Genomic DNA, 57,671 nt, shown 5'->3' with positions numbered 1-57,671 from the left:
CAGCTTGCGGATCTTCAGGCCGAACTCGATGTTCTCGCGCACGCTCATGGTCGGGTACAGCGCGTAGGACTGGAACACCATGGCGATGTCACGATCCTTGGGGCTCATGCCACTGACATCCTGCTGGTCGATGAGAATCGCCCCGCCGGTGATCTGCTCCAGGCCGGCAATGCAGTTCATCAGGGTCGACTTGCCGCAGCCCGACGGGCCGACCAGGATCAGGAACTCGCCATCCTTGATCGACAGCTGGATGTCCTTGAGGGTATCCGGCAGGCCGCTGCCGTAGGTCTTGTTCACATTGCGAAGTTCGAGCGTTGCCATGACTTACCCCTTTACCGCGCCAGCCGTCAGGCCGCGGACGAAATATTTGCCTGCCACCACGTAGACCAGCAGGGTTGGCAGGCCGGCGATCATCGCCGCCGCCATGTCGACGTTGTATTCCTTGGCCCCGGTACTGGTGTTGACCAGGTTGTTCAAGGCCACGGTGATCGGTTGCGAGTCGCCGCTGGAGAACACCACGCCAAACAGGAAGTCGTTCCAGATCTGGGTGAACTGCCAGATCAGGCAGACCATGATGATCGGCGTGGACATCGGCAGGATGATGCGGCGGAAGATGGTGAAGAACCCGGCGCCATCCAGCCGCGCAGCCTTGACCAGCGCATCAGGGATGCTGACGTAGAAGTTGCGGAAGAACAGCGTGGTAAAGGCCAGGCCATAGACCACGTGCACCAGTACCAGGCCACTGGTGGTGCTGGCCAGGCCGAGCTTGCCGAGGGTGAACGAGGCCGGCAGCAGCACGGTCTGGAACGGCAGGAAGCAGCCGAACAGCAGCAGGCCGAAGAACAGCTGCGAGCCGCGGAAGCGCCACATCGACAGCACATAGCCGTTCAACGCACCGATGGCGGTGGAAATCAGTACCGCCGGCACGGTGATCATGATCGAGTTCCAGAAGTAACCGCTGACGGTGGCCCAGGCCTTGGCCCAACCGATACCGCTGAACACCACCGGCCAGCTCAGCAGGTTGCCGGTGCTGATATCGTCCGGGGTCTTGAAGCTGGTCAGCAGCATCACCACCAGCGGCACCAGGTACAGCAACACGGCCAGCAACAGTACCGCGTGGATGGCGATGCGGCCGAGGCTCAGCACCGGTTTGTCGACAGGGCTATGCATGGCGCTTGCTCCGCAGCTCCGAGTACAGGTAAGGCACGAGGATCGCCAGGATCGCCCCGAGCATGAGGATGGCGCTGGCCGAGCCCATGCCCATCTGCCCGCGGCTGAAGGTGAACGAATACATGAACATCGCTGGCAGGTCGGACGAATAGCCCGGGCCGCCGGCGGTCATCGCCGCCACCAGGTCGAAGCTCTTGATGGCAATGTGCGCGAGAATCATCAGCGAGCTGAAGAACACCGGGCGCAGGCTGGGCAGCACTACACGCCAGTAGATGCGCGGCAGGCTGGCGCCGTCGATCTGTGCGGCGCGGATGATCGACGGGTCGACACCGCGCAGGCCGGCGAGGAACATCGCCATGATGAAGCCCGATGCCTGCCAGACCGCAGCGATCACCAGGCAGTACACCACTCGGTCGGGGTCGATCAGCCAGTCCAGGCGGAAACCTTCCCAGCCCCAGTCACGCAGCAGCTTGTCCAGGCCCATACCCGGGTTGAGCAGCCACTTCCAGGCAGTGCCGGTGACGATCATCGACAGTGCCATGGGGTACAGGTAGATGGTGCGGATGAAGCCTTCGCGGCGGATACGCTGGTCCAGCAGGACTGCCAGCAGCACGCCGATGACCAGGCTGATGGCAATGAACAGGCCGCCGAACAGCAGCAGGTTCTTGCTCGCCACCCACCAGCGATCGTTGTCGAACAGCCGGGCGTACTGGGCCAGGCCGGCCCACTTGTAGGTCGGCAGGAAGGTCGACGTGGTGAAGGACAGGACAAAGGTCCAGAGGATGTAGCCGTAGAAGCCCACCAGGACGATGAACATGCTTGGCGCCAGCACCAGTTTGGGCAGCCAGCGCTGAAGCGCGTCCAGGGGTGAGGCCCGCAATTGGGCGGTAATTGTGCTCATGGTTCACCTCGAAGGCGCTGCACTCGCCGGTAGGGGCGGCCTTGTGTCACGACGGGCTGTGCAGCAGACCCAAAGGACTCAAGGCCAACACCTGACGGGAAGATCGAGTGCACAGGTATTGGGGCTGCTGCGCAGCCCGTCGCGACGCAAGGCCGCTCCTACAACGGCAACCGCGTCTGCTTTACTGGGCAGCCTTGATCGCCGCCGCCAGCTTCTTCGCCGCATCGGCCGGGTCGGCCTTCGGGTCGTTGATGTAGTTGGTCACCACATCGAAGAACGCCCCCTGCACGGCCAGCGTGGTGGCCATGTTGTGCGCCATGCTCGGCTGCAGCCCGCCGCTCTTGGCGTCGGCGAGGAAGTCCCTGGCGGAGGTTTGCGCGCAGGCATCGAAGCCATACTTGCCCATGTCGGCGAGCATGTCGTTGCGTACCGGGATGGAGCCCTTGTTGATGCTGAAAACTTTCTGGAAGTCCTGGCCCAGCACTTTGCGTGCAATGTCCTGCTGGCCGGCGGCGGTGCCATCGTCGTTCTGCTTGAACACCACCAGCGAGTCGATGTTGTACAGGAACGCCTTGTCCGTACCGGGGAACGGCACGCACTGGTAGTCCTTGCCCGCGGTTTTCTTCGCCAGGGTCCATTCGCTCTTGGCCCAGTCGCCCATGATCTGCATGCCGGCCTTGCCGTTGATAACCTTGGCCGCTTCGAGGTTCCAGTCCTGGCCCTTGCCATCCGGGTCCATGTAGGTGGCGACCTTCTTCAGCTCGGTCAGCGCCTTGATCATCTGCGGGCCGGTCAGTGCCGAATTGTCGAGGTCGACCAGGGCCTTCTTGTAGCCATCGACCCCCATCACCGCCAGCACCACGCTTTCGAATACGGTGCTGTCCTGCCATGGCTGGCCGCCGTGGGCGAGCGGGATGAAACCGGCAGCCTTGAGCTTGTCGGCGGCGGCGTAGAATTCGTCGAGGGTGGTCGGCGCCTGGTCGATGCCGGCCTTCTTGAAGACTTCGGGGTTGATCCACAGCCAGTTGATACGGTGGATGTTCACCGGTACGGCGACGTAGTCACCGTCATACTTCACGGTATCAGCGACCTTCTTGTCGAGCAGCGTGTCCCACTTCTCTTCCTTGGCCACATCCTTGAGCACATCGGCGTCGAGCAGGCCAGTGGCTGCCCAGTCCTGGATGTCCGGGCCCTTGATCTGCGCGACACCCGGCGGGTTGCCCGCCACGGCGCGGCTCTTGAGTACGGTCATGGCCGTGGCACCACCGCCGCCGGCGACAGCGCCGTCCTTCCAGGTGAAGCCATCTTTCTCGACCTGGGCCTTGAGCACATCGACCGCCGCTTTTTCACCACCGGATGTCCACCAGTGCACCACTTCGACACTGCCTTTGGAATCGGCAGCCAGGGTAGTCAGTGGAAACAGCGAAGCCCCGAGCGAGGCGATGGAAATTGCGGCAGCGAGACGAAACGTGGAGTTCATCGAAGCACCTTTCTTGTTGTTATGCCGTGCAAGTCGGTCGCTTGCGTTGCATTGAGTCTAAACAGCGTGCACGCCTCGTCAGGTAACGAAGCGATGCGTGAATGTCATCGTTTGGTTACATTGCCAGCCAGGCAGCTGGCCAGGCTCGGCGCCAATGGCAAGCCTGGCAACAGCAGCGCCTGGTAAGCGTGGTAGAGGTCGGGCTTGCCCGGCCACAGCGTCCCGGCCGGCTGGTTGTGCGCATCGAGTTCGTGGTGCCAGCTGCCCGCCACCAGGTCGATGAAATGGTTGTCAATGAAGTCCCAGTAGCGCCGATACCACTGCTCGTATTGCGCCTCGCCGGTGCGTTGCAGCAGGGCCGCCGCAGCGGCGCAGGCCTCGGCGTGCACCCAATGCAGGCGCGCGCGCACCACCGGGCGATCGGCCCAGTCCAGGGTGTAGATGAACCCCTCCGCGCCATCGACATTCCACGCCTGCAGGCAGGCCGCGTCGAACAGCGCGCGGGCGTCGTCGTGCAGCCAGCCGGGGGCATCCAGGCCGGCCCGATCGAGGCTGGCCTCCAGGTGCAGCAGCAGCCGCGCCCATTCCAGCGCATGCCCGGGCGTGCTGCCATAGGGCCGGAATTGGTCGGCAGGGCGCTCCTGGTTGTAGTGCGGAAGTGGCTGCCAGAGAGCGTCGAAATGCTCGATGACCCGGTAGCCGTTGGCAGCGGCATGGCTATGGATGATGCGCTCGGCGATGCGCAGGGCGCGGTGCAGCCAGAGGCTGTGGCCGGTGACGTCGGCCAGGGCCAGGAAGGCTTCCACCGCGTGCATGTTGCTGTTGGCGCCACGGTACGGCTCGGGCAGCTGCCAGGCACGGGAGAAGGATTCCCTGAGGGCACCCTCCTCTTCGCTCCAGAAATGCCCGTCAAGCATCTGCACCGCGTCTTCCAGCAGGGCGGAGGCATTGACAGCGTCGGCCAGCACGGCCGAGCTGGCGGCCAGGCCGACGAAGGCATGCAGATAGGCCGTCTTGCCGCTGTCGGTATCGCCCTCGGGGTGGGCGAACCAGCCGCCGTAGGTGGCATCCCGCATGGCGCCGCGCAGGGCGGACACGCCGTGTTCGACATAAGCCAGGTAACCGGGCAGGCCCTGCAGGTGGGCCAGGGCGAAGCAGTGGGTCATGCGCGCGGTGTTCAGGGTGTCGGCGCGCGCGCCGGGGGGAAGCTGCCCCCGGGCATCGAGACTGCCAAAGCCGTCGGGCAGCTTCGCAGCCTTGGCGAACGCCAGCAGGCGCTGCGCTTCGGCCAGGCGCCAGGCGCTGTGGGCCGGGGTGTCGAGCCAGTGGGTAGCAGGCAGGTTATGAGTATGCATGGGCCAGCTTGATCCTTGCCAGTCGTGGGCGAATTCTAGTCAGCGCGGTCGGGCGGGATGTCACGAAGGGCCGGCGGATTGTCACCATGTAGTGACATTTCACTTGTCGGCGCCGGTAATACAGACCCTCAGTCCATGCCCCGCGGCAGGTACAAGGTCACCCGCAACCCGCCCTCGCGCAGGTTGAGCAGGCTCACCTCACCGCCATGGCTATGGGCGATGTTGCGTGCGATCCCCAATCCCAGCCCGTAGCCCTGTTGCTGCCCCGCCAGGCGAAAGTGCGGCTCGAACACCTGCTCCAGCTGCTGCTCGGGCACCCCCGGCCCCTGGTCGTCGACCTGCAGCACGAAACCCTCGGCGCTGTCGATGATGCGTAACCGAGCCCGCTCGCCGTACTTGATGGCATTGTCGATCAGGTTGCCGATGCACCGTCGCAGCGCCAGCGGCTTGCCCGGGTACGCCGCCAGCGCCCGACCTTCGAGGGTGATGCGGCCATCGCCCAGGTATGGCTCGGCAAGGATCTCCAGTACCTGGTTGAGATCGACCGGCTCGATGTTTTCGTGAATGTCGGTGTCCTTCACGCACTGCAGGGCACCTTTGACCAGCAATTCCAGTTCATCCAGGTCCTGGCTGAACTTGGCCTGCAGGCGTTCATCCTCCAGCAGCTCGACGCGCAGGCGCAGGCGGGTGATCGGCGTGCGCAGGTCATGGGAAATGGCGCTGAACAGCTGGCTACGCTCGGTCAGGTAGCGGCTGATACGTTCGCGCATGCTGTTGAACGCCCGCCCCACTTCCACCACCTCACTGCCCCCGCCTTCAGCCACCGGCGCCACATCGGCACCCAGCGACATCTCCCGCGCGGCGCGTGCCAGGCGCTTGAGCGGCCAGCTCTGCCAGTGCACCAGCAGGCCGATGAACAACAGCAGCAGTACGGTGGTCAACACGATGAAGCCGATCTGCTGGCGCGGCAGGCGTTCGGCTTCCAGGCTGGTATAGGGCTCGGGCAGCAGCGAGGCAATGTACAGCCACTCGCCCTCGCCCAGGCGGATCTGGGTCACCAGCACCGGCGGGTTGAGCGGCTCCAGGGTCAACGAGTAGTGCGCCCAGGAGCGTGGCAGCTCGTCGAGCTTGAGGCCGCTGTTGAAGATGCGCAGGTCGTCGGGGCCGACGAAAGCCACGGAAATCTCCATCTGCGGACCCAGGCGCTCGTGCAGCACCTGCTGGAACACGTCGATCACCGCCTGCTTGCGCGGGGTGACAGGCAGCACTGGCATGTCCAGTGGCTTGGCGTTGAGCGACACGAAGAAGCGCGTGCCGCCCATGCTGCGCAGCTGGTCGAGCACCATGGGCCGGTAACCCACCGGCAACGACCGAAAGTAGCTGACGCTGGCGCTCATCGAGTGGGCCAGGCTGCTGGCGCTGGCGCGCAGGCCTTGCAGTTGGCTGGCGCGCAACTGGGCGACCCAGATGATGCTGGACAGCCCCTGGGCCAGCAGCACCACTAGCAAGGTCAGCAGCAGCATGCGCCCCAGCAACGAGCGCGGTAGCAGCCGCCAGCGCCGCTCAGGAGGCACTGCAGACATGGGCAGCCAGCAGGTAGCCACTGCCGCGCACGGTGCGGATCAGCCGGGGCGGTTTGTCGGTATCGCGCAGGCGCTGGCGCAGGCGACTCACCGCCATGTCGACGATGCGGTCCAGCGGCATCGGCTCGCGGCCGCGGGTGGCGTTGCCGATGGTGTCGCGGTCAAGGATCTGCTGGGGGTGGTCGAGGAACAGTTTGAGCAGGGCAAAGTCGGCGCCGGAGAGCATCACCTCTTCGCCGTCGCGATGAAACAGGCGATGGCTGACCGTGTCCAGGCGCCAGTCGTCGAAAGCCAGCACCGCGCTGCCCGGCGTTGCCTGGCCGAATTCGGCCCGGCGCAGCAGGGCCTTGATCCGCGCCTGCAATTCGCGCGGGCTGAACGGTTTTCCCAGGTAGTCGTCGGCGCCCAGTTCCAGGCCAATGACCCGGTCGGCTTCGTCCGAGCTGGCAGTGAGCATGATGATCGGTACCCGTGCCTGGCGCGGGTGCTGGCGTACCCAGCGGCACAGGCTGAAGCCGTCTTCATCGGGCAACATCACGTCGAGGATGACCAGATCAAAGGGGGTGGTTTCCAGGGCGCGGCGAAAGCCCCTGCCGTCGGCTTCGGCATGTACCTGGAAGCCGGAGCGGCTCAGGTAGGTCTGCAGAAGTTCGCGGATTTCCTGGTCGTCGTCGACCATCAGGATCGATTTACCGGCAGTGCTCAACGTGGTCCTTCCTTTTGTCTGGTTACAGGTCTTCGCTGCCTGCTATCCGGGCCGCTGCGCAGCCCATCGCGGCCCAAGGCCGCTCCTACAGCGACCGCGCCGAGCCGGAAATCCTAGGTCCCGGTGCAGCAGCGGCCTGGTCGCGATGGCCGCGCAGCGGCCCTCAACCACCTAGCCGTGATCCAGCGCCTGTTGCAAGGCCACTCCAGCCCCCAGCAACCCGGAAAACTCGGCCGTCACCAGCCATACCGGCACTCCGGCAAAGTAGCCGCTCATGCAGCCCTTGTCGGCAAAGCTGGTGGCGAACCCGCTACGCAGGAACAGCTCGGCAAACCGCGGGATCACACCGCCGACAATATAGACCCCACCGCGTGCACCCAGTGTCAGCACATTGTTACCCGCCACGCGGCCGAGGAATCGACAGAACTGCTCGATCACCGCCAGCGCCTGCGGTTCGCCGGCCAGCGCAGCATCGGTGATCTGCGCTGGGGTCTTGTGTCGGGGTATGTCGCCGTCCAGCGCACAGATGGCCTGGTACAGGCGCAGCAGGCCACCGCCACTGAGCACGGTTTCGGCACTGACGTGGCCGATCTGGGCGTGGATCTGTTGGTGGATCGCTGCTTCGCGGGCATTGCCCACCGGCAGGTCGACGTGCCCGCCCTCGCCTGGCAAGGCGCACCAACGCTCACCCACTCGCAACAAGGAGCCGACACCCAAACCGGTGCCTGGGCCGATGACCAATGCCGGGCGCGAAAGGTCGGCCTGACCCGGGCACACTTCGCAGAACTCGCCATCGCGCAGGCGGGTCATGCCCAGCGCCATGGCAGTGAAGTCATTGACCAGCAGTAGCTGCTCGATCTGCAGCCGCTGGCAGAACGCCTGGCGGCTCAGGCGCCAATGGTTGTTGGTGAAGCGGAACTCATCGCCATTGACCGGCCCGGCCACCGCCAGGCAGGCAGCAGCCACGCCGCCGCGAGCGATGCCCAGGCCTTCCAGGTAAGCCTCGATGGCCTGTTCCGGGCTGGTGTAGTCCTCGGTGGCAAACACCTTCACCGCCTGCAGCTGGTTGTCACGCCATAACGCGAAACGGGCATTGGTGCCGCCGATGTCGCCAACCAGCAGGTCCTTCATTTGAGGTTCTCCAGGGCCGAGGTGAAGGCGCTGGCGCCCTGCTCTGCCGGGCTGAACGCCATGCGCATGAAGCCGAACAGCTCGCGCCCGCAGCCCAGGTCGTTGCCCTGGGGCGCAGGCGGCAGGTCGCGGCTGGCCAGTTCTTCGGCCGACACCATCACCCGCAGCGTGCCTTCGACACCATCAACCCGCACGATATCACCGTCGCGCACCCGCGCCAGCGGGCCACCGTCATACGCCTCTGGGCAGACATGAATGGCCGCCGGGATCTTGCCGGAGGCGCCGGACATGCGCCCGTCGGTGACCAGCGCCACCTTGTAGCCGCGATCCTGCAACACACCGAGGAACGGCGTGAGCTTGTGCAGCTCAGGCATACCGTTGCAGCGCGGGCCCTGGAAGCGCACCACGGCAACGAAGTCGCGCTCCAGCTCGCCGGCCTTGAACGCATCGGCCAGCGACTGCTGGTCGTGAAACACCCGTGCCGGGGCTTCGACCACCTGGTGCTCCGGGGCGACTGCGGACACCTTCATCACGCCTCGACCAAGGTTGCCTTCCATCACCCGCAGGCCGCCTTCGGCCGAGAACGGTCGGGCCACCGGGCGCAGGATGCTTTCGTCCAGGCTATGCTGCGGCCCTTCGCGCCACACCAGCTTGCCGTCGTCGAGGAACGGTTCCTGGGTGTAGCGACGCAGGCCATGCCCGGCCACGGTGTTGACGTCCTCGTGCAGCAGCCCGGCATCGAGCAGTTCGCGGATCAGGAAAGCCATGCCGCCAGCGGCCTGGAAGTGGTTGATGTCGGCCTTGCCGTTGGGGTAGACGTGGGACAGGGTCGGCACCACTTCGGACAGGTCGGCCATGTCCTGCCAGGTCAGCTGGATCCCCGCCGCCTGGGCAATTGCCGGGATATGCAAGGTGTGGTTGGTCGAGCCGCCAGTGGCATGCAGGGCAACGATGGAGTTGACCAGCGCCTTTTCATCGACAATTTCGCCCAGCGGCATGAAGTTGCCGCTGGCCTTGGTCATACGCGTGACCTGCTGTGCGGCCTCGGCAGTGAGCGCGTCACGCAGCGGCGTGTACGGGTTGACGAAGGAGGCGCCGGGCAGGTGCAGGCCCATCACTTCCATCACCAGCTGGTTGGTGTTGGCCGTGCCGTAGAAGGTACAGGTGCCCGGGCTGTGGTAGGACTTCATCTCCGACTCCAGCAGCTCCTCGCGGCTGGCCTTGCCCTCGGCGTAGCGCTGGCGCACGTCGGCCTTCTGCTTGTTGGAAATACCGGACACCATCGGCCCACCCGGGACGAAAATGGTCGGCAGGTGGCCAAAGCGCAGTGCGCCCATCATCAGCCCGGGGACGATCTTGTCGCAGATACCCAGCATCAGCGCAGCATCGAACATGTTGTGCGACAGCGCCACGGCGGTGGACATGGCGATCACTTCACGGCTGGCAATGGCCAGCTCCATGCCCGGCTCGCCCTGGGTCACGCCGTCGCACATGGCCGGCACGCCACCGGCAAACTGGCCGACCGAACCGACTTCGCGCAAGGCCTGTTTGATCTGCTCGGGGAAGTGCAGGTACGGCTGGTGCGCCGAGAGCATGTCGTTGTAGGCCGAGACGATGGCCACGTTGGCCGCGTTCATCAGGCGCAGGGTCTGCTTGTCCTCGCTGCCGCAACCGGCCACGCCGTGGGCGAAGTTGGCGCATTGCAGGCTGGCACGCATGGGGCCTTCACTGGCCGCGCCGCGAATCAGCTGCAGGTAGCGTTCGCGGGTGGCACGGCTGCGCTCGACCAGCCGCTGGGTGACCTCAAGGATGCGCGGATGCATGTACTGGACTCCAGGCTAATTGTAAGGGCGGTTTACCAGGCATTTCCCCTCCAAACGATTGCGGCCTAGGCTCAAGGTAGAGGAGCCCGCTGCATCGGTGGAGGCACGCTGCCCAACCACTCGTTGTATGTTTAAACAAAATACTGCCATTAAAAAGGCTTGTTTTCTATCCGCCAGTGAATAATCTTGTAATTCCAACAACAAAACCGTTTCAGTGAAGCTCCTTTGTGCCACAGGTTTCACTCGGACTGCCAGAGGTACTGCCATGACTCTACGCATCGCCATCAATGGATTCGGCCGCATCGGGCGCAATGTCCTGCGCGCACTGTATACCCAAGGCTACCGCCAGGACCTGCAGGTCGTCGCCATCAACGACCTGGGTGACAGCGCCATGAACGCCCATCTGCTCAAGTACGACAGCGTGCACGGCACGTTCGACGCCAGCGTCGAGGCCGACCACGAAAGCCTGACGGTCAATGGCGACCGTATCGCCGTAAGCGCCATCCGCAATCCGGCCGAACTGCCCTGGAAGGCCGAGGCGATCGACGTGGTGTTCGAATGCACCGGGCTGTTCACCGAGCGCGCCAAGGCCGCAGCGCACCTGGCTGCAGGGGCCGGCAAAGTGATCGTCTCGGCACCCGCCAAGGGCGCCGATGCCACGGTGGTATATGGTGTCAACCATGATGTGCTGCGGGCCTCGCACCAGGTCATTTCCAACGCCTCGTGTACCACCAACTGCCTGGCGCCGATCGCCCAGGTGCTGCACCGCGAGTTCGGTATCGAGCAGGGCCTGATGACTACCATCCATGCCTATACCAACGACCAGGTGCTGACCGACGTGTACCATGGCGACCCGTATCGCGCACGCTCGGCAACCCAATCGATGATCCCCAGCAAGACCGGGGCCGCCGAGGCGGTGGGCCTGGTGCTGCCGGAACTGGCCGGCAAGCTGACCGGCATGGCGGTGCGCGTGCCAGTGATCAACGTGTCGCTGGTGGACCTCACCGTCAACCTCCGGCGCGAGGCCACGGCCGAGCAGGTCAACCAGCTCTTCCTCGAAGCCAGCAAGCATTCGCGAGTGCTGGGCTACAACGCCTTGCCGCTGGTTTCCTGCGATTTCAACCACAACCCGCTGTCGTCGATCTTCGATGCCAACCATACCCGGGCCAACGGGCGCATGCTCAAGGTGCTGGCCTGGTATGACAACGAGTGGGGCTTCTCCAACCGTATGCTGGATAACTGCCTGGCGCTGTGCCGCGCCGGTTGAGCGTCGGATAGGAACGGCCTTGCGCCCCATCGCGACGCAAGGCCGCTCCTGTACAGGGATCGCGCAAGGCGCGGTACTCACAATCTTTACCTTTTCCTAACATTTCCAAGCTTGACCTCCGACAAGGATGATAAGCATTATCATTACCTTTTGTCGGCCAGGTCATCTCGTGAGTCAGTCCCGGTTCAATTCCGTCTTCCTCGTCCAGCGCCTGAGCCTGCTGCGCACCCTGCAGCGTATGGTTGGCAACCCGAACACGGCCGAGGATCTGTTGCAGGAAACCTACCTGCGGGTGTCGCGCGCCCTCGCTGAGCGGCCGGTCGAACACATCGAACCGTTCGTCTTCCAGACCGCGCGCAACCTGGCCCTCGACCACCTGCGTGCACGCCGGGTGCAGTCGCGCATGCTGGTCGACGACGTGTCCGACGAGGTCCTGCACAGCGTGGCTGCGCCAGCCAGCAGCAGCGAAGACGCCGCCCATGCCGAACAATTGCTCAGGCAACTGAGTGTCAGCCTTGGCCAACTGAGCCAACGCCAGCAGCGTATCTTCATCCTCAGCCGCCTGCATGGCGTCACCTACCTGGAAATTGCCGAACAGCTGAAGGTTTCGCCCAGCACGGTGCAGAAGGAACTGAAATTGATCATGGCGATCTGCATGGGTGTGGCCGACCGACTCAAGTAAGGCATGTCCAAGCCCTTGCCACTGCCCGCCGCAGCCTTGATCATTCGCAAAAAGACCATTCAGGGATTCACCGTGACCGATAGCCCCGCCCCCCGCCCGTCACCCGCCGGGCCCAGCGCCCGTGCTCGTGCCATGGACGAGGCGCTGGACTGGCTGGTGCGCCTGCAATGCGCAGATGCCGAGGATACCCAGGCCTTTGCAGCCTGGCTCAGCGCGGCGCCGGAAAACGCCGAAGCCTATGTGGCGGCAGAAGCCCTGTGGAATGGCGCACCGCTGCACCAGCTGGCCACGCAGATGCATCAGCAACAGCGCCGCTCGTGGCGCGGACGCCTGCGCAGTCACTGGAAGCCACTGGCTACGGCGGCGCTGTTGCTGGCAGGGCTGTGCACGCTCGGCAACCTGCCCATGCGCCTGCAGGCGGACCACCTGACAGTGGTCGGCGAACGCCAGCGCCTGCAACTGGACGACGGGGCGAACGTGCTGCTCAACACCGATACGGCATTGGCCAGTGAGCAGCACGACGGTCGCCAGGTCGCTCGTCTGCTGCAAGGCGAGGCTTATTTCCAGGTGGCCGGGGGGGCACGGCGCCCGCTGGAAGTGCAGGCCGGCCCGTTGCGCGCGCAGGGGCGCGACAGCGACTTTGCCGTGCGTTATCTCGACGGTGAGGCACTAGTGCGAGTGCAGCGCGGCGATATCGACCTGCAGGGCGAGCGCGACCAACGCATCAGCCTGGGTGCTGGCGAGAGTATCAGTGTCGGCCCCCATGGCTTCGGCCAGCGCCAACGCCCCGACCTGCACAAGGACCTGGCCTGGGTCGATGGCCGCCTGGTATTCGAAAACTGCCCGCTCAGCCAGGTGCTGGCCGAACTGCGGCGCTATTACCCAGGCTGGATCATCAACCGCAACAGGCAGCTGGAAAACGTGACGGTGACCGGCAACTACCGCCTCGATCAGCCCCTGGAAACCCTGCGTGCGCTGGCCCACATCACCTCGGCACGGCTGCACGAATACCCGGCGCTGGTCATCCTGAACTGATCCTTTGCCTGGCCGGCCCGATCGCCGGCGAGCCCGCTCCCACCACGCCGTCAAATATCACCCAGCAAGCGGCTTTAAACGCGATCACCGGCACAGCCGGTGCCAGCCACCGCGTCGCCTGGTTCGCGGATAAATCCGCTCTTACAAGTAATGCGCTGGCTTCTTGTATTTATTTTTACGCGGTCGCGCCGCCTCGCTCGTCTCGTTATAGCCAATGCGACTGATTCTTGTTCAAAGACAAGAACAGCCAACACCTATAACAGTCCGCGCGTCAGGGAGCGCTTTCGATGTCCACAGGTCCTACCCGCCCCTCCACCCTTACCCGCCGTACAGGGCCACTGTCCCTGCTTGCACTGGCCCTGCTCGCCAGCGGTACCTGCAGCCTGCCGGCGCTGGCCGCCGAGCCGTCCCAGGCCAGCAGCCCACGCATGGGCGAATACCGCTTCAACATCGGCCAGCAGCCGCTGGTGACGGCCATCAATGCGTTCAGCCAGGCCACCGGCTGGCAAGTCGGCTTCAACGCCGAGCTGGCCGACGGCGTAGTCTCGCCAGGGGTGCAGGGTTCGCTACTGCCGGAAGCCGCACTCAAGCGCCTGCTGCAAGGCACCGGCCTGGGCGTACGCAAGATCGGCAACGGCAATGTGGTGCTCGAACGCCAGGCTGGCAGCAGCGTGGTCGCCCTGCAGCAGGTCACCGTCAGCGCCACCCGCAGCGCCCAGGACGTCAGCCAGGTGCCGAGTACCGTCAGCGTGCAGACCCGCGAGCAACTGGACCGGCAGAACGTCAACACTATTCAAGACCTGGTGCGCTACGAGCCCGGCGTGTCAGTGGCCGGCACCGGCCAGCGCAGCGGCCTGAACGGCTACAACATCCGTGGTATCGACGGCGAACGAATCCTCACCCAGGTCGACGGCGTGTCGATCCCCGACAGTTTCTTCTACGGGCCCTACGCCCAGACCCAGCGCAACTACGTCGACCCGGAAATCGTCAAACGCGTGGAAATCCTCCGCGGCCCGGCCTCGGTGCTGTACGGCAGCAATGCCATCGGCGGCGCGGTCAGCTATTTCACCCTCGACCCGGACGACATCATCAAGCCCGGCCAGGACGCTGGTGCCCGCCTGAAGAGCGGCTACAGTTCGGCCGACGAAAGCTGGCTGACCTCCGCCACCGTCGCCGCTCGCCAGGGTGACTTCGACGGCCTGCTGCACCTGAGCCAGCGCAACGGCCACGAAACCGAGACCCACGGCGGCCACGGCGGCGAAGGGCTGTCGCGTAGCGAAGCCAACCCGCTGGACGCGCGCACCACCAACGTGCTGGCCAAGCTGGGCTGGGACTACGCCGACGATGCTCGCCTCGGTTTCACCTACGAGCGCTACAAGGATGACCGCGACCAGAACATCCTCAGCGCAGTGGGCGGGCCGTTCACCGGCGGCGCCAATGGCATGGGCTTCTACAAGGCACGTACCGGCAACGACACCATCACCCGTGAGCGCTTCGGCATCAGTCATGAGTTTGGCCTGGCATCGCCGCTTGCCGACCACATGAAGTGGAGCCTCAACTACCAGATCGCCAAGACCGACCAGCACACCGAGGAAATCTATGCGCCCTTCACCCGCCAGGTACTGCGCACCCGCGATACCCTCTACAAGGACCGCCAGTGGGTGTTCGACGCGCAACTGGACAAGGCTTTCAGCCTGGCTGCCACCGACCATCTGCTGACCTACGGCACCACTCTCAGGCATGAGAAGGTCACCGGCTCGCGCAGCGGCACCGGTACCTGCCTGGCCGTGGGCGCAGGCTGCCCTGCCGCCGGTGCTGACCGCCCGGCCGATGGCCAGGCCCTGGTCAGCGACTTCCCGGACCCGACCGTGAACACCTACAGCCTGTTCGTGCAAGATGAAATCCGCTGGAACGACTGGACCTTCCTGCCCGGCGCACGCTACGACTACACGCGCATGGAGCCAAGGTTCACCGAGGAATACCTGCGCGGCCTGGAATCAACCGGTGCGGCGCCCACCTCCTTGGACGACGCCACCAGGAAGTGGCACCGTGTCTCGCCCAAGTTCGGCCTCACCTACGCCTTCAATGATAACTACACCTGGTACGGCCAGTACGCGGAAGGCTTCCGCACGCCGACCGCCAAAGCCATGTTCGGCAAATTCCAGAACCTCGACCAGGGCTACCGCGTGGAAGGCAACCCAGACCTGGAGCCGGAGAAGAGCAAGAGCTATGAAACCGGCCTGCGCGGCAGCTTCGACGCCGGCAGCTTCGATGTGGCGGTGTTCTACAACAAGTACCGCGACTTCATCGATGAAGACGCCGTGCAGAGCGCCAACCTGGAGCAGACCTTCCGCGCCAGCAACATCAAGCACGCCACCATCAAGGGCGCCGAGTTCAAGGGCCGCCTGAACCTCGACCGCTTCGGCGCGCCGCAGGGCCTGTATGGCCAGGGCTCGCTAGCCTACGCCTACGGCCGCAACGACGACAGCGGCGCGCCGCTGAACAGCGTCAACCCGCTCAAGGGTGTGTTCGGCCTCGGTTACGAGCAACAGCAATACGGTGGCCTGTTGAGCTGGACACTGGTCAAGCGCAAGACCCGCATCGACGACAGCACCTTCCATTCGCCCGACGGCTCCAGCAGCAAGTTCCGCACCCCGGGCTACGGCGTGCTGGACCTGACCGGCTACTACCGGGTCAGCGACGACATCACCATCAATGCTGGCCTGTACAACCTCACCGACAAGAAGTACTGGCAGTGGGATTCGGTGCGCAGCTACGACGGCCAGGGTGAAGCGGCCGTGACCCAGCCGGCCAACATCGACCGCCTGAGCATGCCGGGGCGCAACTTCGGCATCAATGTGGTCTGGGATATCTGATCTGGACTGGCACTGACAGGTTGTTTCTTCAGTGCCGGCCTCGCCGCGGGCTCACCCGTGAAGAGGCCGGCACTGCAGGCACAGATCGCAGATTTTTTTACCGTCGCCCCCGCACTGTTTCGTCTTGTCTCTAGAGCCCTCTACTCCAAGGATTCCCCATGACCGACCGCCCAGCCCTGCGCTCCCAACGCCTGAACCAGATCACCCATGCCCCGCACGCCGAACTGGATGCTCTGGTCAAATCTCACGCACCCTTCGACAGCCGCGAGAGCTTTGCCCGTTTCGTGGTCGCCCAGTACCTGTTCCAGGCCGAATTGCAGCCCCTTTACAACGACCCGCAACTGATCGCCATCGTCCCCGACCTGGCCGAGCGCTGCCGTGCCGAACAGGCCCGCCTGGACCTCGCCGACCTGGCCACCGAAGTGCCACCCGCGCTACCCGGTGCGCTGCGCAATCCAGGCCTGGGCGAGGCAATGGGCTGGATCTTCGTCTCCGAAGGCTCCAAACTGGGCGCGGCGTTTCTGATCAAGCGTGCCATGGCCCTAGGGCTGTCCGACAGTTTCGGTGCTCGCCACCTGGGCGAGCCGGCCGGTGGCCGGGCCGAAGGCTGGAAACACTTCACCCGTATTCTTGATGGCCTGGCACTGTCGGCCGACGACGAGGCTGCGGCAGAACGCGGCGCGGTGGCTGCCTTCGAACGCTTCACCGAGCTGCTCAGGCACGCCTATGCTACGGATGCCGCGCTGGCTTGATACGCCATACCCGGCCACCCTGTCGGTGGCCGAACCGCTTTTTACGCAGTGAGACCATGACCCGACCCGCCCGCTCGAAACTCGCCCGCGTGCTGTATGCGATCCTGGCTTATGTCAGCCTGGGCGTGGGCCTGGTCGCGATTGTGATTCCCGGCCTGCCAACCACCGAATTCATCCTGCTGGCCGCCTGGGCGGCTACCCGCAGTTCGCCACGCCTGTCGGCCTGGCTGGAAAACCACCGCCTGTTCGGGCCGATCCTGTACAACTGGCGCAATGGCAAGGTAATCCAGCGGCGGGCGAAAGTGAGCGCGACACTCAGCATGCTGCTGTGCGCAGGGCTGATGCTGACGCTTCTGCAACACCACTGGCCGGTGTACCTGGCCATTGCCGGCATGACCCTGGGCAACCTGTGGATCTGGTCACGCCCGGAACACCCTTGCCCTGCCCCATCACAGGCTCAGCAGCCCTGAGTACAGGGCGTAGGCGGCCAATGCGGCGCCTGCCAGCACGGCGGCAAATATCAGCTTTTCCCCATGGCTGAACAAGGTCTGGCCCTGTTCACGCTTGGCCCTGGCAAACAAAATCACCCCCGGGGCGTAGAGCAACGCCGACAGCAGCAGGTATTTGAGGCCGCCGGCGTAGAGCAGCCAGATGGCATACAGCAAGGCAACCAGCGCCACCAGCAGGTCCTTGCGGCGCAGCGCCGGCTGCCCGGCGTAGGTTTCTCCACGTATCGCCAGCAGCACGGCGTAGGCCGCCGACCACAGGTAGGGCACCAGGATCATCGACGAGGCCAGGTAGATCAGGCTGGTGTAGGTACCGGCAGAGAACAGCGTGATCAGCAGAAACCCCTGGATCATGCAGTTGGTCAGCCACAGGGCGTTGGCCGGCACATGGTTGGCGTTTTCCTTGGCCAGGAAACGCGGCATGGTCTTGTCGCGCGCCGTGGCATAGAGGATCTCGGCACACAGCAGCGCCCACGACAACAGCGCGCCGAGCAGCGAAACCGCCAGGCCGAGGCTGATCAGCAGGGCGCCCCAGGGCCCGACGATATGCTCCAGCACCGAGGCCAGCGACGGGTTCTGCAACCCGGCCAGCTCCGGCTGGGTCATCACCCCCAGCGACAGCACGTTGACCAGTACCAGCAGCGCCAGCACCCCGAGAAAGCCGATCACCGTGGCCTTGCCCACATCCGAACGGCGCTGGGCACGCCCGGAATACACGCTGGCGCCTTCGATGCCGATGAACACGAACACGGTCACCAGCATCATGTTGCGCACCTGCTCCAGCACGCTGCCGAACTGCGGGTTGCCCAGGCCCCAGATATCCCGGGTGAAGATATCGGCACGGAAGGCGAACACCGCAATCACCACGAAAATCAGCAACGGCACGACCTTGGCCACGGTGGTCACCTGGTTGATGAACGCCGCTTCCTTGATGCCGCGCAGCACCAGAAAATGCACCGCCCACAGCAGCAGCGAGGCACAGCCGATGGCAATCGGCGTGTTGCCTTCGCCAAACACGGGGAAGTAGAACCCCAGGGTGCTGAACAGCAGCACGAAGTAGCCGACGTTGCCCAGCCAGGCGCTGATCCAGTAGCCCCAGGCCGAGGAAAAGCCCATGTAGTCGCCAAAGCCGGCCTTGGCGTAAGCGTACACCCCTGAGTCGAGCGCCGGCTTGCGGTTGGCCAGGGTCTGGAACACGAACGCCAGCGCCAGCATGCCGACCGCAGTAATGGCCCAGCCGATCAGCACCGCTCCCACTTCGGCACGCGCCGCCATGTTCTGCGGCAGCGAGAAGATCCCGCCACCGATCATCGAGCCGACCACCAGCGCGATCAGCGCGCCGAGGCGCAGCTTCTGTCCCGGTTCGCTCATGTGCCTCCCTGTTTTTTTGCCCGCTGTCACAGGTTTGAAACAGCCATGGGGGCCATATAATACTGTTACTTATAAGATTTGTGATCTATGAAGCTATAGCACTCATAACTACTTTGTCTATAACCCAGCTACGGAAAATTAGCACCTGCCGGGGAACTAGGAAAGCGCCTGATAAAACTTGAAATTCTTGTCAAAAATTTGCGAAAGCGGCAAAAGCGGCTAGCTTCAAGAGTCGCAGGCGGAACAGAGCGTTTGCTCTAGAAGGACATGGAGGTGCCAGCGCGCAAGGCCTGCAGCAGAAGCTGTCGGCACTCTCCAGGAGTATCGTGAAGGATTTTTCCCACTTCACGTCGCCATGAACTGACCCAAGTCAGCGTATGGCAACGGCGTCGGATTTACTCTGTCGTCAACTTTCTCCTGGCAGGAGTTGTTAAATGTCTGATTCATCCGGAAAACTAAAGCTCGGCGCGTTAGTTGCACTTGTCGTCGGTTCGATGATTGGTGGTGGGATCTTCTCGCTGCCGCAAAACATGGCGGCCAGCGCGGGGGTCGGCGCGGTGCTGATCGGCTGGGCCATCACCGCGGTCGGCATGCTGACCCTGGCGTTCGTGTTCCAGACCCTGGCCAACCGCAAGCCTGACCTGGATGGCGGGGTGTATGCCTACGCCAAGGCCGGTTTCGGTGACTACATGGGTTTCTCCTCGGCCTGGGGCTACTGGATCAGTGCCTGGCTGGGCAACGTCGGCTATTTCGTGCTGTTGTTCAGCACCTTGGGCTACTTCTTCCCGATCTTCGGCGAAGGCAACACGCCGGCCGCCATCATTGGCGCCTCGGTGCTGCTGTGGGCGGTGCACTTCCTGGTACTGCGCGGCATCAAGGAAGCGGCATTCATCAACCTGGTCACCACCGTAGCCAAGGTCGTACCGCTGGGGCTGTTTGCCCTGATCTGCCTGTTCGCCTTCAAGCTCGACATCTTCACCGCCGACATCTGGGGCCTGGGCACGCCCGAGCTGGGCAGCGTGATGAACCAGGTACGCAACATGATGCTGGTCACCGTGTGGGTGTTCATCGGCATCGAGGGCGCGAGCATCTTCTCGTCGCGGGCGGAAAAGCGCTCCGACGTGGGCAAGGCCACGGTCATCGGCTTCGTCACCGTGCTGCTGTTCCTGGTACTGGTCAACGTACTGTCGCTGGGCATCATGACCCAACCGGAACTGGCCAAGCTGCAGAACCCGTCGATGGCCGCCGTGCTCGAACACGTGGTTGGCCACTGGGGCGCGGTGCTGATCAGCGTCGGCCTGATCATCTCGCTGCTCGGGGCCCTGCTGTCGTGGGTGCTGCTGTGCGCCGAGATCATGTTCGCCGCGGCCAAGGACCACACCATGCCGGAGTTCCTGCGCCGTGAGAACGCCAACCAGGTGCCGGCCAACGCCCTGTGGCTGACCAACGCCATGGTGCAGATCTTCCTGGTGATCACGCTGTTCTCCAACAGCACCTACCTGTCGCTGATCTACCTGGCCACGTCCATGATCCTGGTCCCCTACCTGTGGTCGGCAGCCTATGCCGTGCTGTTGGCCGTGCGCCGCGAAACCTACGAACAGGCCCTGGCCGAACGGCGCAAGGACCTGATCATCGGTGCCATCGCCCTGGTGTACGCCATCTGGCTGCTGTACGCCGGCGGCGTGAAATACCTGCTGCTCTCGGCCCTGCTCTACGCACCTGGCGCGATCCTGTTCGCCAAGGCCAAGCGTGAGGTTGGCCAGCCTGTCTTCACCAACGTGGAAAAACTGATCTTCGCAGCCGTGGTCATCGGTGCCCTGGTGGCAGCCTTCGGCCTGTACGACGGCTTCCTGACCCTTTGACCCACGTCTTCGTTCAATTGGAGGAATGAAACCATGTCCGCTGAAAAACAGAAGTACGGTGTCCACTCCGAAGCCGGCAAACTGCGCAAAGTGATGGTTTGCTCGCCGGGCCTGGCGCACAAGCGCCTGACGCCGAGCAACTGTGACGAGCTGCTGTTCGACGATGTGATCTGGGTCGACCAGGCCAAGCGTGACCATTTCGACTTCGTCACCAAGATGCGCGAACGGGGCGTGGATGTGCTGGAGATGCACAACCTGCTGACCGACATCGTCCAGCAACCCGAAGCGTTGAAGTGGATTCTCGATCGCAAGATCACCCCCGACACGGTCGGTGTCGGCCTGACCAACGAAGTGCGCAGCTGGCTCGAAGGCCTCGAACCGCGCCACCTGGCCGAGTTCCTGATCGGCGGCGTCGCCGGACAGGACCTGCCGCAAAGCGAAGGTGCCGATGTGGTCAAGATGTACAACGACTACCTGGGCCACTCCAGCTTCATCCTGCCACCGCTGCCGAACACCCAGTTCACCCGTGACACCACCTGCTGGATCTACGGCGGCGTGACACTGAACCCGATGTACTGGCCGGCGCGACGCCAGGAGACCCTGCTGACCACTGCCATCTACAAGTTCCACCCGCAATTCACCAACGCCGACTTCCAGGTCTGGTACGGCGACCCGGACAAGGAACACGGCCAGTCCACCCTCGAAGGCGGCGATGTCATGCCGATCGGCAAGGGTATCGTGCTGATCGGCATGGGTGAGCGCACCTCGCGCCAGGCCATCGGCCAGCTGGCACAGAACCTGTTCGCCAAGGGTGCGGTGGAAAAGGTCATTGTTGCCGGTCTGCCCAAATCGCGTGCCGCCATGCACCTGGATACCGTGTTCAGCTTCTGCGACCGCGACCTGGTCACGGTCTTCCCGGAAGTGGTCAGGGAGATCGTGCCGTTCATCATCCGCCCGGACGAGAGCAAGCCATACGGCATGGACGTGCGCCGCGAACACAAGTCCTTCATCGAAGTGGTGGGCGAGCAACTGGGCGTCAAGCTGCGCGTGGTCGAAACCGGCGGCAACAGCTTCGCCGCCGAGCGTGAGCAATGGGACGACGGCAACAACGTGGTGGCCATCGAGCCGGGAGTGGTCATTGGCTACGACCGCAACACCTACACCAATACCCTGCTGCGCAAGGCCGGGGTGGAAGTCATCACCATCAGTGCCGGTGAGCTGGGCCGTGGCCGTGGCGGCGGCCACTGCATGACCTGCCCGATCGTGCGCGACCCAATCGATTACTAACGACCATTACCCCCGGCCGCCCTCACGAAGCGGCGGCCGGTGCGTTCACCAAACTCAAGGAGCAAAGTCATGGCGTTCAACATTCACAACCGCAACCTGCTCAGCCTGGAACACCACACCACCCGTGAGCTGCGCTACCTGCTGGACCTGTCCCGCGACCTCAAGCGCGCCAAGTACACCGGCACCGAGCAACAGCACCTGAAGGGCAACAACATCGCCCTGATCTTCGAAAAAACCTCCACGCGTACCCGCTGCGCCTTTGAAGTGGCCGCCTATGACCAGGGCGCCAACGTCACTTATATCGACCCCAACTCGTCGCAGATCGGCCACAAGGAAAGCATGAAGGACACCGCCCGCGTGCTCGGGCGCATGTACGACGCCATCGAGTACCGTGGCTTCAAGCAGGAAATCGTCGAAGAGCTGGCCAAGTACGCTGGCGTGCCGGTGTTCAACGGCCTGACCGACGAATACCACCCGACCCAGATGATTGCCGACGTGCTGACCATGCGCGAGCACAGCGACAAGCCGCTGCACGACATCAGCTACGCCTACCTGGGCGACGCCCGCAACAACATGGGCAACTCGCTGCTGCTGATCGGTGCCAAGCTCGGCATGGACGTGCGCATCGCCGCGCCCAAGGCACTGTGGCCACATGACGACCTGGTCGAGCGTTGCCGCAAGTACGCCGAGGAAAGCGGCGCGCGCATCACCCTTACCGAAGACCCGCTTGCCGCAGTCAAGGGTGTGGACTTCGTGCACACCGACGTCTGGGTATCGATGGGCGAGCCGATCGAAGCCTGGGGCGAGCGCATCAAGCTGCTCAAGCCGTACCAGGTCAACAGCCAGCTGATGAAGTCCACCGGCAACCCGCGGACCAAGTTCATGCACTGCCTGCCAGCGTTCCACAACTCCGAAACCAAAGTGGGCAAGCAGATCGCCGAACAGTACCCGGACCTGGCCAATGGTATCGAAGTGACCGACGACGTGTTCGAGTCGCCGGCCTGCATCGCCTTCGAGCAGGCGGAAAACCGCATGCACACGATCAAGGCGATCCTGGTGTCGACCCTGGCTGACCTGTAAGGGCTGACTCGATAGGTCGGGCAAGCCAGCCCCTGTGGGAGCGGGTTCACCCGCGAATGCGTCGGTAGCATCAGCCGCGTTGTCTGGGCTGACGCCTTCGCGGGTGAACCCGCTCCCACAAGGGGCGCACTATCCGGCCGAGAACAGCGCTCCCTTCTTTCGTTAAAGGACATTCCCCATGCGTATCGTTGTTGCATTGGGCGGCAACGCCCTGCTGCGTCGCGGCGAGCCCATGACCGCTGACAACCAGCGCGCCAATATCCGCACCGCCACCGAGCAGATCGCCAAGATCCACCCTGGCAACGAGCTGGTCATTGCCCACGGCAACGGCCCGCAGGTCGGCCTGTTGTCGCTGCAGGGCCTCTCCTACAAGCCCGACGAGGCGTACCCGCTGGACGTGCTGGGTGCCGAAACCGAGGGCATGATCGGTTACATGATCGAGCAGGAACTGGGCAACCTGCTGGCCTTCGAAGTGCCTTTCGCCACCCTGCTGACCCAGGTGGAGGTGGACGCCAACGACCCCGCCTTCAAGGACCCGACCAAGTTCATCGGCCCGGTCTATGGCAAGGAAGAGGCCGAGCGCCTGGCCAAGGAAAAAGGCTGGGTGGTCAAGGCCGACGGCGACAAGTACCGCCGTGTGGTGGCCAGCCCGAAACCCAAGCGCATCTTCGAGATTCGCCCGATCAAGTGGCTGCTGGAAAAGAACAGCATCGTGATCTGCGCCGGCGGTGGCGGCATCCCGACCATGTACGACGAAAACCGCAAGCTCAAGGGTATCGAGGCGGTGATCGACAAGGACCTGTGCTCGGCCCTGCTGGCCGAGCAGCTGGATGCCGACCTGCTGATCATCGCCACCGACGTCGATGCCGCCTACATCGACTGGGGCAAACCCACGCAGAAAGCCATCGCCCAGGCCCACCCCGACGAACTCGAACGCCTTGGCTTCGCCGCCGGTTCCATGGGCCCGAAGGTGCAGGCAGCCTGCGATTTCGCCCGGCACACGGGCAAGGTGGCGGTGATCAGCTCGCTGGAAAACATCGAAGACATCGTCAAAGGCACTGCCGGTACACGGGTTTCCACCGCGAAGCCAGGTATCAGCTACCGTTGAAAGCAGTGGGCGGGCGCTTGATGCCCGCCATTTTCGACCTTCCAGAGGAGCTTGCCATGGCCCAGTACCACCCCGGTCATGTACACATCGAGCGCACCGCGCTGAACAAGAACGACCACAGCTATGACCTGAACATCGAATACGAGGCAGTGTCGGACCCCAAGGAAGGCCGAGGCATCCAGTTCAAGATGCATGGCAGCATCGAAGGCAAGACAGTCGATGAAAAATTCTTCCTGACCAAGGATCAGGTACTACCCAGCTTTCTCATGGTGCTGAGCCGCAAGGCCCAGTCGTACCTGGCGCCGCCCAAGAAATTCGAGAGCCTGGGTTCGCCGCACAAGCTCTATGACCACATGTTCGCGGACATTCGCGAAAAACTCGATGTGAAGTCGGGCGACCCGATCAAGCCCGAACACCTGGAGTGATGCCACCATTTCGGGGCTGCAAAGCGGCCCCGACGATGTTAAGGCATACTACTCCCCTCCCCAGCCACCACCGCAGCTCCTCATGCGCATCCACGTCAGCTTCATCGACCGCGTCGGCATCACCCAGGAAGTACTTGCCCTGCTCGGGGCCCGCAACCTTAACCTGGACGCAGTGGAGATGGTCCCGCCGAACGTCTACATCGACGCCCCCACCCTCAGCCCCGCCGTGCTCGAAGAACTGCACGACGCACTGTTCGAGGTCCAGGGCGTGCAGTCGGTGGATGTGGTCGACATTCTCCCCGGGCAACGCCGCCACCTGCAGCTCGACGCCCTGCTGGCGGCGATGAGCGACCCGGTACTGGCCGTGGACAGTGCCGGCAAGGTGCTGCTGGCCAATCCGGCGCTGATCGAACTGTGCGGCCGCGAATCCGCGGGGCGCTCGGTGGGTGAGCTGTTCGGCGACCCGGCACTGCTGCAGGCGCTGCAGGACAACAATTTCCACCTGCCCATGCGCGAGATGCAGCTCAACGGCCAGAGCCTGCTGCTGGACGCCACGCCGATCACCAACGCCGGTGGCCTGCTGACGCTGTACCCGCCCACGCGCATGGGTGAACGCCTGTCGGCCCTGCACCACGACCATGCCGAGGGCTTCGATGCGTTGCTCGGCGAATCGTCGGCGATCCGCACCCTCAAGGCCCGAGCCTTGCGCGTGGCGACGCTCGATGCGCCGCTGTTGGTGCACGGCGAAACTGGCACCGGCAAAGAGCTGGTGGCCCGCGCCTGCCACGCCATCAGCAGCCGCCACGCGGCGCCTTTCCTGGCGCTGAACTGTGCTGCGCTGCCCGAAAGCCTGGCCGAGAGCGAACTGTTCGGCTACGCCCCGGGCGCCTTCACCGGCGCGCAACGAGGGGGCAAGCCCGGGCTGATGGAACTGGCCAACCAGGGTACGGTGTTTCTCGATGAAATCGGCGAGATGTCGCCGTACCTGCAGGCCAAGCTGCTGCGTTTTCTCAGCGATGGCAGTTTCCGCCGGGTGGGCGGCGACCGTGAAGTGAAGGTGGATGTACGCATCATCAGCGCCACCCACCGTGACCTGGAACGCATGGTCGCCGACGGCAGCTTCCGTGAAGACCTGTTCTACCGCCTCAACGTGCTCAACCTGCAGGTGCCACCGTTGCGCGACCGAGGCCAGGACATCCTGATGCTGGCGCATTTCTTCATGCAGCAGGCCTGCACGCAGATCCAGCGCCCGCCCTGCCGGCTGACCCCGGCCACCCATTCCGCTCTGCTGGCCAACCCTTGGCCAGGCAACGTGCGCCAGTTGCAGAACGTGATCTTCCGCGCTGCTGCCATCTGCGAGGGCAACCTGGTGGATATCGGCGACCTGGACATCGCCGGCACCTCGGTCGCGCGTGGACAGGATGGCGAAGTGGCGAGCCTGGAACAGGCCGTGGCCGATTTCGAGCGCGAGTTGTTGCAACGCCTGTACGCCAGCTACCCCTCGACGCGGCAACTGGCCGGGCGCTTGCAAACCTCACATACCGCCATTGCCCAGCGCCTGCGCAAATATGGAATACCGGGCAAGGCTTGAGTGAATGAACATCGGCCCTACTGGAGCGCGGTCGTGCTTGCCAGGCGCCGCGCATGAGTCGGCGCCGGGGCTGCTCTGGAGTCACGCGCCCTGGCTGTTTCACGGCGCAGCACCGGAAGGATCTCGCTACCGAAAAGCTCGAGCATGTCCAGCACCTCGGGCAATGGGATACCGGCATGGTCGAACAGGAACAGCTGCCGTTGGTAATCGCCGAACTGCTCGCGGAAAGTGAGGGTCTTGTCGATGATTTCCTGAGGGCTGCCGACCGATAACGGCGTCTGTTCAATGAACTCTTCCAGCGATGGACCGTGGCCATACACCGGTGCGTTGTCGAAGAACGGACGAAAACGCTCACGTGCGATCTGGGACTGGCGGTTGACGAAGATATGCCCCCCAAGGCCGACGATAGCGTCCTGCTCCGTGCCATGGCCGTAGTAGGCGTAGCGCGAGCGGTAGAACGCGACCAGCCGTTGGAAATGGCCTTTTGGCCAGAGGATATGGCTGGCAAAGAAGCCGTCCCCGTAGCGCGCCGCCTGTTCAGCGATTTCCGGTGTGCGAATCGAGCCATGCCAGACGAACGGCGGCAGCCCATCCAGTGGGCGGGGAATGGACGTGAATCGACGAAGCGGTGCGCGAAAACGCCCTTCCCAGTCGATCTCTTCCTCTCGCCAGAGCCGGTGCAGCAGGTCGTAGTTCTCCAGCGCCAGCGGCAGCGCCTGCATGATGTCCTTGTCGAACCAGGGGTAGACCTGCGCCGTGTTGCCGCGCCCCAGCATCAGGTCCATGCGTCCGCCCGAGAGATGCTGCAGCACGGCATATTCCTCGGCCAGGCGCACCGGGTCGTTGGTGGTGATCAGCGTGGTCGAGGTGGAAAGGATCAGCCGTGAAGTCTGCGCGGCAATGAAGGCCAGAAGCGTCGTGGGCGACGAGGTCACGAATGGCGGGTTATGGTGCTCTCCTGTGGCGAACACGTCGAGGCCGACTTCCTCGGCCTTGAGGGCGATGCGGACCATGGCCTGCAGCCTTTCGGCCTCGCTCGGGGTACGGCCGGTGCTGGGGTCGCGGGTCACATCGCCAACACTGTAGATTCCGAATTGCATCCTTGCCTCCAGGGCTAACGTTTTTCTTGATTGTACGCCTGTACGCGAACTGTTCAACTCCTTTTCCCGAGCGTATGATCATCCCGTCGCTGCCACCTCGCCGCGGCACTCATGGATAGCCGGACAAAGGAGATACGTCATGCCAGAGGTCATTGTTTACGCAACTGCGGGCCGTTCCGAACAGCAAAAGAAGAAACTGCTGCGCTCGGTGACCGAGGCTGTTGCGAGCAGTTTCGAGATAGCCCGCGAACACGTGGTGGTGCAGATCGTGGAAGCAAAACCTGGCGACAAGGCCAAGGGCGGGATCCCTTTCGACGAGCGTTGAAGCCTGCCGCAGGCACGGTGCATGGCACCGTGCCCTTTCTATGCAAAGCCTTACATATATTCGGCAATGCCCTGCGCGAACCGACGGTTCATGGTGTTCTGCGCCTCGATTGCACAAGTGTCATTCGAAAAACGCCGTTTACAGAAGGACTGTACGAAAGACTTGCAACAGTACGACTGTATGCGTACATTGGCCTTGTTCGATGTCGATACGGACCCAAGGTTTCATCCCTAACAGCAAGGAGCTGAACATGAAGACATTGATGCAGTGGCGTGACCTGCCTGCCGAGGCAGAAGAATGGATGGCGCGTATCGAAGCGGTACGGCCGCTGATTCTGCGGCACCGGGATTACGCCGAAGCGCAAGGTGAAACCCACCCCGAGGTCATGGCCGAGCTGTTCAAGCTGGGCTTTTCCCGTCTGTGCGTGAGCAAGGCGTTTGGTGGCCAGCAGTTGGACATCCGCGTCATCTCGCAGATTATCCAGCGTCTTGCTGCACTTGACGCCTCGGTCTCGTGGCAGGTCATGGTGCAGGTCGCCATGGGGCGGCTCGCTGATTACCTGCCAGAGCAGGCGGCTCGTGAAATCTACAGTTCCTGCAATGGCTTCGTCGTCGGTGCGATCCATTCGGGTGGCGAGGCGATCGCGGTCGACGGTGGTTACCGGGTCAGTGGCAAGTGGGGCTTCGCCAGCGGTTCGGCACATGCTGACTGGCTAGTGTGCACGGCAACACTCCACCAGGAAGTTGCCGATGGCACGGCCCCCCAGGTGCGCATGTTCTTCGTACCACGCACCGACTGCCGCATCATCAAGACCTGGGACGTACTGGGCATGCGCGGAACCGGCAGCAATCATTTCGAATGCAGCAATGTCTGGGTCCCGGCCCACTACTGCGTCAACACCGAAGCACTGAAGAAGGCGCCTGCGCCTCGTGATTCCCTGGCCTACAAGGTGGGTTACTACGACTTCGGCACGATCGCCGCGATGGGCACCGTGCTCGGCGTGGCCAAGGCCGCCCTGGCGTACTTCCGTGACGAACGCACCCTGCCGGGCGATGAAGGCGTGGCGGCACTGACCAGCGAGAAGACCGGTATCGTGCTGGCGCAGCTGCACACCGCGCAACTGCTGCTCGAGGATGCCATCACGCAGGCCCAGCAGGCTGATGGCGATGGCCTCAACGTCCGCGTCGCACTGGCCGCCTCGCTCCTCAACGAGTACGCCGTCAATGCGGTGAACCAACTGCATGGGCTGACCGGCTCCAAGGCGGTCTACAAAGCATGCGAACTGGAACGCTGCCTTCGCGATATCCATGTGGGTTCCAAGCATTTTGTCCTCTCGCCGTTGAACCTCTTCGGCCTGGGCAAGCTGTATCTGGGCAAGGCACAGACCAGCAAGATCTATTGATCGCGACCGTGGTCGCGCATTACTGACAGTCAGTCGAGCAGCTCCCGGCCAGGCCGGCCGGGCCGGGACTGATGCAGGTTGGAGTTTCTTGAATGTTGAATTTCCAGGTGGTCGCCGTCCCAGGCGACAGGGGGTAAGTCATGCGTGCGAAACACTATCTCGGAAAGGTAACGGCATCGGTGCTGACACTTGCCGTACTGGGAGGCTTCACGCTGCGCTACATGGCTCATGGAGAAGAGCCGGCGCCTGCCCCCGTACTGGTACCGGCGGCACTGGCGCAGGTCAAGCAGGTGCCATACACCTATTATCAGGTCGCCATCGGCCAGATCGAAGCGAGCCAGCAGGTGCTGCTGACGGCGGAAGTCAGTGGCCAGGTGGTCGCACTGGCCTTTGATTCGGGTGACAAGGTCAAGGCCGGCAATGTGGTGGTCAAACTCAATACATCGCCCGAAGAGGGTGAACTGACCCGTTTGCGCGGCGAATTCGATGCCGCCAGAACCCACTACACCCGCCTGCAGACATTGGCGCGAAATGGGGCCGAGAGCCAGCGGGCACTGGACAGCGCCCGTGCACAGTTCGATGCCGCCAAAGGCAACCTCGAGAACATGCAGGCCCAGATCGCGCAGAAGACCATCCGTGCACCGTTTTCCGGGGAGCTGGGCATCCGCCAGGTTCACCTGGGCGATTATGTGCAGGCGGGCCGGCCGCTGGCCACGCTGACCGATCTTGACCGGCTACGGGTCAACTTCACCGTCTCCGAGCGTGACAGCGCCAGTATCGTCAAGGGCCAGCATGTGGAAGTGACAGTCGATGCATGGGGCGATGAGAAGTTCGAAGGGGTGATCGGCGCCATCGATCCGCAGGTCAACAATTCCCATGTCATACGGGTCCAGGCCTTGCTCGACAAGCATCAGGACAAACTGCGCCCCGGCATGTACGCCAAGGTGAAAGTGCAGCTGCCAGGCAAGGACGAGCTGGTCATTCCCGAGACCGCGATTACCTACAACGCCTATGGCGAAAGCGTGTTCGTCACCTACACGGAAGACGGCCTGAAGAAGGTGCGGCGCAAGAACATCAGCATCGGCGAGCGCCGCGACGGCCTGGCGGTGGTGCTCAAGGGGCTGCAGGAAGGTGACGAGGTGGTGACCTCCGGGCAAATCAAACTGCAGGACGGTGTCGCCATCGAACCGGTAGCCGACACCGTGCGCCTGAACGTCCAGCGCTGAGGAACGACCATGCATTTCACTGATGTTTTCCTGCGCCGGCCGGTCCTGGCGCTGGTGGTCAGCACGCTGATCCTGCTGTTCGGGATCATGGCCTTCAACAAGCTTCCGGTGCGTCAGTACCCGATGCTGGAAACTTCCACCATCACCATCACTACCCAGTATCCAGGCGCCTCGTCGGAACTGATGCAGGGTTTCGTGACACAGCCGATCAGCCAGGCCGTGGCCTCGGTCGAGGGTATCGACTACCTGTCGTCCACTTCGACCCAGGGCAAGAGCCTGGTGACCGTGCGCATGCAGCTCAACAGTAACTCGATCAACGCCTTGACCGAGGTGATGGCCAAGGTCAACCAGATCCGCTACAAGCTGCCCGAAGAAGCCTATGACCCTGTGATCGAGCGTACCTCGGGCGGTTTCACCAGCGTCGCCTACGTGGCGTTTTCCAGCGAACAGCTGTCCATGCCCGAGGTGGCCGACTACATTTCGCGGGTGGTCGAGCCGATGTTCTCGGGTATCGATGGCGTGGCCAAGATCAATGTCCTGGGTGGGCAAACCCTGTCCATGCGCCTGTGGCTCGACCCCGATCTGCTGGCGGGCTATGGCATCACCGGCCAGGACGTGGCTGACGCGATCAGGGAGAACAACTTCCAGGCCGCTCCTGGTCAGGTCAAGGGCCTGTACGTGGTCAGCAACCTGCGGGTCAACACCGACCTGACCAGCGTCGACGACTTCAAGAACATGGTCCTGCGCAACGACAATGGCAACATCATTCGTGTGCGTGACGTCGGCACCGTCGAGCTCAACGCAGCCTCGTTCGACACCAGCGGCGCCATGAGCGCGGTCCCGGCCATGTTCCTGGGCCTCGATGCGGCGCCCACTGGCAACCCGCTGACCATCGTCAATGCGGTCAAGGCTCTGATCCCCGAGATCGAGAAGACCCTGCCGCCAGGCGTCAAGGTGCAGATCCCGTTCGAGGTGGCTCACTTCATCCAGTCGTCCATCGACGAGGTTACCCATACCCTGATCGAAGCGCTGGTCATCGTGGTCCTGGTCATCTACCTGTGCCTGGGCACTTTCCGCACGGTGCTGATTCCCCTGGTCACCATTCCGTTGTCGATGCTCGGTGCCGCCGTGCTGATGCAGATGTTCGGCTTCAGCCTGAACCTGCTGACGCTGCTGGCAATGGTGCTGGCCATCGGTCTGGTGGTGGATGACGCCATCGTCGTGGTGGAGAACGTCCACCGCCATATCGAGGAGGGCAAGACACCCTTCGAGGCGGCTTTGCTTGGTGCCCGCGAGGTGGCCGGCCCGGTGGTGGCGATGACATTCACCCTAGCTGCGGTATATGCCCCGATCGGCCTCATGGGCGGCCTGACCGGAACACTGTTCAAGGAGTTCGCGCTGACCCTGGCCGGCTCGGTGGTGGTGTCCGGTATCGTAGCGCTCACGCTGTCTCCGATCATGAGTACCCGCCTGCTCGATGCCAAGTCGAGCGAAGGCTACATGGCGCACAAGGCAGAAACGTTCTTCAACTGGCTGGCAGACCGCTACGGCAAGTTGCTGGGGATGTCGCTATCCCGGCGCTGGATCAGCCTGGCCATCGCCTTGATGATCTTTTTCAGCCTGCCGGTGCTGTACAAGTCGGCGCAGAGCGAACTGGCACCGATGGAAGACCAGAATATCCTGCTGACCGCCATCAAGGCGCCGCAGCATGCCAACATCAACTACGTCGAAGCGTTCTCCCGCAAGCTCCACGAGGTGTTCCAGGAATTCCCCGAAGGCTACAGCGATTGGGTGGCCAACGGCACCGATGGTATCTCCAACAGCGTTGGCGGCATCAACCTTGTGGACTGGCAGCAGCGCGAACGCAGCGCCAACCAGATCCAGCCATTGCTCCAGCAGCGGGTGAGCCAGATCGAGGGCACCAGCATCTTCGTCTTCCAGATGCCACCGCTGCCGGGTTCCACGGGCGGCCTTCCGGTGCAGATGGTCGTGCGCAGTGATCAGGACTACCAGTCGTTGTTCGAGGTGATGGACAAGCTCAAGGGCAGCGCCCGCAGCAGCGGCCTGTTCGCGGTGGTCGACAGCGACCTGGACTTCAACAACCCGGTGGTCGAAGTGCAGGTCGACAGGGCGAAGGCCAACGCCATGGGTATCCGCATGAGCGATATCGGCAAGACCCTCAACAGCCTGATTGGCGAGAAGTACATCAACCGTTTTGCCTACCATGGCCGCTCCTATGATGTGATTCCGCAAGCGCTGCCGCAGGACCGCCTGACCCCCGAGGCGCTCAACCGCTACTACGTCAAGGATCAACACGGCAACCTGGTACCACTGTCCACCCTGGCCACGATCAAGGTGAAGGTCGAGCCCAACCTGCGCCCGCAGTTCAACCAGCAGAACGCCGCGACGCTGCAGGCAATTCCGATGCCTGGGGTGACGCTGGGCGACGCCGTGGCCTTCCTCAGCGAGCAGGCCAAAGGGTTCCCGGCTGGCTACACCTATGACTGGCAGTCCGACACCCGGCAATACGTGCAGGAAGGCAACACCTTGATGCTGACCTTCGCCTTCGCCCTGGTGATCATCTACCTGGTGCTGGCAGTCCAGTATGAGAGCTTCATCGATCCGTTCATCATTCTGATCAGCGTACCGTTGTCGATCTGTGGGGCACTGTTGCCGCTGGCGCTGGGCTACACCTCGCTGAACATCTATACCCAGATCGGCCTGATCACGCTGATCGGCCTGATCAGCAAACACGGCATCCTCATGGTGGCGTTCGCCAACGAACTGCAGATGCACCACGGCATGGACAAACTGGAAGCCATCCGCCATGCGGCCGAAGTGCGCCTGCGACCGATCCTGATGACCACCGCCGCCATGGTAGTGGGGCTCGCACCGCTGATCTTCGCGACTGGCGCGGGAGCCAACAGCCGCTTCGGCCTGGGCCTGGTCATTGTCGTGGGCATGTTGATCGGCACATTGTTCACCCTGTTCATCCTGCCAACGGTCTACAGCTTGCTCAGTTCCACCAGGCAGCCCAAGGCGCTGCCCGTCACGGATGACGACAGCCAGGCCATCGACGCCGCGGCGCGAGGATAATCCCATGTTGAAAAAGACACGCTATGTACGGCTGCTGCCGCTGCTGGCCGCAATGGTCGCGAGTGGTTGCGTGAATTACGCCGGCATCGACCATCGTCAGCACTTGCTGACTCCCGAGGGGGCACCTTCGGCGTCCCTCGCCGACGCGCGGCTGCCGGCCGCGCCGTGGCCGGCTGACAACTGGTGGCAGCGTTACGGTGATGCCCAGCTGGACGGCCTGGTAGCCAAGGCCTGGAACCACAACCCGGGGCTTCAGGAAGTGCAGGCCAGGGCTGACAAGGCCAATGCCTTGCAGGCGTATTACGACGCGGACCAAGCCCCGCAGCTCGACGCCTCGGGTGGCGTCTCGCGCTCGCGGCTGTCGCGCAGCGAAGATTTCGACGGCCAGGGGAATCGCTACATCACAGTGCGCAGCCTGGGCGTGACGTTCGACTACGACCTCGATCTGTGGGGGGGCAAGCGCAGCGCGTGGGAGGCCTCGGTCAGCCAGGCCAAGGCTGCGGAAGTCGAACTGCAATCAGCGCGTTTGCTGTTGGCAGCCAATGTCGTCAAAGCCTACAACCAGCTGGCTTATGCCTGGGATGTGGTGGACCTGAGCGAACGTGATCTCAAGCGCCTGCGACGCCTGCAGGGACTGACCAGTGATCGCTTCAACAATGGCCTGGACAACAAATCCCAGCTGCAGCGTGTGGATGGTCTGGTAGCGCGCGCCGAAGCAAGCCTGCTGGGTGCTCGCAGCAACATGGAAATCGCCCGCCTGCAGCTTTCGGCCTTGCTCGGCTCAGGGGTCGACGCTGCTCGTGATATCGTGCGGCCCAAGCCGTTGAAAAGCGATGACGCGGCACTGCCTGAAAACCTGCCAGCGGAACTGCTGGGGCGGCGCCCGGATATCGTTGCGGCCCGCTGGCGTGTCGAAGCCCAGACCCGCACGGTGGCCTCGGTCAAGACCCGCTTCTACCCCAACATCAACCTGCGTGCCGCGGGTGGTGTGCATGCCCTGTCCGGCGACAGTTTCAACGACACGGTCAGCCGCTTCTGGAACATCGCGCCGACCGTGACAGTACCGCTGTTCGACGCCGGCCGCCTACGGGCCAGCCTCAAGCAGAGCAATGCCGACCTGGATATGGCAATTGCCAACTACAACGCCACCCTGAACACGGCGTTGCACCAGGTCGCCACGTCGGTGACCGAACTGCAGGCCGTCAACCGGCAGATCGGCCTGCAGCGCACCGCTCGCGATACAGCCCAATCGTCCTTCGACCTGGCCGTGGAACGGTTTGAAATCGGCGAAAACAACTTTCTCGATTCGCTCAACATCGAAGAACAGCTGATCGAGGATGAACTGCGCCTGGCGTTGCTGAGCAGCAAGCAGATCGACTCGGCGGTAGGGCTGGTAACGGCCCTTGGCGGTGGTTATCAACCGGTCGCTTCGAACGTTCAATGAACGCACCTTCCGGCACCTGGGTCAGTCCTGGTGCCGGCTTCACACTTTGAAATAATTGCCCTCACCCGCCCCGCGTGGACGCCAACCTGTTGTTTTAAAAGGTCCTCTGCCTTGAGCATTTATCATTTTCATAGCACGTTCATTCCATCCGGCTCACGAAACCCGCCAAATTGGTATATAGTTCCACACTGCTCGTACTAACAAACTATCCATGTCCCGGCTGCGAGCAGCTATCGACTGATGGCCCAGGGTAATGGGGAGATTGTCATCCTCCTGGGTACTGCCAGGCTCGGATTCTGATTTCCAAGAGCGCGAGATGGAAGCGCGCCTGATCGCTACAGGGGAGTTGCTGGACCGGATGGCAATCGTGCCGCAGGCCAAGGTGGTCCCTGTAAATCAATTGAGGTAATCGCATGTACACTGCCAACCATCCCAGCATTGAACAGATTCGCTTGGAAAACGTCCTGACAGCACTTGGCAATCCGTTGCGCCTGACGGTACTGAAGGTTCTTTCCGATGGTGAAGAGCACCCTTGTGGGCAAATTCTCAAGGGTGCGTCCAAGTCGACCATGACCCACCACTGGCGCGTCTTGCGCGACAGCGGTGTGATCTGGCAACGCCCCTATGGCCGGGAGAACTTGCTGTCGATTCGCCGGGATGACCTGGAAACGCGTTTCCCGGGCCTGCTGACTTCGCTGCTCGAAGCCGTGGCCAATGATCCATATACCGCGCAAGTCATTCGTGACAACGAAATGCGCCTGGAAGAAGCCTGATTCGCATCCCGCTCAACGCCGCAAGGCGCGCGCCCGGTTCAGATAGCCAATTTGAACGGCGCGCTGTCTTGTTGCACAAGTTCCCAGAACTGCGGAACGAAGCATTCTGCAATCAGCAGCGGCTTGCCATTGCGCATGAAGCGTGACCTGCGAGCCAGCAGGCCACGGCTGGGCTGGCCAAGCTGCCGGGCCAGGCGCGACAACGGCGACTCGGCTTGTGGCCGTTGGCACTCGAAAGCTTCCCGATGGATGTCTGGCGAGCTGTACAGCATGCTTCCCAGTGGCTGATCCCCCAGGCCGGCCAGCTCCGGCCAGGCCGGCTGACTGGCCTGCAGAGGGGTGAGGCTGCGTGCGCATACCATGACCTCGCCATCGACGCGCAACGCCACTTCGCGGAGCCATACCGCCTGCCCCTGGGCAATGCCCAAGGCACATGCTTCACCTGGTTCTGCACTAGCTACCGATTGCCCGACCAGGTCCAGGCTGAACTGCCCCAGCGCTTTCAGGCGCAAGGTCAGGGAGCCCGGTGCCGATAGCCAGTGCCGTTGGTCTTCGGAAAGGCCGGGTAGCGGCCTCGAAGTCCAGAGGTCGTCCATAACGCGTACTCCCGATCAACTCAAGCGGTGGGCTGGGCCACGGCAACCCGGTGATAAGCGCGATCAAAATAGATCAGGCCTTCCGGATGCTGGGCACTGGCGATATCCAGGACCTCGCAGTAGAAGATGCTGTGGCTACCGACACTGTGAATTTCGCTGATCCGGCAATCGAAACACACCAGCGCCTCGTCCATCCGCGGTGCGCCGCTAGCGCCGGTAGTCCAGCGAGTGGCGAGAAACCGCTGCTGCATGTCGAGGTTGCGGTCGGCGAACACACTCGACAGGCTTTGCTGATCGCCACGCAGAACGTTTACGCACAGCACACCGTTCTCTTCGAAACTGCTGCGCTGGCGAGACTGCTTGTTCATGCATACCAGAAGCATGGGCGGGGTATCGGTGACACTGCAGACTGCCGAGGCGGTGAAACCGTGTCGGCCACCAGGGCCGTCCGTGCTGATGATCGATACGGCGCCGCCGAGTCGCGCCATGGCATTTCTGTAAGTGGCAACATCCATTGTTGATACGCTCCAGTGTTTGGGGGTAGCTATCCGTGCGAAAAAACCTTTGGCAATCATGAATGTGCGCCATTTCCGACTGTTTGTAAGCCAGGGTTGACGAACCCTGGAGGCTGGCGCGTATCATTGATTGTACGGATGTATTAGTACAATTCAAGTCTTTTTGTGTTGCAGTTCGGTTAATGCCTGGCCAGCCCGCGCGCTACAAGGTTTGCCGGCTCCAGGTTTACTTGAATGGACATGACGGAACACGGCGCGCAACCGCTCGGGTTACGGCCCCATCCGCTGTGAGAATGGAGAGGTAGATATGAGTGGTCGAGGAAGACCTCGGGAGTTTGATCGTCATCAGGCGCTGGTCCAGGCCATGTTGTTGTTCTGGGACAAAGGATACGACGGGACATCGCTGAACGAGCTGATGACCGCCATGAAGATCAAGTCTCCCAGTCTCTACGCCGCCTTCGGCTCCAAGGAGGACCTGTTTCTCGAAGCCCTGGAGCTCTACTGGTCGACGGTTGGCGAGGAAATCTGGAGCGAGCTGTACAAGCATGAACGGGCGCAAGATTCGATCCAGGCCGTGTTGCTGGCAACGGCGAGAATCCTGACCCGGGAAGATCGCCCCCACGGTTGCTTCGTTACCCAGACCGACCTGAAGTCGCCGTTGCCCAATCTTCGGGTGGGGCTGAAAGTGCTGCGCTGCAAGCCGTTCGAAATGCTCAAGAATCGCCTGCGCCTTGGCCAGGCCAGTCGCGAGATCGGCCCACATGTCGATTGCGAGAGCCTGGCCCATTACTACGGCATCGTCCAGCGCGGCATGGCAATGGTGGCACGCGACGGTTCGCCACGCGACACACTGGAAAAAGTGGCAAGTCATGCGATGGACACCTGGGACAAGATCGTCCCCTATCCGACCGCGTACTGACGCCTGCTAGGCCAGCACTTGGCCATCATTTCCCGTATATTTTCTTTGATACCGGCCACCCCCTGTGGCCGGTCTCATTCTGGCGCGCCTGCGCCTACCCATACTGGTTGTCCTACAAATCCTGCATTTTTTAACGATTTTGAAACCTTTTTAGTGCGCATTTCTGGCCGGCAATTTTTTTAACAGGCAACACAGAAAACGTATTGCTTAGCCAATATGTCTGTACTAGGATGTGCGAACAGTACGAAATGACTAGTACATTAATTCTGTTCGGCGGCCGCTTGCTCCCCCGCGCATTCAGGATGGCCGCTGACAGGAAGCAGCAATAGGACACAGACGTACGCTCTCGCTCAGGTAATGGCGGGTGCAGAAGCTGTACACGCAAGGAGTGTGTGATGCAGACGACATGGCTTGTCGAAACAGGGACGCTTGTCTCACCCGATAGCAGCATTGGCGATGCAACCTGGGTCCGCGCCGGCAACCGGCTGCAAACCGTGGTACTCGGGCAAGGCTGCTTCATCGGCTTCAACTGCCAGCTAGAACACCTGGACGTGGCTGATCGCGGCATGCTGGCCACAGGGGTCATTGCACGGGGTAGCTACGAACACCCGATCCATATCGGCCAAGGTGCCTGGATCGGCGCTCGGGCAACGCTTGCACCAGGCGTTCGCATTGGCGCCGGTGCTGTGGTAGCCGCAGGGGCGCTGGTCACCGGGCACGTCGAGCAGGACTGCATCGTCGTTGGCCGGCCCGCCCGGGTCATCGCCCGCCGCCAGTTAAATGAAGATGGCTGGCCAGACCCCGCTCCCGTCCTGCAGAAAGTACTGAAGCGCCAGCGTGACGGGTTGCCCTCCTTTCTCGATCCCGAATCCTGCACGCTGAACCGTATCCACCAGCTCAATCCGCAACTTGATGGCTGGCATTTCGGCGAGCGCTCACTCATCGACGCCGAGCTCTCCGGTGGCCCTGCGGTACAGGTTGGCATGGACTGCATATTGATCGGCCGCAGCAGCCGCCATGGAGGCATTCACGAGTTCGGTGGCATCACGCTTGGCCAGCGGACAGTGCTCGGGCGCGGGGTGGTCATCGAAGGTGCCGGCGGTGTCAGCATTGGCGACGAAAGCCGGCTCGGCGATCAGGTCACCGTGGTGTCCTCATCCCATGATCATCGGTTTCGGTCACTGCCCTGGCAGGCCGCGCCGATCCGTATCGGCAAGCGTTGCGACATCGGCACCGGCGCTCTGATCGTCGGTCCCGTTTCCCTCGGCGATGGCGTGAGGGTGGAACCCTACGCCGTCGTTATCCGCGATGTACCCGCAAATTCTGTCGTTAAAGGCGTCATTCAACTCAAAGAGGAAGTCGCATGATCCTGTTCGCCCCCGCCCCTACCGGTTCTGGTCATAACATGCGCGTGCTGTCGATTGGACGGGCCCTGCGCAATTACAACCCGGACCTCGAAATGAAGGTCGCCCTGGCCTCGTTGCAGGATGTGTTCACCCCGATGTTCGAAAGCTCCGGCATTGACGTAATCGATGTTGCCGGACAACTGATGGACTATTCGAAAAAGAGCAATCTGTCGCGTCAGCTCGACTGGGGTAGCTACATCGCCGGTTACATTTCCAACACCTTCCTGTCCAGTGAACGCATGCTGGCATACCTGGCGATCATCGAAGAACACAAGCCTCGGGTCGTCATCTCCGACTTCAACATGGCGGCCTGCCTGGCAGCCATCTTCAGTCGCACGCCCTTTGTGTTCGTCACTGAGCGGTACGACTTCACCCTGTGCCAACTGACCGACCAAGACCTCAGCGAAGGCGGTTTCGAACTCAATGCCGAAGATCTCAAGCGTGCACGCACCGCCTTGCACAAGCAGTTCTCATGGATGATCGAGCAGAGCCAGCTGGTGCTCACCGACAAACCGTACATTCCTGAAATGGATAACGGCACACCGGTGGCCAGCGCGCTGATGGATGGCAAGGCGCACTTTGTCGGCCCGATGATTCGTGATTTCACCCAGACCAACGCTTCCACTGTGCGGGCCGACCTCGGCCTGGGTGACGGGCCGTTCATCGTCGCGTCCATCAGCGGCACCACCATGTTCGCCGAGAGCAAGCAGAACTTGCTCAACGCCTACCTGGAAGCATTCGAACAGCTGCGCACCGTGCGCCCCGAGCTGAAGATGGTGCTGTTGGGCCGCCAGGACATCGCCCCGCGGGAGGGCCTCGTCAGCGTGCCTTACTACCCCGACTGGATGGGTTTGCTGCGTGAGGCCAGCCTGCTGGTATCGGCGCCAGGCTGGATCACGGTCACCGAAATCGCTGCACTGCACATTCCGACCCTGTTCGTGCTGCCGTCGAAATCCGAGTACCACGAGGCCGAAGCCCTCGACCGCCTGGCACGCCTCGGCTTCCCGACCTATCTCGGTTGCGAGGCCACAGCCATTGCCGGGCTGATCGATGCCGAACTGGACAAGGACACTGATGCCCCGAGCTATTTCGGCGCTCACCAGCGCGTTGCCGCCCCTGACGGGCTTGGCGCGCAGCGGGCCGCCAGCCGCATCCTCAGCCTGACGCACTAAGCGGAAACATCCACAGCATTTTCAAAGGAGGGTGCCCATGCACAGCACCTCATCTGCCTTCTTGGCTGAAGCCTTGATGGATAAGGAAGCAGGTGGCTTTCTCGCCATCACAGATGCGACCGGCGCATTGCGTATCAGCAGTGATAAACGCCTGGAGGACCAGGTGGCTGCCACCCTGTTCTTCGCTCAGCACGGCGATACCTGGCAGGCCGAGTTCGCGCTGGCCGGGTTGCTCGAACTGCACGATGCCGAGCACCAGGGGTTTACCGAGCTCAGCGACCGGCAATGGAACGCCCACGGCTCCGGGCGGTGCAGGACCCTGGCCTTGCAGTTCGACGCCTTGCGGGCACTGCTGGAGTTCCGCCGCCAGCGACATGACAGCGCACAGCTGCAGCAGGTCAGCGAAGGCATTCTGCAGCGCTTGCAGCAGGTGTACGACGGCCATCTGCTCGGTGGTGTCCTGGCCAGCGACTGGGGGACAGTGATCGATAGCCACATGCCGATCGAGCTGGACATTGCCGCAGTGAACCTGTTGTGCAGCCTGTGCATCTGCAAAACCGAAGACCCTCTGCCTGCACACTTGCAGCAGCATGTCTGGAAGCTTGAAGACGAAGTGCGTGCCGAGCTCAAGGGCCTGGGGGCAGGCACCCTGCGCCAGACGGCCAGCCGCGCCCGAGCTGCCTCGGCACTGGCACGCTGGGCACGGGGCAACAGCCACCAGGAAATGCTGCAACTGGCCTGCATGCTGCTCGATGACACCTTCGAGCGTCTGCACGACGACACCTATGGCGGTTACTGGGACCGTATCCGCTACGACCAGCGCGTCGGTGCTGACTGGCTGACTTCATTCAAGCGCAACGAGTCACCGTTCCCGATCAAGACCAGCCTGGATGTGGCGTTGCTGCTCGAGGCCCTGGAACTGGCGAAGCCGCGTGAAAGCCAGCAACGGCGCGAGCAATTGCTGAAGGCGATGACAGATTTCCATGACAGCCGCCACGGTGGTTTCTTCCTCGGAAAAGGCTATTTCTGGTCGACGCCGGTCGATCCGACCGTACCGTTCATTCGTCAGTTCTGGGCACCACCCCGTCAGCTGGGTGTGTTCCACATCGGCAACCTGTCGTATCTGCCGCTGCATATCAAGAGCCTGGAGGGGCAACTGGCCTGCCTTGGCGCATTGCACAAGCAGGTTGCGAATCTGCCGCCGGCAGCCGCACCGCAGGAAGTGGACCTCGGCACCCTGCGCAGGGTGAACAACCGCAGCCGACTGGAGCAGCCGCATCTTGGCCCATTGCCGGAGCTGAAGGTGAACTTGCCGGCTTACTTCCAATGGCTGCGCCAAGCGCGAGCGTCACTGGCGGTACCGTACGGGCTGACCGCAGAAATGGCGCCGCAGGGCTTCCGCGCTGACCGTTGCTGGCAGGTCTTCTCCGCCTTGCACGTGATTTCCGACTTGTACGCACTGAAAGCGGACATCGACGACAAGGCCAGCCTGATCGCTTGCATCCAGGCATCGCAGAACGCAGACGGTGGTTTCGCCGAACAGCCCGGGCAGCTCAGTGATGTGTTCGCCACCTATTGCGCGGTGATTTCCCTGCGCCTGTTGGGCAGCGAGCCGCTGTCGAAGCCAGCCTGCGTGGCCTACCTGCAGCGCTGCCAGCAGGACGATGGCGGCTTCGGCAATGTACCGGGCTACCAGTCGGATATCTGGCACAGCAACCTGGCTGCACTGTCGTTGCATGTCCTGGGCGCGGAAGCGACCAGGCCGCAAGCGCTGCTGGGCTTCATTCTCGCTTGCCGCCACAGCGACGGTGGTTTCGCCAACCGACCCGGCAACCCGCCGGACACATTCTCCACCTACCGCGCCCTGTCCTTGCTGCACGCCCTGGATCACGAACTGGTCGACGCCACCAGCACCGTGGCCTGGCTGCAAGGGCTGCAACAACCGCATGGGGCCTTCCTCTACCGCCCAGGCAAGGCTGTCAGCCTGGTCGGCAGCTACATGGCGATTGCCGCCTTGTACCTGCTCGATGCGCGCCCAAGGGACCTGCAGGGCATCGAGACCTGGATCTCACGGCATCAGAAGGAAGATGGCGGATTCGGGCCGCTGAACACGACTTCGGCCACCACCGATGAGAGCTTCACCTGCATCCAGTCGCTGCTGATTCTCCAGGGGGCGCTCAGCAAGTACTGGGTTGCGCTGGTCAACTGAGCCTGCGAACGGATTCGTAACAATCATTACAGGAGTGCTTGCGTGAACATCTTGATTACTGGCGGCGCGGGCTTCATCGGCTCCGCCGTGGTTCGTCACCTGATCGAACATACCGATTGCCATGTGGCCAACGTCGATGCGCTGACCTATGCCGGCAACCTCGAGTCGTTGGCCAGCATTGCCAGCTCCGAGCGCTATCGTTTCTACCAGGCCGACATCTGCGACAAAGCCCAGCTGCAGCGGATTTTCAATGATTTCCAGCCCCAGGCTGTGATGCACCTGGCAGCAGAATCGCATGTCGACCGCTCCATCGAGGGGCCCGAGGCATTCGTGCGGACCAACGTGCTCGGAACAGCAACATTGCTGGAAGTCACGCGTGCCTACTGGAACGGCCTGCAGCCCGACGCCCGCCTGGCGTTCCGCTTCCACCACATTTCCACCGACGAGGTGTTCGGTGACCTGGAAGGCACCGACGACTACTTCACCGAGGACACCCCCTACGCGCCCAGCTCGCCCTACTCGGCGAGCAAGGCTGGCAGCGACCACCTGGTCCGCGCCTGGGGACGCACTTACGGTTTGCCGGTGCTGGTGACCAATTGCTCGAACAACTACGGCCCCTGCCATTTTCCCGAGAAGCTGATCCCTCACATCATCCTCAACGCCCTGCACGGCAAACCGCTTCCGGTATATGGCAACGGCGCGCAGGTCCGCGACTGGTTGCACGTCGAGGACCACGCCCGTGCCTTGTATACCGTCCTGACCCGGGGCGTGGTGGGCCAGACCTACAACATCGGCGGCCATAACGAGCGACGCAACCTGGATGTGGTACTGGGCATCTGCGCCCTGCTGGAAGAGCTGCACCCCGACAAGCCGGAGGGCGTAAAAGCCTACAGCGACCTGATCGAGTTTGTCCGCGACCGCCCGGGGCACGACCAGCGCTATGCAATCGACGCCGGCAAGATCGCCGACGAGCTGGGCTGGGTGCCACAGGAAACCTTCGAGACCGGTCTGCGCAAAACCGTCCAGTGGTACCTGGAAAACCGCGGCTGGTGGCAACGGGTGCTCAATGGCGCCTACCGCCTGGAGCGCCTCGGAAGCGCTGCCTGATTCTTCACATCTCACTCATGTTTCAAGGGAGCTGTTTCATGAACCAGACCAAGTACAAAGGCATCCTGCTGGCCGGTGGATCGGGCACACGCTTGCATCCGATAACCCTGGGAGTGTCCAAGCAATCCTTGCCGATCTACGACAAGCCGATGATCTACTACCCACTGTCCGTACTGATGCTCGCCGGCATCAACGAGATACTGGTGATCTCCACACCCAACGACTTGCCGGGCTTCCAGCGCATGCTGGGCGACGGTAGCCAGTTCGGCGTCAAGATCAGTTATGCCGAGCAACCTACACCAGACGGGCTGGCCCAGGCGTTCATCATCGGCAAGGAGTTCGTCGGCGACGACAATGTGTGCCTGGTGCTGGGCGACAACATATTCTATGGCAGCCAGTTCGGTAGCACCTTGCGCCAGGCGGCCAGCCGCGAGCATGGCGCGACCGTGTTCGGTTATTACGTGGCCGAGCCGCAACACTTCGGTGTCGTCGAGTTCGACAAGAACGGCAAGGCCATCAGCATCGAGGAGAAGCCCCGGGTACCGAAGTCCAACTACGCGGTGACCGGCCTGTACTTCTACGACAACAAGGTCCTGGAGATCGCAGCACAGGTCAAACCGTCGGCTCGTGGCGAACTTGAAATCACCGACATCAACAATGCCTACCTGGAACAGGGCACACTGAACGTCAACGTACTTGGCCGTGGCTTCGCATGGCTCGACACGGGTACCCATGAGTCGTTGCTCGAGGCCGGCAACTTCGTCCAGGCCATCGAAAGCCGCCAGGGGCTCAAAGTGGCATGCCTGGAGGAAATTGCGTTCCAGAACGGCTGGATCAACCAGGCTCAACTGCTGGCACGCGCTGCGGCACTGAAAAAGACCAGCTATGGGCAATACCTGGCATCCATCGCCGTTGCTGCCGACCCAGGCGTGCTGACAGCGTTGACCGCGTGATCTTTCACGCCGGATAGTAGCATTTTGACTACACCTGCATTAGCCTCTGGCCACGGTTGCATACGGCACCGTTGGCCGGAGTGCCAGCTTTTGCGAAAGGGATTTTCTTCTGTGTCTGCCTCTGTTGTTACTGACCCACGCGCAAGCGTGGGCGCTGATTCCTGGCTGTCTACCTGGACGGCCCCGGCTCAACCTGCCTGGGGGGCCGAATTACCGTTTCCAACCCAGCTCCCGGAACTGGCCGGCCACTGTACCGTACGCCAGCCCATGCGCATCAGTCGGGGTGGCAAAGCCGTACGTCTGGTGTTCTCCAATGAGTATGGCGACAGCCCGCTGGTGCTCGGGCGCTGCCGGTTGTCGCTGCAGGCACACGGGCGTCCCGGTGCCTGGGGCGACATCACATTTTCCGGGCAATCATCGACAACCCTGGCCGCTGGCCAGCGCCTGCACAGTGACCCGCTCGAGCTGGCGATCCCCGACCTTGCCGACCTGATGGTCACGGTCCATCTGCCAGCAGCCACCTCTCTCAGGACATTTCACTGGGACCCCCGTCAAACGGGCAGCATCGAACCTGGCGATCGTACCGGCAATGACTTCGCCCTGCCCGATGCCCAGCCCTTGAATGTGCGAATACTGGTCCATGCCGTCGAGGTCCAGAGTGAAGGCATGGCGTTGGCAGTGATCGGTGATTCGCTGGTAAATGGCCATGGCCTGGAAAAGAACACGCATGGGTGCTGGAGCGATCTGTTGGCCAGACACCTGGCCCCGCATGGGGTGGCCTTGATCAATGCCGGGCAATCCGGGGGACGGCTTCTGCGCGACCGGCTCGGCATCAGTGTACTGGGCCGTTTCGAGCGCGATGTGCTGCGCCAGCCCGGGGTTGCACTGGCGGTCGTTCAGGTGGGTTTGAATGACCTGGGCTGGGCAGACTCGGTGGTGGACCCAGGATCTTGCCTGCCAAGCTACGAAGCCCAGATCGACGCCTACACCTGGCTGATCGAGGCGGCCCATGCACGGGGAATCCGCCTGCTCGGCATGACCCTGAGCCCGTTCGAAGGCGCGTTCGCCGGCACGCCATTCGCTGCGTTCCATCAACCAGAGAAGGAATGCCTGCGCCAGCGTCTGAATCGCTGGATCCGCGAAGAAAGCGGGTTTGACGCCGTGCTCGATATCGATGCGCTTGTACGTGATCCGCAGCACCCAGGGCGGCTGCTCGGCAGCTACGACTCGGGCGACCATCTGCATCCGGGTGCAGAAGGAAGCAAGGCCATTGTGCAGTGGCTGCTGGAGCAGCCAGCACTGAAGGGCCTGGTCACACACATTCAATGACGTATTGATTTCATTACAGCGTACGCATATCGATACACCTGTAATCGAGGTGCGGCTGTGCAAGGGTTTGATCCTCAAACCCTTTTACTTCCAACACCTGCTGTAGCGTTTTCATTCCACGCAACTGGCGCACCGTTTCCAGCTATTTAATAACTCATTGATTAATAAGCCATTTTCAAGATTGGCCGCATTATTGCTATGGGAATCGCAACCCAAGAGCGCGGAGCCACCGCGCCCAACGCCCCTGCTTCCCGAGGATTCCCCATGAGCGAGTTGCGTTTCACTGAAGACCACGAATGGCTGCGCGTCGAAGCCGATGGCAGCGTTACCGTGGGCATCACCGCCTACGCCCAGAACGCCCTTGGCGACGTGGTTTTCGTGCAACTGCCAGAGTTGCAGCAGTATGAGAAAGGCAGCGAAGCGTCCACCGTCGAGTCGGTCAAGGCCGCCAGCGGCGTGTACATGCCGCTGACCGGCGAGGTGGTGCAGGTCAACGACCAGCTCGAAGACAGCCCGGAACTGGTCAACGAAGACCCGCTGGGTGAAGGCTGGTTCTTCCGCTTCGTCCCTGCCGATGCCAGCGCCGTCTCCGCCCTGCTCGACCAGGACGCCTACGACCGCCTGATCAAAGCCAACGACGACGCCTGAGGAACCCCGCCATGACCATCAACCTCGGCACCGCCAACGAATTCATCGCCCGCCACATCGGCCCGCGCACCGCTGACGAGCAGGCCATGCTGGCCGCCCTCGGCTTCGACTCGCTGGAAGCCATGACCGCCGCGGTCATTCCCGACAGCATCAAGGGCACCAGCGTGCTGGGCGCGCACGACGGCCAGAGCGAAGCCGACGCGCTTGCCGCGCTCAAGGCCATCGCCGGCAAGAACCAGCTGTTCAAGAGCTACATCGGCCAGGGCTACTACAACACCCACACGCCGGCGCCGATCCTGCGCAACCTGCTGGAAAACCCGGCCTGGTACACCGCCTACACCCCCTACCAGCCAGAAATCTCCCAGGGCCGCCTGGAAGCGCTGCTGAACTTCCAGACCCTGATCAGCGACCTCACCGGCCTGCCGATCGCCAACGCCTCGCTGCTCGACGAAGCCACCGCCGCGGCCGAAGCCATGACCTTCTGCAAGCGCCTGTCGAAGAACAAGGCCAGCCACGCCTTCTTCGCCTCGGTGCACTGCCACCCGCAAACCCTCGACGTGCTGCGCACCCGTGCCGAGCCGCTGGGTATCGAGATCGTGGTCGGCGACGAGCGCGAGCTGGGTGATGTCAGCGCGTTCTTCGGCGCCCTGCTGCAATACCCGGCCAGCAATGGTGAAGTGTTCGACTACCGCGAGGTGGTGCAGCGCTTCCACGCGGCCAACGCCCTGGTCGCCGTGGCCGCCGACCTGCTGGCCCTGACCCTGCTGACCCCGCCGGGCGAGTTCGACGCCGACGTGGCCATCGGCAGCGCCCAGCGCTTCGGCGTGCCACTGGGCTTCGGCGGCCCGCATGCGGCCTACTTCGCCACCCGCGATGCGTTCAAGCGCGACATGCCGGGCCGCCTGGTCGGCGTGTCGATCGACCGCTTCGGCAAGACCGCCCTGCGCCTGGCCATGCAGACCCGCGAGCAGCATATCCGCCGCGAAAAGGCCACCAGCAACATCTGCACCGCCCAGGTGCTGCTGGCCAACATCGCCAGCATGTTCGCCGTGTACCACGGCCCGGCCGGCCTCAAGCGCATTGCCGAACGCACCCATGCGCTGACCGCAATTCTCGCCGCCGGCCTGAAGGCACTGGGCCTTCAGGTAGTCGGCAGCAGCGCCTTCGATACCCTGACCCTGGCCACCGGCAACGCCACCGCCCGCCTGCATGAACAGGCCCGCGCCCAAGGCATCAACCTGCGCCAGATCGACGCCGAGCACCTCGGCCTGTCGCTTGACGAAACCAGCAGCCAGGCCGATGTCGAAGCCCTGTGGCAGCTGCTCGGTGGCGACCAGGCGCAGCCAGACTTCAACGCCCTGGCCAGCAGCACCGGCTCGCTGCTGCCTGCAGCGCTGCTGCGCCAGTCAGCCATCCTCCAGCACCCGGTGTTCAACCGCTACCACAGCGAAACCGAGCTAATGCGCTACCTGCGCCGCCTGGCCGACAAGGACCTGGCGCTGGACCGCAGCATGATCCCGCTGGGCTCGTGCACCATGAAACTCAACGCCGCCAGCGAAATGATCCCGGTCACCTGGGCCGAGTTCGGCAACCTGCACCCGTTCGCCCCGGCCGAGCAGAGCCAGGGCTACCTGCAGATGATCAGCGAACTGGAGGCCATGCTGTGCGCCGCCACCGGCTATGACGCCGTGTCGCTGCAGCCCAACGCCGGCTCCCAGGGCGAGTATGCAGGCCTGCTGGCCATCCGCGCCTACCACCGCAGCCGTGGCGAAGGCCACCGCGACATCTGCCTGATTCCGTCGTCGGCCCACGGCACCAACCCGGCCACTGCGCACATGGCCGGTATGCGCGTTGTGGTCACCGCCTGTGACGCCCGCGGCAACGTCGACGTCGAGGACCTGCGCGCCAAGGCCATCGAGCACCGCGAGCGCCTGGCCGCGATCATGATCACCTACCCATCGACCCACGGCGTGTTCGAGGAGGCGATCGGCGAAATTTGCGCGATCATTCACGACAATGGCGGCCAGGTGTACATCGACGGTGCCAACATGAACGCCATGGTCGGCCTGTGCGCCCCGGGCAAGTTCGGCGGCGACGTGTCCCACCTGAACCTGCACAAGACCTTCTGCATTCCGCACGGTGGCGGTGGCCCGGGCGTCGGCCCGATCGGCGTCAAGTCGCACCTGGCACCGTTCCTGCCCGGCCACGCGCAGCTGGAAAACACCGAGGGCGCAGTGTGTGCCGCACCGTTCGGCAGCGCCAGCATCCTGCCGATCACCTGGATGTACATTCGCATGATGGGCGGTGCCGGCCTCAAGCGTGCCTCGCAGATGGCGATCCTCAATGCCAACTACATCGCTCGCCGCCTGGAAGAGCACTATCCTGTTCTGTACACCGGCGGCAATGGCCTGGTGGCCCACGAGTGCATCCTCGACCTGCGCCCGCTGAAGGACACCAGCGGCATCAGCGTCGACGATGTGGCCAAGCGCCTGATCGACTTCGGCTTCCACGCCCCGACCATGTCCTTCCCGGTGGCCGGCACGTTGATGATCGAACCGACCGAAAGCGAGTCCAAGGAAGAACTGGACCGCTTCTGCGACGCGATGATCCAGATCCGCGAAGAAATCCGCGCGGTCGAGAACGGCAGCCTGGACAAGGACGACAACCCGCTGAAGAACGCGCCGCACACGGCGGCCGAGCTGGTTGGCGAATGGGCCCACGGCTACAGCCGCGAGCAGGCGGTGTACCCGCTGCCGAGCCTGGTGGAAGGCAAGTACTGGCCGCCGGTCGGTCGGGTCGACAACGTGTTCGGCGACCGCAACCTGGTTTGCGCCTGCCCGTCGATCGAGAGCTATCAGGACGCCTGAGGCGGCTGGTAGCAAAGCTGGGGCCGCTTTGCGGCCCCAGCATCTTCAGGAGGACCCAGCATGTCACTCAGCGTCTTCGACCTGTTCAAGATCGGCATCGGCCCCTCCAGCTCCCACACGGTCGGCCCGATGCGCGCCGCTGCGCGGTTCGCCGAGGGGCTGCGGCGTGATGGCCTGCTTGCCCGTACCGCCAGCGTCAAGGCCGAGCTGTATGGCTCGCTCGGCGCCACCGGCAAGGGCCATGGCAGCGACAAGGCCGTGCTGCTGGGCCTTGAAGGCGAACACCCCGACAGTGTCGATACCGACACCATTCCCGCCCGCCTGCAGACGATCCGCGACAGCGGCCGCATCAGCCTGCTCGGCGAGCACAGCATCGCGTTCATCGAAAAGCAGCACCTGGCGATGATCCGCAAACCACTGGACTACCACCCAAACGGCATGATTTTCCGCGCCTTCGACGAGGCCGGGCTGCAGATCCGCAGCCGTGAGTATTACTCGGTGGGGGGTGGTTTCGTGGTCGACGAGGATGCTGCCGGCCACGACCGCATCGTCGAAGACAGCACGCCATTGCCCTACCCGTTCAAGACCGCCAGGGAACTGCTCGGCCATTGCACTGCGCAAAACCTGTCGATAAGCCAGGTGATGCTGGCCAACGAGGCTGCCTGGCGTCCGGAGGCGGAAACCCGTGCCGGCCTGCTGCGCATCTGGCAGGTGATGCAGGGTTGCGTTGACGCCGGCTGCCGGCATGAAGGCATCCTGCCGGGCGGGCTGAAGGTCAAGCGCCGGGCACCGGCGCTGTACCGCCAGCTGAGCGGCCATCCGGAAGCCAGCCTGCGCGATGCCCTGTCGGTACTCGACTGGGTCAACCTCTACGCCTTGGCCGTGAACGAGGAAAACGCCAACGGCGGGCGCGTAGTCACCGCGCCGACCAATGGCGCGGCAGGCATCGTGCCGGCGGTGTTGCACTACTACATGCGCTTTGTGCCTGGCGCCAGCGAAGACGGGGTGGTGCGCTTCCTGCTCACCGCCGCGGCCATCGGCATCCTGTACAAGGAAAACGCCTCCATCTCCGGCGCCGAAGTGGGCTGCCAGGGCGAGGTCGGCGTGGCCTGCTCGATGGCCGCCGGGGCGCTGTGCGAGGTGATGGGTGGCAGCGTGCAACAAGTGGAAAACGCCGCCGAAATCGGCATGGAACACAACCTGGGCCTGACCTGCGACCCGATCGGCGGGCTGGTCCAGGTGCCTTGTATCGAGCGCAACGCCATGGGCTCGGTGAAGGCGATCAATGCGGTGCGCATGGCCCTGCGCGGCGACGGGCAGCACTACGTGTCGCTCGACAAGGTGATCCGCACCATGCGCCAGACCGGCGCCGACATGAAAAGCAAATACAAAGAGACCGCCCGCGGCGGCCTGGCCGTCAACATCATCGAATGTTGACCCGACAACTACAGCAAGGAGTCACCGATGTCCGAAACACTGCTCAAGACCCCGCTGCACGCCCTGCACCTGGAACTGGGTGCGCGCATGGTGCCGTTCGCCGGCTACGACATGCCGGTGCAGTACCCGCTGGGCGTGCTCAAGGAACACCTGCACACCCGCGAGCAGGCCGGCCTGTTCGATGTCTCGCACATGGGCCAGATCACCCTGCGCGGCAGCGACGCTGCAAAGGCCCTGGAAAGCCTGGTGCCGGTGGACATCATCGACCTGCCGGTGGGCATGCAGCGCTATGCCATGTTCACCAATGAGCAGGGCGGCATCCTCGACGACCTGATGGTCGCCAACCTGGGCAACGACACGTTGTTCCTGGTCGTCAACGCGGCCTGCAAGGACCAGGACCTGGCCCACCTGCAAGCGCATATCGGTGGCCGCTGCGAGGTGCAAGCGCTGTTCGAGGAGCGCGCCCTGCTGGCCCTGCAAGGCCCGGCCGCAGTCGAGGTGCTGGCGCGCCTGGCCCCGGAAGTAGCCAGCATGACCTTCATGCAGTTCCGCGCAGTAAAGTTGCTGGGTGAAGACTGCTACGTCAGCCGCTCGGGTTACACCGGCGAAGACGGCTACGAGATTTCGGTACCGGCACACGCCGCCGAAGCCTTGGCCCGCCACCTGCTGGCCGAGCCGCAAGTGCAGCCGATCGGCCTGGGCGCGCGCGACTCGTTGCGCCTGGAAGCTGGCCTGTGCCTGTACGGCCACGACATGAACAGCGAAACCACTCCGGTCGAAGCCAGCCTGCTGTGGGCCATTTCCAAGGTACGCCGTGCCGATGGCGCGCGTGCCGGCGGCTTCCCTGGCGCCGAGGCCATCTTCGCCCAGCAGCGCGACGGCGTAGTGCGCAAACGCGTAGGCCTGTTGCCGCAGGAGCGTACGCCGGTACGCGAGGGCGCCGATATTGTCGATGCAAACGACAAACCGGTCGGTAAAGTCTGCAGTGGTGGCTTTGGCCCGTCGCTCAACGCACCTGTGGCGATGGGTTATATCGACAGTGAACAGGCAGCAATCGACACAGCGCTGTTTGCCATGGTGCGTGGCAAGAAGGTGGCCCTTAAAGTCAGCAAAATGCCTTTTGTGACGCAACGTTACTATCGGGGCTGAAACCGTTTTGTGAAGCGTGCGGGCAGGTTCGACTTATTCGATTTCGAACCTCCTCAATAACTTTTGAACATGGCGCCAGGCCAGGCGCCATGCCGTTTCCGACAAAACGGTCGGTTATCGGCAGACGGCCGATTTTCCATACGACCAAGGGCTTGTTTTTCGCTCGGGAGTTGGCGTAGAGTCACTGCACTGTGTTTGCATGGGTCGCAACAGTTCGTGACCTGGGCCAGTAGCCGCAATCTGCTACAACCCGTTTGACGTCTCTTACTTTCCTGCAACCCAGCCCAGTAATCTTTTGCTGCCAATTTATTGCAAAAGAAACTGTCATCAAAATTCAAGCTTCATAGGAAATAAGACAATGGCTGAGCGTCAGAACGGTACCGTCAAGTGGTTCAATGACGAAAAAGGTTACGGCTTCATCACCCCAGAAAGCGGTCCGGATCTGTTCGTGCACTTCCGCGCTATCGAAGGCAACGGCTTCAAGAGCCTGAAAGAAGGCCAGAAGGTTTCCTTCGAAGCCGTTCAAGGCCAGAAAGGCATGCAAGCCGACAAGGTTCAGGTCATCGCCTAAGCGACTACCGGACACGCGAAAGCCCCTGCCCTGTGCAGGGGCTTTTTTTTGCCCGTAGAATAGCCGCTTCGTTTTCTGGAGCCGCCCTGAATGTCCAAGCCTCTGCTCGTACCCCAAGGGGATTTCCCGCCTGTCGGCCTGGGCCGGCGCCTGGCGGCGATGTTCTACGACTTTCTCTTGTGCACGGCGCTGCTGATCGTGACCGCGGGTGCCTACAAGATGATCCAGATGGCGATCATCGGCGAAGCACGCATGCGCGAGCTGACCGAGGCCGGTGCACTGGATGGCGACCCGCTGCTGTCGACGGTACTGCTGTTCGCCCTGTTCGGCTTTTTCGCCAAGTTCTGGACCCACGGCGGGCAGACCCTGGGCATGCAGGTGTGGGGGGTGCGAGTGCAGAATGCCGACGGCACGGCCATCAGCCTGTGGCAGGCGCTGTTGCGCTTCGTGGTGTCGATCGCTTCGTGGCTGTGCCTGGGGCTGGGTTTTTTCTGGGCGCTGATCGACAAGCGCAAGCGCGGCTGGCATGACATCTATTCGGAAAGCCAGCTGGTGCGGGTGCCGAAGCAGAAGCAGGTCCGCTAAACGCCCATCAAAAAGCCGACCCTGAGGTCGGCTTTCTGGTGCAGCTCAGGCCATCAACCGGCCCGGCGCAACAACCACATCCCTGCCAACGCACAGATGCCGGCCGGAATCACCACCGCCAACAGCGGCGGGAAGCCGAACACCTGGCTCGATGGCCCCAGCAGGTCCTGGGCGATGCGGAACACGAAGCCCACCAGCACACCGGTGAACACCCTCTGGCCAAGGGTTACCGAACGCAGCGGGCCGAAGATGAAAGAGATCGCCATCAGCACCAGCGCCGCGGTCACCATCGGTTGCAGCACCTTGGTCCAGAACGCCAGCCAGTACCGGGCGTTGTTCAGGCCCTGGTCGGACAAGTAGTGGATGTAATCCCACAGGCCGGTAATCGACAGCGACTCAGGGGCCAGGATCACGGTATTGAGCAACTGCGGGGTGAGCGAAACGTCCCAGCGCTCCTGTGGCGTATTCACCACTTCGGTGTGGTCGCCACGGAAGAACGTGGTGCGCACGTCGGCGAGCAGCCAGTGGTCATCCTGGTACTGGGCACGGCGAGCGAAACTCGAGGTGACGATCTTGCGTTCGCTGTCGAAGCGGTAGCGGGTCACGCCCAGCAGCAGACCGTTGGGTTGCACCGCGTTGATGTGCACGAACTCGTCACCCTGGCGGTGCCACATGCCGCGCTTGGAGCTTTGCGCCTCACCGCCACCCTGGGCCAGCGAACGGTCGGCCTGGGCCTTGTTCTCGGTTACCGGTGCCACGTATTCACCGATCAGCAGGCCGACCAGCATCAGCACCAGCATCGGCTTCATCACTGCCCAGACGATGCGGCCGATCGATACCCCTGCCGCACGCATGATGGTCAGTTCGCTGCTGCTGGCCAGGCTGCCCAAGCCGATCAGGCAACCGATCAGGGCCGCCATCGGCAACATTTCGTACAGACGCCGTGGCGCGGTCAGCAGGACGAAATTGCCCGCCTCCATCACCGTGTAGGTATCGCTCAAGTCGCTCATCTCATCGATGAAGGCGAACAACGAGGCCAGGCCAAGAATGATCCCGAGCACGGCGAGGATCGCCAGCAGCACGCTCTGGCCGATGTAGCGGTCGAGCTTAACCATGGGCCAACCCCGCACGGCGTGCGGCGCGCTTGAGGCGCAGCGGTTCCCAGTACATCAGGCCCAGGCCGATCAGCAGGAACAGGCCGTGGACCCACCACATGCCCAGGGCGATTGGCAGTTTGCCCTTCTCGAGGGCGCCGCGTACGGAAATCAGCATTGTCAGATAGGCCATGTACAGAAGAATTGCCGGCAGCAGCTTGAGGAAGCGGCCCTGGCGCGGGTTGACCCGGGACAGCGGTACCGCCAGCAGGGTGACGACGAACACCAGGATGGGCAGCGACAACCGCCATTGCAGCTCGGCACGCTCACGCAGGCCCTTCTTGCCGATCAGTTCGGAGGTAGGAATGGCTTCGCGCTCGGTCACTTCCTCGCTGACTTCCGGCTTGGGCAGCAGCACGCCGTAGGTATCGTACTTGATGGCGCGGTAGTCGGCCTGGCCCGGGTTGCCGTCGTAACGGTAGCCGTTTTCCAGCACCAGGTAACGGTTGCCGTCGGCCTGGATTTCCTGGTGACCGCGTTCGGCGACCAGCACCGACGGCGCGCGGTCCTTGGTCTTGTCCTGGTTGAAGCGCTTCTCGGAGATGAACACCCCGGCCAGGTTGATACGGTCGTCAGACAGCTGTTCGGTGTAGGTCACCCGCGAGCCGTCGCGCAGTGTCTGGAAGCGGCCCGGCACCAGGGTATCGAATTCGGTCAGGGCATCTTGCTGGCTGATGATCTGCTGCACCTGGGCGACGCCCAGTGGCGCCAGGCTCAGGCTCAGCCAGGCCACCAGCAGGGCGACCAGGGCGGCCGGTGCCATGGTCAGGCCGAGCAGGCGCTGCTGGCTCATGCCGGTGGCCGAGAGCACGGTCATCTCGCTTTCCAGGTACAGGCGCCCGTACGCCAGGAGAATGCCGAGGAACAGGCCCAGTGGCAGAATCAGCTGGAGGAACCCCGGCAGACGGAAGCCCATGATCAGGAACAGCACGCTCGGGTCGAGCACGCCCTGGGCAGCCTGGGCCAGGTACTTGATGAAGCGCCCGCTCATGATGATCACCAGCAGCACGGCGCTGACGGCGCTCAAGGTCACCAGGACCTCGCGGGACAGATAACGAAAGACGATCAAACCAGACACTCCTGGGTTGTCAGGGCGGACTGCCAAGCAATGGCGCCAGACAATGACTTAGTACATCCAAGACCAATGCCGGTTCGCCAAAGGCGAACCTCCATGTAAAGTGCGCGCATTATCCTGTGATTGAACGCCCCTGTCACTTCGCCGCGCATGAAGGCATACAACGGGGTTGTCAGCACACTCGCCGCAGGCTCAAACTGGACGCTTTTCCGCTGGCGCGCGATGACGCAGCCCGGCCCGTCCAGAGCGCTGGAACACACAGCGCCAAGCGTATCGATCATTCGGGGATCCTGACATGGAACTGGTTGTAAAAAGCGTAGCTGCTGCATCCGTAAAAACCGCCACCCTGGTCATTCCGGTGGGTGAAAACCGCAAGCTCGGCGCCGTGGCCAAGGCCGTCGACCAGGCCAGCGAAGGCGCCATCAGTGCCGTGCTCAAGCGTGGCGACCTGGCCGGCAAGCCGGGCCAGACCCTGCTGCTGCAGAGCATCCCCGGCCTGAAGGCCGAACGTGTGCTGCTGGTCGGCAGCGGCAAGGACGAAGCCCTGGGCGACCGCGCCTGGCGCAAGCTGGTCAGCAGCGTCGCCGCTGTACTCAAGGGCCTGAACGGCAGCGATGCGGTGCTGGCCCTGGATGACATTGCGGTCAGCAACCGCGATGCCCACTACGGCAAGTACCGCCTGCTGGCTGAAACCCTGCTCGACGGCGAGTACACGTTCGACCGTTTCAAGAGCCAGAAGGCCGAGCCGCGCGCCCTGAAAAAGGTCACCCTGTTGGCCGACAAGGCCGGCCAGGCCGACGTCGAACGCGCAGTCAGGCACGCCAGCGCCATCGCCACCGGCATGGCCTTCACCCGCGACCTCGGCAACCTGCCGCCCAACCTGTGCCACCCAAGCTTCCTCGCCGAACAGGCCAAGGACCTGGGCAAGGCGCACAAGGGGCTGAAGGTCGAGGTACTGGACGAGAAGAAGATCAAGGACCTGGGCATGGGCGCGTTCTACGCCGTCGGCCAGGGCAGCGAGCAGCCACCACGCCTGATCGTGCTCAACTACCAGGGCGGCAAGAAAGCCGACAAGCCGTTCGTGCTGGTGGGCAAGGGCATCACCTTCGACACTGGCGGCATCAGCCTCAAGCCCGGTGCCGGGATGGACGAGATGAAGTACGACATGTGCGGCGCCGCCAGCGTGCTAGGCACCCTGCGTGCGGTGCTCGAACTGCAGCTGCCGATCAACCTGGTGTGCCTGCTGGCCTGCGCCGAAAACATGCCGAGCGGCGGCGCCACCCGCCCGGGTGACATCGTCACCACGATGAGCGGTCAGACCGTGGAAATCCTCAACACCGACGCCGAAGGCCGCCTGGTGCTGTGCGACACCCTGACCTACGCCGAACGCTTCAAGCCGCAGGCGGTGATCGACATCGCCACCCTCACCGGCGCCTGCATCGTCGCCCTGGGCAGCCACACCTCCGGCCTGATGGGCAACAATGACGACCTGGTCGGCCAGTTGCTCGACGCCGGCAAGCGTGCCGACGACCGCGCCTGGCAGTTGCCGCTGTTCGATGAGTATCAGGAGCAGTTGGACAGCCCGTTCGCCGACATGGGCAACATCGGCGGGCCGAAAGCCGGCACCATCACCGCCGGTTGCTTCCTGTCGCGCTTCGCCAAGGCCTACGACTGGGCGCACCTGGACATCGCCGGCACGGCCTGGGTCAGCGGTGGCAAGGACAAGGGCGCCACCGGTCGCCCGGTACCGCTGCTGACCCAGTACCTGCTGGACCGCGCTGGCGCCTGACGCCGGGCAGCCGGTGGCGCCTTGCGCGCCATCGGCCGGCGATACCACCATGAGCAAAGTCGACTTCTACATTCTGCCCACCGATTCGCTGCCGGCGCGCCTGGAGTTCGCCTGCAAGCTGTGTGAAAAGGCCTGGCGCCTTGGCCACCGGGTCTACCTGCATTGCCAGGATGCCGATCAGCGTGACCAGCTGGACCAACGTCTGTGGCGCTTCAAGGGCGAGGCCTTCGTGCCCCACGACCTGGCAGAGCTGCACGCCGACGCGCGCGTGGCCCTGGGCCTGGCCGACGATGCCGGCGACCATCGCGACCTGCTGATCAACCTGAGCACCGGTGTGCCGGGTTTCGTGGGCCAGTTCGAGCGGGTGGCCGAGATCGTCGTCGAGGAACCTGGCATCCGCCAATCGGCACGTGAGCGATTCCGTTTCTACCGTGAACAGGGCTATGCTCTGCAAGACCACCGCTTACAGCGACTTTGACGACGATGGACAAACCCTCCCCGCTACCCGATTCCGCTCATCTGCTCGATGACCTCGAGTCGATCCGCCAGTTGCTTGGCGATGCCGACCTGCAACCGCCGCTGCTGACCGAGACAGTCGAGCAGATCCCCCTGCTGCTGGAAGCAGCGCCCGACACCACCGCACCCGCTGCCGAAGCGGTCGAACCCGAGGCCGTGGACGACCCGCAGACGCGGCGCCAGGACACCCTGCTGCACCTCGAAAGCGAGCTGCGTGCGGCGGCGCAGATGATCATGCAGGATGTGATCAACGACTTTACCCCACATATCGAGAACGAGATCAAACGCCGCCTGGATGCGCGGATCGAGCGGTTGAT

At 63.0% G+C, this 57,671-nt stretch carries 50 protein-coding genes (1 of these 50 cut by a window edge); 34 read left to right on the top strand and 16 right to left on the bottom strand.

The genetic code is table 11. The features are described from left to right. The 9 genes from QSV36_RS21005 to edd form a co-directional block, all read right to left on the bottom strand. Positions 1–321: the 5' portion of an ABC transporter ATP-binding protein gene (locus tag QSV36_RS21005; RefSeq protein ID WP_289134063.1), read on the bottom strand. Its footprint begins 834 nt before the window's first position; 321 of the gene's 1,155 nt are visible here — the first part of the coding sequence; it begins with the start codon at positions 319–321; its stop codon lies beyond the left edge, outside the window. Positions 322–324: 3 nt separating this feature from the next. Then, positions 325–1,170 carry a carbohydrate ABC transporter permease gene (locus QSV36_RS21000; protein ID WP_289134062.1) on the bottom strand — a complete coding sequence of 282 codons (846 nt, stop codon included), beginning with the start codon at positions 1,168–1,170 and terminating at the stop codon, positions 325–327. Beyond that, on the bottom strand, positions 1,163–2,071 hold the full coding sequence (locus QSV36_RS20995; RefSeq protein WP_225780590.1) for a carbohydrate ABC transporter permease: 909 nt from the start codon (positions 2,069–2,071) through the stop codon (positions 1,163–1,165). Before QSV36_RS20995 ends, QSV36_RS21000 begins: the two co-directional genes overlap by 8 nt. A 181-nt stretch (positions 2,072–2,252) precedes the next feature. Continuing rightward, positions 2,253–3,551, bottom strand: a complete 1,299-nt coding sequence (locus QSV36_RS20990; protein WP_289134059.1) for an ABC transporter substrate-binding protein — start codon at positions 3,549–3,551, stop codon at positions 2,253–2,255. A 104-nt stretch (positions 3,552–3,655) separates the two neighbouring features. Continuing rightward, a complete protein-coding gene (locus QSV36_RS20985; RefSeq protein WP_289134057.1) occupies positions 3,656–4,906 on the bottom strand; it encodes a D-mannose isomerase in 1,251 nt (416 codons plus the stop codon). A gap of 128 nt (positions 4,907–5,034) precedes the next feature. Beyond that, on the bottom strand, positions 5,035–6,489 hold the full coding sequence (locus tag QSV36_RS20980; RefSeq protein WP_289134056.1) for an ATP-binding protein: 1,455 nt from the start codon (positions 6,487–6,489) through the stop codon (positions 5,035–5,037). Then, positions 6,470–7,195: a two-component system response regulator GltR gene (gene gltR / locus QSV36_RS20975; RefSeq protein ID WP_289134054.1), complete on the bottom strand. Its 726-nt coding sequence runs from the start codon at positions 7,193–7,195 to the stop codon at positions 6,470–6,472. Before gltR ends, QSV36_RS20980 begins: the two co-directional genes overlap by 20 nt. A 171-nt stretch (positions 7,196–7,366) precedes the next feature. Beyond that, entirely contained in the window at positions 7,367–8,326 is a 960-nt protein-coding gene (locus tag QSV36_RS20970) for a glucokinase (RefSeq protein ID WP_289134052.1), read from the bottom strand. Further along, positions 8,323–10,149: a phosphogluconate dehydratase gene (edd, locus tag QSV36_RS20965; RefSeq protein WP_225780584.1), complete on the bottom strand. Its 1,827-nt coding sequence runs from the start codon at positions 10,147–10,149 to the stop codon at positions 8,323–8,325. The genes QSV36_RS20970 and edd overlap by 4 nt, the downstream gene beginning before the upstream one ends. Before the next feature lie 265 nt (positions 10,150–10,414). Between edd and gap the strand changes: the two genes are divergently transcribed. From gap to QSV36_RS20935, 6 genes are all read left to right on the top strand, one after another. Then, positions 10,415–11,416 carry a type I glyceraldehyde-3-phosphate dehydrogenase gene (gap, locus tag QSV36_RS20960; RefSeq protein ID WP_170028450.1) on the top strand — a complete coding sequence of 334 codons (1,002 nt, stop codon included), beginning with the start codon at positions 10,415–10,417 and terminating at the stop codon, positions 11,414–11,416. Between the two features lie 169 nt (positions 11,417–11,585). Continuing rightward, positions 11,586–12,098 carry an RNA polymerase sigma factor gene (locus QSV36_RS20955; protein WP_289134050.1) on the top strand — a complete coding sequence of 171 codons (513 nt, stop codon included), beginning with the start codon at positions 11,586–11,588 and terminating at the stop codon, positions 12,096–12,098. Positions 12,099–12,170: 72 nt separating this feature from the next. Continuing rightward, on the top strand, positions 12,171–13,133 hold the full coding sequence (locus QSV36_RS20950) for a FecR family protein (RefSeq protein WP_289134048.1): 963 nt from the start codon (positions 12,171–12,173) through the stop codon (positions 13,131–13,133). Positions 13,134–13,420: 287 nt separating this feature from the next. Beyond that, complete coding sequence (locus QSV36_RS20945; protein WP_289134046.1) at positions 13,421–16,009, top strand: TonB-dependent receptor; 2,589 nt, start codon at positions 13,421–13,423, stop codon at positions 16,007–16,009. A gap of 158 nt (positions 16,010–16,167) precedes the next feature. Beyond that, the gene (locus QSV36_RS20940) at positions 16,168–16,761 is read left to right on the top strand and encodes a biliverdin-producing heme oxygenase (RefSeq protein ID WP_289134045.1); all 594 of its coding nucleotides are present in this window, start codon (positions 16,168–16,170) and stop codon (positions 16,759–16,761) included. Positions 16,762–16,817: 56 nt separating this feature from the next. Next, positions 16,818–17,231 carry a YbaN family protein gene (locus QSV36_RS20935; protein ID WP_289134043.1) on the top strand — a complete coding sequence of 138 codons (414 nt, stop codon included), beginning with the start codon at positions 16,818–16,820 and terminating at the stop codon, positions 17,229–17,231. Here QSV36_RS20935 and arcD (QSV36_RS20930) read toward each other — a convergent pair. Beyond that, positions 17,211–18,638 carry an arginine-ornithine antiporter gene (gene arcD, locus QSV36_RS20930; RefSeq protein WP_289134042.1) on the bottom strand — a complete coding sequence of 476 codons (1,428 nt, stop codon included), beginning with the start codon at positions 18,636–18,638 and terminating at the stop codon, positions 17,211–17,213. The genes QSV36_RS20935 and arcD (QSV36_RS20930) overlap by 21 nt on opposite strands. Positions 18,639–19,072: 434 nt before the next feature. Between arcD (QSV36_RS20930) and arcD (QSV36_RS20925) the strand changes: the two genes are divergently transcribed. The 6 genes from arcD (QSV36_RS20925) to gcsR all read left to right on the top strand — a co-directional run bounded on the left by arcD (QSV36_RS20925) (position 19,073) and on the right by gcsR (position 25,991). Then, positions 19,073–20,500 (top strand): arginine-ornithine antiporter, encoded by a 1,428-nt coding sequence (arcD, locus tag QSV36_RS20925; RefSeq protein ID WP_289134040.1) that lies wholly within the window; start codon positions 19,073–19,075, stop codon positions 20,498–20,500. A gap of 33 nt (positions 20,501–20,533) precedes the next feature. Beyond that, positions 20,534–21,787 carry an arginine deiminase gene (gene arcA, locus QSV36_RS20920; protein ID WP_225780575.1) on the top strand — a complete coding sequence of 418 codons (1,254 nt, stop codon included), beginning with the start codon at positions 20,534–20,536 and terminating at the stop codon, positions 21,785–21,787. A gap of 69 nt (positions 21,788–21,856) precedes the next feature. Then, entirely contained in the window at positions 21,857–22,867 is a 1,011-nt protein-coding gene (locus QSV36_RS20915) for an ornithine carbamoyltransferase (protein ID WP_225780574.1), read from the top strand. A gap of 178 nt (positions 22,868–23,045) precedes the next feature. Continuing rightward, the gene (gene arcC / locus QSV36_RS20910) at positions 23,046–23,975 is read left to right on the top strand and encodes a carbamate kinase (protein ID WP_289134037.1); all 930 of its coding nucleotides are present in this window, start codon (positions 23,046–23,048) and stop codon (positions 23,973–23,975) included. Positions 23,976–24,031: 56 nt separating this feature from the next. Beyond that, positions 24,032–24,400, top strand: a complete 369-nt coding sequence (locus QSV36_RS20905; RefSeq protein ID WP_289134035.1) for a DUF5064 family protein — start codon at positions 24,032–24,034, stop codon at positions 24,398–24,400. A gap of 82 nt (positions 24,401–24,482) precedes the next feature. Then, positions 24,483–25,991 carry a transcriptional regulator GcsR gene (gene gcsR, locus QSV36_RS20900; RefSeq protein ID WP_289134033.1) on the top strand — a complete coding sequence of 503 codons (1,509 nt, stop codon included), beginning with the start codon at positions 24,483–24,485 and terminating at the stop codon, positions 25,989–25,991. Between the two features lie 17 nt (positions 25,992–26,008). Here gcsR and QSV36_RS20895 read toward each other — a convergent pair whose 3' ends face one another. Further along, the gene (locus QSV36_RS20895; protein ID WP_289134032.1) at positions 26,009–27,091 is read right to left on the bottom strand and encodes a CE1758 family FMN-dependent luciferase-like monooxygenase; all 1,083 of its coding nucleotides are present in this window, start codon (positions 27,089–27,091) and stop codon (positions 26,009–26,011) included. Here QSV36_RS20895 and QSV36_RS26155 point away from each other — a divergent pair. The 6 genes from QSV36_RS26155 (at position 27,078) to QSV36_RS20865 (ending at position 35,357) form a co-directional block, all read left to right on the top strand. After that, on the top strand, positions 27,078–27,416 hold the full coding sequence (locus QSV36_RS26155; RefSeq protein ID WP_502945727.1) for a tautomerase family protein: 339 nt from the start codon (positions 27,078–27,080) through the stop codon (positions 27,414–27,416). The two genes, QSV36_RS20895 and QSV36_RS26155, sit on opposite strands and share 14 nt — an antisense overlap. 250 nt (positions 27,417–27,666) lie before the next feature. Continuing rightward, complete coding sequence (locus tag QSV36_RS20885) at positions 27,667–28,818, top strand: acyl-CoA dehydrogenase family protein (RefSeq protein ID WP_289134030.1); 1,152 nt, start codon at positions 27,667–27,669, stop codon at positions 28,816–28,818. Between the two features lie 179 nt (positions 28,819–28,997). Next, positions 28,998–30,044 (top strand): efflux RND transporter periplasmic adaptor subunit, encoded by a 1,047-nt coding sequence (locus QSV36_RS20880; RefSeq protein ID WP_289134029.1) that lies wholly within the window; start codon positions 28,998–29,000, stop codon positions 30,042–30,044. Between the two features lie 9 nt (positions 30,045–30,053). Then, the gene (locus QSV36_RS20875; RefSeq protein ID WP_289134027.1) at positions 30,054–33,140 is read left to right on the top strand and encodes a MexW/MexI family multidrug efflux RND transporter permease subunit; all 3,087 of its coding nucleotides are present in this window, start codon (positions 30,054–30,056) and stop codon (positions 33,138–33,140) included. Positions 33,141–33,144: 4 nt separating this feature from the next. Continuing rightward, positions 33,145–34,584 carry an efflux transporter outer membrane subunit gene (locus QSV36_RS20870; protein ID WP_289134025.1) on the top strand — a complete coding sequence of 480 codons (1,440 nt, stop codon included), beginning with the start codon at positions 33,145–33,147 and terminating at the stop codon, positions 34,582–34,584. Between the two features lie 413 nt (positions 34,585–34,997). Then, positions 34,998–35,357 carry an ArsR/SmtB family transcription factor gene (locus QSV36_RS20865; RefSeq protein WP_289134023.1) on the top strand — a complete coding sequence of 120 codons (360 nt, stop codon included), beginning with the start codon at positions 34,998–35,000 and terminating at the stop codon, positions 35,355–35,357. Between the two features lie 38 nt (positions 35,358–35,395). On the opposite strand, the gene QSV36_RS20860 is transcribed toward QSV36_RS20865, so the two are convergent. Both QSV36_RS20860 and QSV36_RS20855 read right to left on the bottom strand, forming a co-directional pair. Then, positions 35,396–35,953 carry a chorismate--pyruvate lyase family protein gene (locus QSV36_RS20860; protein ID WP_289134021.1) on the bottom strand — a complete coding sequence of 186 codons (558 nt, stop codon included), beginning with the start codon at positions 35,951–35,953 and terminating at the stop codon, positions 35,396–35,398. A 20-nt stretch (positions 35,954–35,973) separates the two neighbouring features. Further along, positions 35,974–36,441 carry a flavin reductase gene (locus tag QSV36_RS20855; protein ID WP_502945706.1) on the bottom strand — a complete coding sequence of 156 codons (468 nt, stop codon included), beginning with the start codon at positions 36,439–36,441 and terminating at the stop codon, positions 35,974–35,976. 334 nt (positions 36,442–36,775) lie between these two features. Here QSV36_RS20855 and QSV36_RS20850 point away from each other — a divergent pair, with 334 nt between their 5' ends. From QSV36_RS20850 to QSV36_RS20790, 13 genes are all read left to right on the top strand, one after another. Then, positions 36,776–37,387 (top strand): TetR/AcrR family transcriptional regulator, encoded by a 612-nt coding sequence (locus tag QSV36_RS20850; protein ID WP_289134017.1) that lies wholly within the window; start codon positions 36,776–36,778, stop codon positions 37,385–37,387. Between the two features lie 395 nt (positions 37,388–37,782). After that, on the top strand, positions 37,783–38,754 hold the full coding sequence (locus QSV36_RS20845) for a DapH/DapD/GlmU-related protein (RefSeq protein ID WP_289134016.1): 972 nt from the start codon (positions 37,783–37,785) through the stop codon (positions 38,752–38,754). Then, on the top strand, positions 38,751–39,965 hold the full coding sequence (locus QSV36_RS20840; protein WP_289134014.1) for a glycosyltransferase family protein: 1,215 nt from the start codon (positions 38,751–38,753) through the stop codon (positions 39,963–39,965). Before QSV36_RS20845 ends, QSV36_RS20840 begins: the two co-directional genes overlap by 4 nt. A gap of 76 nt (positions 39,966–40,041) precedes the next feature. Beyond that, entirely contained in the window at positions 40,042–42,174 is a 2,133-nt protein-coding gene (locus QSV36_RS20835; protein ID WP_289134012.1) for a prenyltransferase/squalene oxidase repeat-containing protein, read from the top strand. A gap of 42 nt (positions 42,175–42,216) precedes the next feature. Then, the gene (gene rfbB, locus QSV36_RS20830; protein WP_289134010.1) at positions 42,217–43,281 is read left to right on the top strand and encodes a dTDP-glucose 4,6-dehydratase; all 1,065 of its coding nucleotides are present in this window, start codon (positions 42,217–42,219) and stop codon (positions 43,279–43,281) included. A gap of 38 nt (positions 43,282–43,319) precedes the next feature. Beyond that, positions 43,320–44,234 (top strand): glucose-1-phosphate thymidylyltransferase RfbA, encoded by a 915-nt coding sequence (gene rfbA, locus QSV36_RS20825; RefSeq protein ID WP_289134008.1) that lies wholly within the window; start codon positions 43,320–43,322, stop codon positions 44,232–44,234. A 267-nt stretch (positions 44,235–44,501) separates the two neighbouring features. Further along, the gene (locus QSV36_RS20820; protein WP_289134006.1) at positions 44,502–45,563 is read left to right on the top strand and encodes an SGNH/GDSL hydrolase family protein; all 1,062 of its coding nucleotides are present in this window, start codon (positions 44,502–44,504) and stop codon (positions 45,561–45,563) included. 264 nt (positions 45,564–45,827) lie between these two features. Then, on the top strand, positions 45,828–46,211 hold the full coding sequence (gene gcvH / locus QSV36_RS20815) for a glycine cleavage system protein GcvH (protein ID WP_289134005.1): 384 nt from the start codon (positions 45,828–45,830) through the stop codon (positions 46,209–46,211). An 11-nt stretch (positions 46,212–46,222) separates the two neighbouring features. After that, positions 46,223–49,078: an aminomethyl-transferring glycine dehydrogenase gene (gene gcvP / locus QSV36_RS20810; protein ID WP_289134003.1), complete on the top strand. Its 2,856-nt coding sequence runs from the start codon at positions 46,223–46,225 to the stop codon at positions 49,076–49,078. A 60-nt stretch (positions 49,079–49,138) separates the two neighbouring features. Then, positions 49,139–50,515: an L-serine ammonia-lyase gene (locus tag QSV36_RS20805; RefSeq protein WP_289134001.1), complete on the top strand. Its 1,377-nt coding sequence runs from the start codon at positions 49,139–49,141 to the stop codon at positions 50,513–50,515. Positions 50,516–50,542: 27 nt separating this feature from the next. Continuing rightward, the gene (gcvT, locus tag QSV36_RS20800) at positions 50,543–51,664 is read left to right on the top strand and encodes a glycine cleavage system aminomethyltransferase GcvT (RefSeq protein ID WP_289133999.1); all 1,122 of its coding nucleotides are present in this window, start codon (positions 50,543–50,545) and stop codon (positions 51,662–51,664) included. Positions 51,665–52,022: 358 nt separating this feature from the next. Beyond that, the gene (locus QSV36_RS20795; RefSeq protein ID WP_043210709.1) at positions 52,023–52,235 is read left to right on the top strand and encodes a cold-shock protein; all 213 of its coding nucleotides are present in this window, start codon (positions 52,023–52,025) and stop codon (positions 52,233–52,235) included. A 90-nt stretch (positions 52,236–52,325) separates the two neighbouring features. Then, on the top strand, positions 52,326–52,820 hold the full coding sequence (locus QSV36_RS20790; RefSeq protein WP_289133996.1) for an RDD family protein: 495 nt from the start codon (positions 52,326–52,328) through the stop codon (positions 52,818–52,820). A gap of 53 nt (positions 52,821–52,873) precedes the next feature. On the opposite strand, the gene lptG is transcribed toward QSV36_RS20790, so the two are convergent. Genes lptG through QSV36_RS20775 form a run of 3 tightly spaced genes read right to left on the bottom strand, consistent with a single transcriptional unit; the run spans position 52,874 to position 55,330 of the window. After that, entirely contained in the window at positions 52,874–53,935 is a 1,062-nt protein-coding gene (gene lptG, locus QSV36_RS20785; protein ID WP_289133994.1) for an LPS export ABC transporter permease LptG, read from the bottom strand. Further along, positions 53,928–55,043, bottom strand: a complete 1,116-nt coding sequence (gene lptF, locus QSV36_RS20780) for an LPS export ABC transporter permease LptF (protein ID WP_289133993.1) — start codon at positions 55,041–55,043, stop codon at positions 53,928–53,930. The genes lptG and lptF overlap by 8 nt, the downstream gene beginning before the upstream one ends. Further along, positions 55,040–55,330 (bottom strand): hypothetical protein, encoded by a 291-nt coding sequence (locus QSV36_RS20775; RefSeq protein ID WP_289133991.1) that lies wholly within the window; start codon positions 55,328–55,330, stop codon positions 55,040–55,042. Before QSV36_RS20775 ends, lptF begins: the two co-directional genes overlap by 4 nt. A gap of 14 nt (positions 55,331–55,344) precedes the next feature. Between QSV36_RS20775 and QSV36_RS20770 the strand changes: the two genes are divergently transcribed. From QSV36_RS20770 to QSV36_RS20760, 3 genes are all read left to right on the top strand, one after another. Further along, the gene (locus tag QSV36_RS20770; RefSeq protein WP_289133989.1) at positions 55,345–56,838 is read left to right on the top strand and encodes a leucyl aminopeptidase; all 1,494 of its coding nucleotides are present in this window, start codon (positions 55,345–55,347) and stop codon (positions 56,836–56,838) included. A 49-nt stretch (positions 56,839–56,887) separates the two neighbouring features. After that, positions 56,888–57,316, top strand: a complete 429-nt coding sequence (locus tag QSV36_RS20765; RefSeq protein ID WP_289133987.1) for a DNA polymerase III subunit chi — start codon at positions 56,888–56,890, stop codon at positions 57,314–57,316. Positions 57,317–57,321: 5 nt separating this feature from the next. Further along, positions 57,322–57,671 (top strand): DNA polymerase III subunit chi (locus tag QSV36_RS20760; protein ID WP_289133985.1); only part of this gene is annotated, 350 nt, incomplete at its 3' end.

The organism is Pseudomonas sp. BCRC 81390 (assembly GCF_030341915.1).
Lineage (GTDB): Bacteria > Pseudomonadota > Gammaproteobacteria > Pseudomonadales > Pseudomonadaceae > Aquipseudomonas.
The sequence above is the reverse complement of the archived record's forward strand: the minus strand, read 5'-3'. Positions and strand labels throughout refer to the sequence as shown.

Coding starts and splice junctions, on each gene's coding strand:
- QSV36_RS21000 (WP_289134062.1), bottom strand. CDS start 1,170: ATGCATAGCCCTGTCGACAAACCGGTGCTGAGCCTCGGCCGCATCGCC.
- QSV36_RS20995 (WP_225780590.1), bottom strand. CDS start 2,071: ATGAGCACAATTACCGCCCAATTGCGGGCCTCACCCCTGGACGCGCTT.
- QSV36_RS20990 (WP_289134059.1), bottom strand. CDS start 3,551: ATGAACTCCACGTTTCGTCTCGCTGCCGCAATTTCCATCGCCTCGCTC.
- QSV36_RS20985 (WP_289134057.1), bottom strand. CDS start 4,906: ATGCATACTCATAACCTGCCTGCTACCCACTGGCTCGACACCCCGGCC.
- QSV36_RS20980 (WP_289134056.1), bottom strand. CDS start 6,489: ATGTCTGCAGTGCCTCCTGAGCGGCGCTGGCGGCTGCTACCGCGCTCG.
- QSV36_RS20970 (WP_289134052.1), bottom strand. CDS start 8,326: ATGAAGGACCTGCTGGTTGGCGACATCGGCGGCACCAATGCCCGTTTC.
- edd (WP_225780584.1), bottom strand. CDS start 10,149: ATGCATCCGCGCATCCTTGAGGTCACCCAGCGGCTGGTCGAGCGCAGC.
- gap (WP_170028450.1), top strand. CDS start 10,415: ATGACTCTACGCATCGCCATCAATGGATTCGGCCGCATCGGGCGCAAT.
- QSV36_RS20945 (WP_289134046.1), top strand. CDS start 13,421: ATGTCCACAGGTCCTACCCGCCCCTCCACCCTTACCCGCCGTACAGGG.
- QSV36_RS20940 (WP_289134045.1), top strand. CDS start 16,168: ATGACCGACCGCCCAGCCCTGCGCTCCCAACGCCTGAACCAGATCACC.
- QSV36_RS20935 (WP_289134043.1), top strand. CDS start 16,818: ATGACCCGACCCGCCCGCTCGAAACTCGCCCGCGTGCTGTATGCGATC.
- arcD (WP_289134042.1), bottom strand. CDS start 18,638: ATGAGCGAACCGGGACAGAAGCTGCGCCTCGGCGCGCTGATCGCGCTG.
- arcD (WP_289134040.1), top strand. CDS start 19,073: ATGTCTGATTCATCCGGAAAACTAAAGCTCGGCGCGTTAGTTGCACTT.
- arcA (WP_225780575.1), top strand. CDS start 20,534: ATGTCCGCTGAAAAACAGAAGTACGGTGTCCACTCCGAAGCCGGCAAA.
- QSV36_RS20915 (WP_225780574.1), top strand. CDS start 21,857: ATGGCGTTCAACATTCACAACCGCAACCTGCTCAGCCTGGAACACCAC.
- arcC (WP_289134037.1), top strand. CDS start 23,046: ATGCGTATCGTTGTTGCATTGGGCGGCAACGCCCTGCTGCGTCGCGGC.
- QSV36_RS20905 (WP_289134035.1), top strand. CDS start 24,032: ATGGCCCAGTACCACCCCGGTCATGTACACATCGAGCGCACCGCGCTG.
- gcsR (WP_289134033.1), top strand. CDS start 24,483: ATGCGCATCCACGTCAGCTTCATCGACCGCGTCGGCATCACCCAGGAA.
- QSV36_RS20895 (WP_289134032.1), bottom strand. CDS start 27,091: ATGCAATTCGGAATCTACAGTGTTGGCGATGTGACCCGCGACCCCAGC.
- QSV36_RS20885 (WP_289134030.1), top strand. CDS start 27,667: ATGAAGACATTGATGCAGTGGCGTGACCTGCCTGCCGAGGCAGAAGAA.
- QSV36_RS20875 (WP_289134027.1), top strand. CDS start 30,054: ATGCATTTCACTGATGTTTTCCTGCGCCGGCCGGTCCTGGCGCTGGTG.
- QSV36_RS20870 (WP_289134025.1), top strand. CDS start 33,145: ATGTTGAAAAAGACACGCTATGTACGGCTGCTGCCGCTGCTGGCCGCA.
- QSV36_RS20865 (WP_289134023.1), top strand. CDS start 34,998: ATGTACACTGCCAACCATCCCAGCATTGAACAGATTCGCTTGGAAAAC.
- QSV36_RS20860 (WP_289134021.1), bottom strand. CDS start 35,953: ATGGACGACCTCTGGACTTCGAGGCCGCTACCCGGCCTTTCCGAAGAC.
- QSV36_RS20855 (WP_502945706.1), bottom strand. CDS start 36,441: ATGGCGCGACTCGGCGGCGCCGTATCGATCATCAGCACGGACGGCCCT.
- QSV36_RS20850 (WP_289134017.1), top strand. CDS start 36,776: ATGAGTGGTCGAGGAAGACCTCGGGAGTTTGATCGTCATCAGGCGCTG.
- QSV36_RS20845 (WP_289134016.1), top strand. CDS start 37,783: ATGCAGACGACATGGCTTGTCGAAACAGGGACGCTTGTCTCACCCGAT.
- QSV36_RS20840 (WP_289134014.1), top strand. CDS start 38,751: ATGATCCTGTTCGCCCCCGCCCCTACCGGTTCTGGTCATAACATGCGC.
- QSV36_RS20835 (WP_289134012.1), top strand. CDS start 40,042: ATGGATAAGGAAGCAGGTGGCTTTCTCGCCATCACAGATGCGACCGGC.
- rfbA (WP_289134008.1), top strand. CDS start 43,320: ATGAACCAGACCAAGTACAAAGGCATCCTGCTGGCCGGTGGATCGGGC.
- QSV36_RS20820 (WP_289134006.1), top strand. CDS start 44,502: ATGCGCATCAGTCGGGGTGGCAAAGCCGTACGTCTGGTGTTCTCCAAT.
- gcvH (WP_289134005.1), top strand. CDS start 45,828: ATGAGCGAGTTGCGTTTCACTGAAGACCACGAATGGCTGCGCGTCGAA.
- gcvP (WP_289134003.1), top strand. CDS start 46,223: ATGACCATCAACCTCGGCACCGCCAACGAATTCATCGCCCGCCACATC.
- QSV36_RS20805 (WP_289134001.1), top strand. CDS start 49,139: ATGTCACTCAGCGTCTTCGACCTGTTCAAGATCGGCATCGGCCCCTCC.
- gcvT (WP_289133999.1), top strand. CDS start 50,543: ATGTCCGAAACACTGCTCAAGACCCCGCTGCACGCCCTGCACCTGGAA.
- QSV36_RS20795 (WP_043210709.1), top strand. CDS start 52,023: ATGGCTGAGCGTCAGAACGGTACCGTCAAGTGGTTCAATGACGAAAAA.
- QSV36_RS20790 (WP_289133996.1), top strand. CDS start 52,326: ATGTCCAAGCCTCTGCTCGTACCCCAAGGGGATTTCCCGCCTGTCGGC.
- lptG (WP_289133994.1), bottom strand. CDS start 53,935: ATGGTTAAGCTCGACCGCTACATCGGCCAGAGCGTGCTGCTGGCGATC.
- QSV36_RS20775 (WP_289133991.1), bottom strand. CDS start 55,330: ATGATCGATACGCTTGGCGCTGTGTGTTCCAGCGCTCTGGACGGGCCG.
- QSV36_RS20770 (WP_289133989.1), top strand. CDS start 55,345: ATGGAACTGGTTGTAAAAAGCGTAGCTGCTGCATCCGTAAAAACCGCC.
- QSV36_RS20765 (WP_289133987.1), top strand. CDS start 56,888: ATGAGCAAAGTCGACTTCTACATTCTGCCCACCGATTCGCTGCCGGCG.